The sequence below is a fragment of the Acinetobacter sp. Colony158 genome (genome assembly GCF_019264745.1).
Classification (GTDB): Bacteria; Pseudomonadota; Gammaproteobacteria; order Pseudomonadales; family Moraxellaceae; genus Acinetobacter; species Acinetobacter ursingii.
Window position 1 is genome coordinate 1,302,419 of record NZ_CP078523.1, and the last position, 42,131, is coordinate 1,344,549.

The 42,131-nt window shown below is 41.8% G+C and carries 42 protein-coding genes, 1 pseudogene and 1 riboswitch; of the genes and pseudogenes, 28 read left to right on the plus strand and 15 right to left on the minus strand.

Annotated features, from left to right (window positions below):
* The 3 genes and pseudogenes from JR005_RS14605 to alc form a co-directional block, all read right to left on the minus strand.
* A pseudogene (locus tag JR005_RS14605) lies at positions 1-232 on the minus strand (hypothetical protein); the annotation flags it as partial.
* Positions 233-342: 110 nt separating this feature from the next.
* Positions 343-846: an ureidoglycolate lyase gene (locus JR005_RS05200; RefSeq protein WP_005005560.1), complete on the minus strand. Its 504-nt coding sequence runs from the start codon at positions 844-846 to the stop codon at positions 343-345.
* A gap of 12 nt (positions 847-858) precedes the next feature.
* On the minus strand, positions 859-1,863 hold the full coding sequence (alc, locus tag JR005_RS05205) for an allantoicase (RefSeq protein WP_004985937.1): 1,005 nt from the start codon (positions 1,861-1,863) through the stop codon (positions 859-861).
* 210 nt (positions 1,864-2,073) lie between these two features.
* Between alc and hpxO the strand changes: the two genes are divergently transcribed.
* Both hpxO and JR005_RS05215 read left to right on the plus strand, forming a co-directional pair.
* The gene (hpxO, locus tag JR005_RS05210; RefSeq protein WP_218665675.1) at positions 2,074-3,231 is read left to right on the plus strand and encodes an FAD-dependent urate hydroxylase HpxO; all 1,158 of its coding nucleotides are present in this window, start codon (positions 2,074-2,076) and stop codon (positions 3,229-3,231) included.
* A gap of 226 nt (positions 3,232-3,457) precedes the next feature.
* Positions 3,458-3,982, plus strand: coding sequence for a DUF1877 family protein (locus JR005_RS05215; protein ID WP_004985931.1), 525 nt, complete (start codon positions 3,458-3,460; stop codon positions 3,980-3,982).
* Here JR005_RS05215 and JR005_RS05220 read toward each other — a convergent pair.
* The 5 genes from JR005_RS05220 to puuE form a co-directional block, all read right to left on the minus strand.
* Positions 3,964-4,473 (minus strand): GNAT family N-acetyltransferase, encoded by a 510-nt coding sequence (locus JR005_RS05220; protein ID WP_151721780.1) that lies wholly within the window; start codon positions 4,471-4,473, stop codon positions 3,964-3,966. The genes JR005_RS05215 and JR005_RS05220 overlap by 19 nt on opposite strands.
* Positions 4,474-4,599: 126 nt before the next feature.
* Positions 4,600-5,325, minus strand: a complete 726-nt coding sequence (locus tag JR005_RS05225; RefSeq protein WP_004985927.1) for an outer membrane protein OmpK — start codon at positions 5,323-5,325, stop codon at positions 4,600-4,602.
* A gap of 331 nt (positions 5,326-5,656) precedes the next feature.
* Entirely contained in the window at positions 5,657-5,980 is a 324-nt protein-coding gene (gene uraH, locus JR005_RS05230) for a hydroxyisourate hydrolase (protein ID WP_004985925.1), read from the minus strand.
* Positions 5,977-6,480, minus strand: coding sequence for a 2-oxo-4-hydroxy-4-carboxy-5-ureidoimidazoline decarboxylase (gene uraD / locus JR005_RS05235; RefSeq protein WP_171248824.1), 504 nt, complete (start codon positions 6,478-6,480; stop codon positions 5,977-5,979). The genes uraH and uraD overlap by 4 nt, the downstream gene beginning before the upstream one ends.
* A 138-nt stretch (positions 6,481-6,618) precedes the next feature.
* Positions 6,619-7,587, minus strand: coding sequence for an allantoinase PuuE (gene puuE, locus JR005_RS05240; protein WP_218665676.1), 969 nt, complete (start codon positions 7,585-7,587; stop codon positions 6,619-6,621).
* Between the two features lie 253 nt (positions 7,588-7,840).
* Between puuE and JR005_RS05245 the strand changes: the two genes are divergently transcribed.
* From JR005_RS05245 to JR005_RS05265, 5 genes are all read left to right on the plus strand, one after another.
* Positions 7,841-8,191 (plus strand): HPF/RaiA family ribosome-associated protein, encoded by a 351-nt coding sequence (locus JR005_RS05245; RefSeq protein WP_004985919.1) that lies wholly within the window; start codon positions 7,841-7,843, stop codon positions 8,189-8,191.
* Between the two features lie 148 nt (positions 8,192-8,339).
* The gene (locus JR005_RS05250; RefSeq protein ID WP_004985915.1) at positions 8,340-8,876 is read left to right on the plus strand and encodes an ankyrin repeat domain-containing protein; all 537 of its coding nucleotides are present in this window, start codon (positions 8,340-8,342) and stop codon (positions 8,874-8,876) included.
* A 58-nt stretch (positions 8,877-8,934) separates the two neighbouring features.
* Positions 8,935-9,702, plus strand: a complete 768-nt coding sequence (locus JR005_RS05255; protein WP_218665677.1) for a transporter — start codon at positions 8,935-8,937, stop codon at positions 9,700-9,702.
* 29 nt (positions 9,703-9,731) lie between these two features.
* On the plus strand, positions 9,732-11,615 hold the full coding sequence (gene dsbD, locus JR005_RS05260) for a protein-disulfide reductase DsbD (RefSeq protein WP_218665678.1): 1,884 nt from the start codon (positions 9,732-9,734) through the stop codon (positions 11,613-11,615).
* A complete protein-coding gene (locus JR005_RS05265) occupies positions 11,615-12,307 on the plus strand; it encodes a glutathione S-transferase family protein (protein ID WP_218665679.1) in 693 nt (230 codons plus the stop codon). The genes dsbD and JR005_RS05265 overlap by 1 nt, the downstream gene beginning before the upstream one ends.
* A gap of 3 nt (positions 12,308-12,310) precedes the next feature.
* Here JR005_RS05265 and JR005_RS05270 read toward each other — a convergent pair whose 3' ends face one another.
* A complete protein-coding gene (locus tag JR005_RS05270; RefSeq protein WP_218665680.1) occupies positions 12,311-13,483 on the minus strand; it encodes a GGDEF domain-containing protein in 1,173 nt (390 codons plus the stop codon).
* Positions 13,484-13,786: 303 nt separating this feature from the next.
* On the minus strand, positions 13,787-14,698 hold the full coding sequence (locus tag JR005_RS05275) for an alpha/beta hydrolase (protein WP_218665802.1): 912 nt from the start codon (positions 14,696-14,698) through the stop codon (positions 13,787-13,789).
* A 156-nt stretch (positions 14,699-14,854) separates the two neighbouring features.
* Here JR005_RS05275 and JR005_RS05280 point away from each other — a divergent pair, with 156 nt between their 5' ends.
* On the plus strand, positions 14,855-15,292 hold the full coding sequence (locus JR005_RS05280; RefSeq protein WP_004985898.1) for a DUF2147 domain-containing protein: 438 nt from the start codon (positions 14,855-14,857) through the stop codon (positions 15,290-15,292).
* Positions 15,293-15,355: 63 nt separating this feature from the next.
* On the opposite strand, the gene JR005_RS05285 is transcribed toward JR005_RS05280, so the two are convergent.
* Complete coding sequence (locus JR005_RS05285; RefSeq protein WP_218665681.1) at positions 15,356-15,709, minus strand: arsenate reductase; 354 nt, start codon at positions 15,707-15,709, stop codon at positions 15,356-15,358.
* Positions 15,710-16,174: 465 nt separating this feature from the next.
* A complete protein-coding gene (locus tag JR005_RS05290) occupies positions 16,175-16,996 on the minus strand; it encodes an exodeoxyribonuclease III (RefSeq protein ID WP_218665682.1) in 822 nt (273 codons plus the stop codon).
* Positions 16,997-17,034: 38 nt separating this feature from the next.
* Between JR005_RS05290 and pyrE the strand changes: the two genes are divergently transcribed.
* Complete coding sequence (gene pyrE / locus JR005_RS05295; RefSeq protein WP_049174425.1) at positions 17,035-17,685, plus strand: orotate phosphoribosyltransferase; 651 nt, start codon at positions 17,035-17,037, stop codon at positions 17,683-17,685.
* 131 nt (positions 17,686-17,816) lie between these two features.
* Here the strand turns inward: pyrE and JR005_RS05300 are convergent, their stop codons facing one another.
* The gene (locus tag JR005_RS05300; protein WP_004985891.1) at positions 17,817-18,050 is read right to left on the minus strand and encodes a hypothetical protein; all 234 of its coding nucleotides are present in this window, start codon (positions 18,048-18,050) and stop codon (positions 17,817-17,819) included.
* Positions 18,051-18,161: 111 nt separating this feature from the next.
* Positions 18,162-18,377 carry a cold-shock protein gene (locus JR005_RS05305; protein ID WP_004985890.1) on the minus strand — a complete coding sequence of 72 codons (216 nt, stop codon included), beginning with the start codon at positions 18,375-18,377 and terminating at the stop codon, positions 18,162-18,164.
* A gap of 802 nt (positions 18,378-19,179) precedes the next feature.
* On the opposite strand from JR005_RS05305, the gene gshB reads away from it, so the two are divergent.
* From gshB to lpxC, 8 genes are all read left to right on the plus strand, one after another.
* Positions 19,180-20,118: a glutathione synthase gene (gene gshB, locus JR005_RS05310; RefSeq protein ID WP_218665683.1), complete on the plus strand. Its 939-nt coding sequence runs from the start codon at positions 19,180-19,182 to the stop codon at positions 20,116-20,118.
* 247 nt (positions 20,119-20,365) lie between these two features.
* Positions 20,366-21,463, plus strand: coding sequence for an undecaprenyldiphospho-muramoylpentapeptide beta-N-acetylglucosaminyltransferase (gene murG, locus JR005_RS05315; RefSeq protein WP_218665684.1), 1,098 nt, complete (start codon positions 20,366-20,368; stop codon positions 21,461-21,463).
* A 13-nt stretch (positions 21,464-21,476) separates the two neighbouring features.
* Positions 21,477-22,925, plus strand: a complete 1,449-nt coding sequence (gene murC / locus JR005_RS05320; RefSeq protein WP_218665685.1) for a UDP-N-acetylmuramate--L-alanine ligase — start codon at positions 21,477-21,479, stop codon at positions 22,923-22,925.
* Between the two features lie 50 nt (positions 22,926-22,975).
* Positions 22,976-23,905, plus strand: a complete 930-nt coding sequence (locus JR005_RS05325) for a D-alanine--D-alanine ligase (RefSeq protein ID WP_151732126.1) — start codon at positions 22,976-22,978, stop codon at positions 23,903-23,905.
* A gap of 3 nt (positions 23,906-23,908) precedes the next feature.
* On the plus strand, positions 23,909-24,763 hold the full coding sequence (locus tag JR005_RS05330) for a cell division protein FtsQ/DivIB (protein WP_049174418.1): 855 nt from the start codon (positions 23,909-23,911) through the stop codon (positions 24,761-24,763).
* Positions 24,764-24,827: 64 nt separating this feature from the next.
* Complete coding sequence (gene ftsA, locus JR005_RS05335) at positions 24,828-26,090, plus strand: cell division protein FtsA (RefSeq protein WP_004985871.1); 1,263 nt, start codon at positions 24,828-24,830, stop codon at positions 26,088-26,090.
* A 168-nt stretch (positions 26,091-26,258) separates the two neighbouring features.
* On the plus strand, positions 26,259-27,440 hold the full coding sequence (ftsZ, locus tag JR005_RS05340; protein WP_034699341.1) for a cell division protein FtsZ: 1,182 nt from the start codon (positions 26,259-26,261) through the stop codon (positions 27,438-27,440).
* Positions 27,441-27,549: 109 nt separating this feature from the next.
* Entirely contained in the window at positions 27,550-28,452 is a 903-nt protein-coding gene (gene lpxC, locus JR005_RS05345) for a UDP-3-O-acyl-N-acetylglucosamine deacetylase (protein ID WP_151722060.1), read from the plus strand.
* A 97-nt stretch (positions 28,453-28,549) separates the two neighbouring features.
* Here lpxC and JR005_RS05350 read toward each other — a convergent pair whose 3' ends face one another.
* Entirely contained in the window at positions 28,550-28,993 is a 444-nt protein-coding gene (locus JR005_RS05350) for a hypothetical protein (protein WP_044435644.1), read from the minus strand.
* Positions 28,994-29,103: 110 nt separating this feature from the next.
* Between JR005_RS05350 and JR005_RS05355 the strand changes: the two genes are divergently transcribed.
* From JR005_RS05355 to JR005_RS15235, 11 genes are all read left to right on the plus strand, one after another.
* On the plus strand, positions 29,104-29,799 hold the full coding sequence (locus JR005_RS05355) for a M23 family metallopeptidase (protein ID WP_218665686.1): 696 nt from the start codon (positions 29,104-29,106) through the stop codon (positions 29,797-29,799).
* Between the two features lie 245 nt (positions 29,800-30,044).
* Positions 30,045-32,759 carry a pyruvate dehydrogenase (acetyl-transferring), homodimeric type gene (gene aceE, locus JR005_RS05360; protein WP_004985864.1) on the plus strand — a complete coding sequence of 905 codons (2,715 nt, stop codon included), beginning with the start codon at positions 30,045-30,047 and terminating at the stop codon, positions 32,757-32,759.
* A gap of 3 nt (positions 32,760-32,762) precedes the next feature.
* Positions 32,763-34,772 (plus strand): 2-oxo acid dehydrogenase subunit E2, encoded by a 2,010-nt coding sequence (locus tag JR005_RS05365; protein WP_218665687.1) that lies wholly within the window; start codon positions 32,763-32,765, stop codon positions 34,770-34,772.
* Positions 34,773-35,009: 237 nt separating this feature from the next.
* Positions 35,010-35,387 carry a hypothetical protein gene (locus JR005_RS05370; protein ID WP_004985857.1) on the plus strand — a complete coding sequence of 126 codons (378 nt, stop codon included), beginning with the start codon at positions 35,010-35,012 and terminating at the stop codon, positions 35,385-35,387.
* Positions 35,388-35,491: 104 nt separating this feature from the next.
* Positions 35,492-35,615: riboswitch (yybP-ykoY riboswitch) on the plus strand.
* Positions 35,616-35,691: 76 nt separating this feature from the next.
* Complete coding sequence (locus JR005_RS05375) at positions 35,692-36,267, plus strand: TMEM165/GDT1 family protein (protein ID WP_004985854.1); 576 nt, start codon at positions 35,692-35,694, stop codon at positions 36,265-36,267.
* A 149-nt stretch (positions 36,268-36,416) separates the two neighbouring features.
* Positions 36,417-37,217 carry an MBL fold metallo-hydrolase gene (locus tag JR005_RS05380; RefSeq protein ID WP_004995559.1) on the plus strand — a complete coding sequence of 267 codons (801 nt, stop codon included), beginning with the start codon at positions 36,417-36,419 and terminating at the stop codon, positions 37,215-37,217.
* A gap of 102 nt (positions 37,218-37,319) precedes the next feature.
* Positions 37,320-38,336, plus strand: a complete 1,017-nt coding sequence (locus tag JR005_RS05385; protein WP_004995557.1) for an AI-2E family transporter — start codon at positions 37,320-37,322, stop codon at positions 38,334-38,336.
* 119 nt (positions 38,337-38,455) lie between these two features.
* A complete protein-coding gene (guaB, locus tag JR005_RS05390) occupies positions 38,456-39,922 on the plus strand; it encodes an IMP dehydrogenase (protein WP_004995554.1) in 1,467 nt (488 codons plus the stop codon).
* 121 nt (positions 39,923-40,043) lie between these two features.
* Positions 40,044-41,381 carry a phosphoglucosamine mutase gene (gene glmM, locus JR005_RS05395; RefSeq protein WP_004995553.1) on the plus strand — a complete coding sequence of 446 codons (1,338 nt, stop codon included), beginning with the start codon at positions 40,044-40,046 and terminating at the stop codon, positions 41,379-41,381.
* 13 nt (positions 41,382-41,394) lie between these two features.
* Positions 41,395-42,051: a pyridoxamine 5'-phosphate oxidase gene (gene pdxH / locus JR005_RS05400; protein ID WP_004995552.1), complete on the plus strand. Its 657-nt coding sequence runs from the start codon at positions 41,395-41,397 to the stop codon at positions 42,049-42,051.
* Positions 42,052-42,131, plus strand: an 80-nt coding sequence (locus JR005_RS15235) for a hypothetical protein (protein ID WP_416378512.1), incomplete at its 3' end; no start/stop codon positions are given.

Sequence of the window (42,131 nt, forward strand, 5' to 3'; positions counted from 1 at the left end):
TATCTTCCGCATTGAACTGGCAAAATTGTGTCCATGCGGCCTGATGTTCAAAATATTCAATAGCCTTGGCGTATTGCTTTTGGTCGTAGTATTTTTTACCCAAAAGCGCATCACTTTTGACTTTGGCGCAGCCTTGCTGTAATTCTTGTTCAAAACTGAGTTCGGCAAAACTAAGCGGTGAAACCAAAAGGCCACAGGTTAAGCATGCAAAAAGCGAATATTTTATTTTCATTCTTGAGCAAGTGTCGTTTAAATATTTATTCTAAAATTCTTTGTTTATAAAGAAAACCACTACTCTGTAAACCAGTACAAAGCAGTGGATAAGGATTTCATGCGAGAAGATTAAGCCTCAATCATCACAGCATAAGGGAAAGTATAAACATCACAATTAGGTCCTGAGCCAATCCGATCAATCACTGCAAAATCGCTCGGAGATTCAAGGGTTAGCAATGGATGATGCCAAGTTCCCGCACGATAATTGACACCTTGAGAACCATCGCTGATAAAAGCATGAATCTGATCAATATCGGGCTGCTGTGCATTTAAACTGGGCGCAACAACAATCAGAAATGCTTGTCCCTGCATGGGAATAAAAGCTTGAGAGCCGTGGGGATGGCGCTCTAACATCTGAATAGTCAATGGTAGCGTGGTGGTTTTAATATTGCGGAAAATACTAATCCCTGCCTTGGCTTCACCCTGAATTTCAGTTTCGACCAGACCATGATAACGTTCTGTATGGGCATCATTGATATGGAAAAATTCATGCCCTGTACAGCCAATCACTTCGCCAAAAGGGGCGAAGTTTTCATTGGTTAGCGACAAAATTTTAATCACAGTTTTTGACATATTGTTCTCGGCTTAAGCCCGTTTTCCCCAAAGACGAATACGACTAATTCCGCCATCTGGAATCATATTGACACGGATGTGAGAGATTTTTTCATGCGCTAAAATGTCATTGATATAGTCATGAATATGATCCATTTGCATATCCTGAGCATTGAGCAGGAATGGCCAGAACATACTTTGTGGAATCAGTTGCGGGTCGGTTGCATCTTCAATATAAACCGCTTGAATCGATACTTGCGCAGGATAGTTGCCCTTAAAGTGGGCGGTATCAATTTCAATTTTCTCAATTTTCCCTGCTTGTCCCAGTGCCAAAATACACCAGTCAAAGCCTGGCGCACGACGACGTTTGGTTTCCCAGCCATCACCCATATTGATGCCACGTCCGGGATTGATCAGGTTACGGGGATGACCAAAGTGTGCGTCACTGTAGGCAATCACTCGTCCGCCATTTTGCAAAGCTAACAAATCAAGCGTTTCTGTGCTATTCGTGCTTTGAATTTGTACTTCACCATAGATGCGCAAACGTGCTACACCGCCATCTGGAAAAATATTAATACGGATATGGGTAAACACGGTTTGGTTTTCAATATCAAAAATATGATGCTGACTCGGCCCCAAAATACTGTTGGCTAAAATGGGCTGCCATAGTGCATTTTGAGTGTCATCATTTGGTGCATAGCAGCCCTCTAATGAAGCAGAAGCAGGGTAGTTTCCTGTAAAGAACGTGGTATCGACATCTACTGCCTTGATTTTACCTGCAACGCCCAGTTTTACGATACACCAGTCATAACCAGAATGACGTTTACGGCGGGTTTCCCATCCATCCATCCATTTGCCATGATCATCGAATTTATCTTCGACAAAAATAGGCGCTTCAAATTGCAACATGCGTTTTGCTTCTGCAAAAAATTCATCTGAACATTCAACAATTTGTGCACCAATACGGCTATCTGCCAGATTGGTTAGGGAATGCAGTTGATTTGGAAGTTCAAATGCTGGAGCGAGAAGCGTAGCCATAAGTGATATACCATTATTTGCAATGAGATGATAAAAGTTTAATTGAATACGGGTGCATTTTTACCTCAGAATGAGAAAAAGTGCATCATCATTGCACTTTGCTATGCAGGGTATATGCCAATTCCAATAATAGGCTGTATTTCCCTACACATGGCATGGTTTTAGCTATAACACGGATAATGTTGCAGGATACATAAGGGGGATTACACAATGAATATTGTTATTATCGGTGCAGGTATGGGCGGTTTGACGACTGGAATCGCATTGAAAAAATTTGGGCATCAGGTCACGATTTATGAACAAGCCGAGCAAATTCTTCCTGTCGGTGCTGCAATTTCATTGTGGTCAAATGGCGTAAAATGCCTGAACTATTTGGGGCTGGGTGAGCAAGTGGCCAAGCTCGGTGGTGTCATGGATCAACTGGCTTATGTCGATGGTTTGACTGGTGAAGTGATGACCCAGTTTAGCTTGCAGCCTTTGATTGATGAAGTCGGACAGCGTCCTTATCCTGTTTCTCGTGCCGAATTACAAAATATGCTGATGGATGAATTTGGTCGTGAAGACATTCATTTGGGCAAACGTATGGTCGCACTGGAGGATCAGGGCGAACAGGTTGAGATCCAGTTTGCCGATGGTTCAAATATCAGCGCGGACTTGTTAGTGGGTGCTGATGGAACGCATTCAATCACCCGTGCCTATGTGCTGGGTGATCAAGTGGAACGCCGTTATGCAGGTTATGTCAACTGGAATGGCTTGGTAGACATTTCTGAAGAATTGGCCCCTGCTGATCAATGGACCACCTTTGTAGGGGAAGGCAAACGTGCCTCTTTAATGCCTGTAGCAAATAATCGTTTTTATTTCTTTTTAGATGTGCCATTAGACGCGGGGCTTGAAAATAATAAAGCCCAATATCAAGAAACTTTAAAGGGCTATTTCACAGGCTGGTGCGCACCTGTTCAACAGTTGATTGAACGTCTGGATCCGCAAAAAACCAATCGCGTTGAAATTTGTGATATCGAACCGTTTACCCAGTACCATAAAGGGCGTGTGGTCATTGTCGGTGATGCCGCGCATAGCACTACACCTGATATTGGTCAGGGGGGGTGTCAGGCGATGGAAGATGCGATTTATCTGGCGCGTTCGCTCCAGATCAATACATTGGGGGTAAGTGATGCATTACGCCGTTATCAGGACAAACGGAATGAACGTGCCAATGAGCTAGTTTTGCGCGCCCGTAAGCGTTGTGATGTAACCCATATGAAAGATGAACAGGTGACATTGTCTTGGTATGAAGAACTGCGTCAGGAACAAGGTCCACATATCATGCGCGGTATTATTAATAATATCGTAGGTAATCCGCTGGATTAATGCGCTGTGATTCGACTTCTTTCATCCTTGTYTAAACCCTGTTGATTTCTCTTCGATACGGAGAAATAAAAGGGGCTGATGAAAGAAGTCTCTTGAAGATTCATTTTAAAGACAGCTTCGACTGTCTTTTTTACATTTGGTAATTATCGTATGACAAATCGTTAAGCACTTCGTATTTCAGTCACGTTAAGCTAAAGACAAATAACGATGATATGAGTACATAATAATGAATGCGATCTTGCTTGCAATAGAACCCAATGATCTCGAAATTTTAATGATTGAAGCTGAAAGCTTAGATGAGATTTATCATGCGACCTCGATTCGTTCAAAATTGAATCTGGGCGAAACATGGCAGGCACTCCATGCGCTCTTAACCAAAGATCTAGACCAACAACATGCGCTTCAATTTGCGATAGAAGCCGAATATGCTTTTTCTCATCCTTCTTTGAGTGTGGCTCATGTACGATACAATCCTGTGATTGAAGTTGATGAGATTGCCAAAGCATTAGAGCAGATTTCGATGGATGATTTTAAACATCGTTATGATCCAGCGTGGTTAAACCAACATAAGCTTTTCCCGTTTCAATGGGGCAAAGATGTCGACAAAGAACAGCGTGAACTACTGATGTTATTTGGCCAGCTTAAAAATTTTTATGAGCTGGCAAAGCAACATAATCATGCGGTGATCAGCTTGCAAAGTAAGCAAATTATGTCAGATGTGTATTATATGACTCAGGCTTCATCTAACTGACGTTGCATCAACACCAGATCACGCCATTGTCCAAATTTTTGTCCAACCTGTGGCAGATAGCCCGTTTGGACAAAACCTAAATGTTGATGCAGCACCAGAGACGCTGTATTTTCACTGTCAATGGCTCCAATCATGATGTGAAAACCTTGTGCTGTTGCAAGTTCAATCAGCTTGTGCATTAAGGTTTTCCCAAGTCCACGGCGTTTGTAATCAGGTGAAATAAAGACCGAGTGTTCAATGGTGTGTTTATAGCCGCTGATCGTGCGAAACGCTGCATAATAGGCATACCCTGCGACACGCTGTTGTACAGGATCATAGGCAATCCACATTGGGTACTGGTCCTGCTGTAATTGTTCAAACCAGTACGTATAGGTTTCAAGCGATTTAGCTTGATCGTTCCAATTGGCAACACCTGTCATAATTTCGTGATTATAAATCGCAAGAATCTGTTCTAAATCATCTTGGGTGGCGGGGCGCAACTGAAAATCCATATTGATAACCTACTATAAAATCATCAAAATTATACGTCGAAAACCAGCGATAATGCTTACTTCAGATATGAAAAAAGCAAGTCCGAAGACTTGCTTTATAAACGCTGAAGATCGATCAGCCCATTTTTAAAAATGATATTTAATCAAGGCGCTGACATTGTGTTCATCACGACCTTTCATACCAAACTTGTTGTTCCAGACCGAATGCTCAACACCAAGATATAAGCGGGTATCTGGTGAAATATGTTTACCCAGATTCCATTTATATTGTGTGGTCCAGTTCAGTTCGCTAGCGTGATCACCTTCTGCGGTTGACCAGTCCAGAAAGCCATCGACTAAAAATTCTTCTGATGAAACTTTAAATGGCAATGCATAGGCTGCGGTCATTTGGTAGTCATCATCCGTATTTTCGTTATTTGCACGATAAAAGTTCAAATTGAAATACTGAAAATATGGGACATTTAAATCGACTGCAAAACCGTAAAGAAAGTTATCGAAACTACTAAAGTCGTCGTTATTACTTTCCCAAGTGGTTGAAATCAAGACATCCTTAATCGGACCATAAGACAGTGATTGTCCTGAGATTTCACTCAAACTAAAGCGTGGTGAAAGCTCGAAATACGTGACTTTATGATCATCACCGCCGCGCATGCGATCCATGAAAAAGAAAACATCCGCATATTTTACTTTAGCGGCGTATTCTAAAGTGACCGTTGTTTCTTCTTTATCCACAACTTCGTAATTTTCACCATACAAACCCGTGATACTAAAATCTTGCCAGACTGGTTTCGCTTGAACCATGCTGGTAACGGATAAAAGTGTGGCTGCAAGTACCCCAAATTGAAATTTCATCGCAAATATCTCCCCAGATAAAAAGCGAGTAAAGCATACAGGCTCTTTGCTAAAAATAAAGTCAAATTTGATCAAAGGTTAAAAATTACTTAATCATTTTTTAAAAATTGGGGGAAATAGACTTCTTTCATCATGGTTTAAACCCTTTTTTTTTCTTCCATAGGGGGAAAAGGAATTTATCAAAGAAGTCTCGAAGTCTAAGAGTAGTAGCGCTGTGTGAAAGATTTAAATTGGATTGATTTCATTTTATGCAGATAACCATCGATCTGATCAATCCGATCAAGCTTGAGTTGAAAGAATTTTAAAAAGATTCTCCCAACCCAAGATAGCGTTAACTGCCACGATAGGTTGAATAGGCAAATGGACTAATCAACAAAGGCACATGATAGTGTTCATCTGCATTTTCAATAAAAAATTGAATAGTGACCTGTGGGAAAAAGGTTTTTAAATCGTGTTTGGCAAAATAAGGTGCAATATCGTATTCGAGTAAATAGGCGCCACTTTGTAACTCTTCCAAGCCGAAATCTTTTAGGCGACCATCATCATTGGTATATCCATTGCCTAATAAGTTACGGGTTTTTGCATCATATAGACGGACTTCAACCTGAGGGGCGGGTTTGCCTAAATGTGTATCTAAAATATGGGTACTAATCATGCTTGTATTCCTTGGCTCAAGCGTAATAATGCGATGGCAGCCAGTTGTTCATGAACAATTTTTTTCTCGGTTTCCAGATCATGCTGTAAACGCTGCTGTAATGCACTGAGAATTTGCTCACTGCTTAGTCCTGCGGCTTTAATCAAAAAGATAAAGCCAAATTTTTGTTCGTAAGCAACATTGCCTTCGAAAAGTGCGCGTTGGGTGTATTCATCTTGTTTGACCCCAGACTGTTCACGATCCGAAAAATTAGCTTCCTGTTCCGTCAATTCAACTTTGGCTTTTTTTTCACCAATACGTGGATGGGTTGCCAATGCGGTTTCAATTTCAGTCCATGTCCAGTTTTGACTTTGTTGCGCAGCAAGATCCATGAGGCTTTGCGCAGAGGCATATGGTCGTTGCTGGCTCAAAGTGTCGATCCAAGAAGGAATATGTACACATGCACTCAATAAGGGCGTTACTTGATGGGCTGCGGCATGGTTAAATTCGGAAAAATGCACCATATTCATCCAGTATTTAAAGCAAAAGATAAAACAAATCGAGCAATTACAATGCCAGAGAAATAGATATCTACAAAATCAAATAATGTAGATATCTATTCATTTATTTTAACTTTCAACAAGTGAAAATTTAAAAAACTAGCCTGCATATGGATGATGTTGATACCAGTGATGGGCAACATCATTACGACGACAAATCCAGACTTTATCGTGTGATTGTATGTAATCTAAAAAGCGTTGCAAAGCCTTAAAACGACCTGGTCGCCCTAAAAGACGGCAATGCATACCGATGGAGAGCATTTTTGGTGCACTTTCACCTTCGGCATAAAGTACATCAAAGGCGTCTTTTAAGTATTGATAAAATTGTTCCCCGCTATTAAAACCGCCCGGAGAGCAAAATTTCATATCATTGGATTCAAGGGTGTAAGGAATAATCAAGTGAGGACGTGTTTCACCATCGATATTGGTAAGCGTTGTCCAAAAGGGTAAATCATCGCCATAGTAGTCGCAGTCGTATTTAATTTGTGGAAACTCGGCTAAAAGCTGACGAGTATTTGGGCTATCGCGTCCGGTGTACCAACCGATTGGAGTTTCTCCAAACAAGGCTTCAAGTACTGAAATCGCCTGATCCATATACATGCGCTCTGTTTCAATATCCATATCCTGATAATGAATCCAGCGCTGACCATGAGACACTACATCATAATTGGCAGATTTAATGGCATCCACAATGTAGGGATTACGAGCTAATGCCATTCCTACACCGAAAATCGTCATGGGTAAGCCACGACGTTGAAATTCATTATGAATACGCCAAAAGCCTGCACGTGAGCCATACTCATACATCGAATCCATTGACATATGTTTGGCGGGAAAACTGGCTGCGCCAATAATATCCGATAAAAATTGTTCTGAACCCAAGTCACCATGTTCGATGTGATTTTCGCCGCCTTCTTCATAATTTAATACAAACTGCACAGCAACACGTGCTTGATTGGGCCACTCGACCTGCGGCGGCTGACCGTGATAACCAATCAAATCGCGTGAATATGGTGCACTCTGGATCTGATCGATCAGATCTTGGCCGCGTAAATATGAAGAACTCACAATGATGCATCCTTTTTGATCAAAATGTCATGAAAAGTTAAAAAATCAGCTTGCATATTTCTGAGTATAGACAGATATTGAAGATAGAGAAGATCTTCATTCACTCAAAATACTTATAAAGCGTAAAAGGAGATAACAACCAATTACATAACTGAGATGTACAACGACACTGAATTACAGCATGCTCAAAGTATGCCAATTAAGTTTTGCATAGATTGTTATATAGAAATACTGATACAAAGAGGATGGAATCATGAATATTGAAATCCGCACAGATAAAAACATCCATAATAGTGAACGTTTAATTGAATATGTTCGTGCAGAACTTGCAAATGCCTTTCAGCGCCATGCTGAACGCATCACTCACTTCTCGGTTCATTTGAGTGATGAAAACGGGGAAAAAAAGAATGGCGAAGATGATATTCGGTGTATGATCGAAGTACGTCCAGCAGGATTAAAACCCATTGCAGTCAGCCATAAAGCGGGCAATATCGACTTGGCCATTCATGGTGCGATTGAAAAACTGAAACGTAGTTTGGAACACACCTTTGAAAAACAAGAACCATCGCGTGGTAGTCGTGTCGAATTTGCCGATGAAGAATAAGTACTAAAACAAGCCCTTCGGGGCTTTTTTTATGAGTAGCGATCTACTCATCTGAAAAATGAGATGAATTTACCTCAAAATAACATCAATTTGCGCTCGATTTTCGGCATAATAGTAGCCAAATCCCTTTCAAGTGGTGAGATCCTCCATGCTAACAGCCCAACAACAAGCCTTCGTTCAGGCCATTGAAGAGTTAGACCTTGAACAGGTACAGCGCCTGTTAGCATCAGGTCTTGATCCAAATTTTATTGACCCTGAAAAAGGTCCACCGATTTCAGTATTTAGTGATGGTCTATTCAAATGGTGGGAAATGGTCTGTGAAGCCTATGAAGCTAATCAACCATTAAGCGAAGAAGAAAAACAACAAGCCTTAAAAGTGCACTTGGATATTTTGGATGAGTTAATTAAAGCCAAAGCCAATTTACACCTATGGGATTCGGAAGAACTGTATGGGCCACTTTGGGATGCCGCAAGCTCTGCCTGTGTGCCTGTGGTGCAGCGCTTACTCGATGCGAAAGTTGATCCAAATACTCGCGATGATGAAGGGCTTACCATTTTATCTTCGGTGAGTGATTTATTTTTTGATTGTGAGTTTGATCAAATAAATTGGGCAGAAGCATTGCCAGAAGAGAAACAGACACTTGAGCTCCTGCGCAGTCGCGGTGCAAAAATGTCTAAAGAATAAATCTGATCTTGTAAAAAATCAGATAAATTAAAAAATGAACTGAATTTTGAGTGTACCCATGAACATGTTTAAAACACTAACTTTTATTTTGGCTGCGGGGGCAACTGTATCTACATTTGCTGCTGATTTTTCCTTTGATCGTCCTGGTTCAGGTTTTGGTACAGGGATTACCCCTGTGGGTCACTTAGCGTGGGAACAAGGTTTACCGACGGCGACTTATAACGAAACGACGGTGGATGGTGTCAAAGAAAAAACCGTCACTTTGAATGAAGATATGTTATTACGCACAGGTCTAACCAAAGATTTAGAATTACAGTTAGGTTGGCAAGGACCAGCATGGTATCAGACCAAGCGCGAAGGTAAAAAAGTCCATGACAATGGCTTGGGTGATATCAGTATAGGTTTGAAAAAAGCCATCGATCTGGATGATGATCGTCTTTCAATGGCAATTTTGGCACAAGCGCTGATTGCAACAGGCAATGATGAGTTTACCGAACATGATGATATTTATAGTTTAAGTTCTGCTGTGGCTTATCAATACAGCGATTTGCTACAAACCTCGATTACCATGAAATACGAAGTGCAAAATAGCGACTGGGCAGTGACTGCGATTCCAACCATTGGTTATAAGATTACTGGAAAATGGTCAGGCTATTCTGAATTTGTCTATCGCAAAGCAGAAAGTCAGGACTATGAATATGGTCTGGGAACAGGGGTGATTTATGCTATCAATGATCGTGCACAGCTAGATGCCAGTGTCGGTGTCGGTTTAAATGGAGATGATAAAAACTACAAGGGTGGTTTTGGTTTCTCTTACCTATTCTAAGTGATTGAGTCTAAGTTGTTGAGGAAGTAATGACGCATTTTCAAAGTCGCAGTGGCTTTTTTTACTTTTTAATCCTGTCACTTTGTTTTGTTGCGACACAGCTTTATGCCAAAAATGAGGCATTGTTGAGTCCTGAAGATGCGTTTTCTTTTTCTGTTGAATCACTTGATCAAAAAACAGCAGTTTTACACTGGTCGATTCAGCCACATTATTATTTATATCAGCATAAATTTGAGGTCAAACAGGGCACCCATCGTTTGCCCTTAGATTTGTCGAAAGCTGTAGAGCAATTTGATGATAACTTTGGTCAGAGTCAGGTTTATTATCAACAGGTTCAATTTCAGATTAAAACTCAGCCCTCGCAAACTTATCAGGTGACGTGGCAAGGTTGTGCCAAAGACCGAATTTGTTATCCTCCACAAAGCATTGAATTTCAGACGGATTTGGATGGTCTGGTCAATATCCAAAATACAGGGCAGAGCAAAAAAACCTTTTTGGATGTCGCCAAAGCATCCAGTCTTGATCAATCAAAGGACATCAATCAATCAGCAAACTCAAGTTCACAGCTTGATTCTGTTCCTGAACCTGCTCAAGCCTCACAACTCAATACGGCTCCTAACAATCTTGCTCAACCAAATCGAGATACTCAAGTTGCTCAGGATCAATTCTGGAGCTCTAAGCTTGAACAACATTCATTAGGCTATGGTATTTTGCTATTTTTAGGTTTGGGTATGTTGTTGGCTTTTACGCCGTGTTCATTGCCCATGTTACCTATTTTAACCTCACTCATCGTTAGGGACAGTAAAGGTCTACGCGCGTGGATGGTGGCACTGACTTTTGTCTGTAGTATGGCAATGGTATATGCGATCTTGGGTTTAATTGCATCATCGGCAGGGCTGAATTTTCAGCGCTGGTTACAGCAGCCCGCGACTTTAATTGCCTTTAGTTTGCTGTTTGTACTGTTCGCTTTAAATCTATTTGGTTTGTTTGAGATCAAACTTCCACAACGTGTCATGAATCATCTGGATCGAATTCAATCGGTTCAGCGTGGTGGAACGCTGCTCGGTGCTGCGGTCATGGGGATGGTTTCTGCGCTATTGGTTGGACCGTGTATGACCGCGCCGCTAGCAGGCACATTGCTATTTATTTCACAAACGCAAGATCAGTGGCAAGGGGCATTACTGTTATTTTGTCTCGGCTTTGGGATGGGTATTCCTTTGCTGTTGGCGACGATTTTAGGGGCAAAAGTACTACCCAAAGCAGGGCAATGGATGCATCAGATCAAGGTGATTTTTGCCTTTATCATGCTTGGTCTGAGTTTGTATTTTATACGGCCTTTATTGCCAGCTATTGTGGTACAAATTTTAAGTTTGCTTTTAGGGCTGAGTTTTATTGGTTATGCAGGCTATCGTCTGATCAAACATCATGATCGGTTACGTTGGCTGTATCTTGTGTTATTAATACTTGCCATTCCTGCGGTGCTATTCGATCAGTACCAGCATTTTCAACGGTATCAGCTTGATCAGCAACAAGGCGAAAATACTTGGCACGTCGCACATACGGCAACTGAGTTTCAGCAATTATTGGATCATGCACCACATGATCGGATTGTGATTATCGATGTATATGCAGACTGGTGTGTGGCTTGTCAACCGATTGAACATCGCATATTAAAAGATCTAGATGTTCAAACTGCTTTACAACCGTATTATCTGATTAAACTGGATTTAAGCCAGTATGATCATTCTCATCAAGCTTTGCTGAATCAATGGCAGATTTTAGGGCCACCAACTTATCTGTTTTTAAATCCGCAACGACAGGAATTACGCCGTTTACGTCTGACGGGTGCCTTTAGTAAAACGGAGTTGCTCGATCATCTACAGGCTTTAAATAATTTAAGGAGTCAACCTTGATGGAACTTTATATTGGCAATAAAAACTATTCATCTTGGTCGATGCGTCCTTGGCTGGTCATGAAACATTTTGATTTGCCTATGGATGAACATTTGGTGGCATTTGATGATTTTGCCGCAGATGGGCAGTTTAAAAAAACCATGTCAGTCATGAGTCCGACCGCTAAAGTGCCAACCTTGATCGATCAGGAAATCGTGGTATGGGATTCTTTGGCGATTTGTGAATATCTGGCAGAAAGTTTTGCTGAAAAACATTTGTGGCCGATTGATAAAACCCAACGTGCCCGCGCACGTAGCATCAGTGCAGAGATGCACAGTAGCTTTACCACGTTAAGACAATATTGCAGCATGAATATTGAAGCTGATCTACGCTTTATTGGCACTAAACTCTGGAACGATTTACCTACATTACGTGCTGAGGTTGCGCGTATAGAGGAAATATGGGCAGAGCGACCTGAAATAAATGGTTTTTTATGCGGTGATTTTAGTATTGCGGATGCTTTCTATGCCCCTGTCGTGATGCGTTTTGTCAGTTATGGTTTACCAATTTCAGCGCAAAGCCAGCAATATATGCAGAATATATTGGCAAATTCTGCGGTCAATGCATGGGTTATGCAGGCTCAGGCAGAACGTCAATTTGTACAAAATCAGGAACCATATCGCCAACATGGCGAACAATTTATCAGGGGCTAATGTTTAGCTGATCTGTTGGGGTAAATCAAAAAAGCATTGTACCTGATTACGCCCTGTCGCTTTGACTGCATATAACGCCTGATCTGCTTGTTTTAAAATTTCTTTTGGGTCGGCGTTAAACTGAGACATGGCGATGCCAAAGCTTGCACTGATACGAATTTCGCTTTGGTCTTTCAGGCGAATCGATAATTTCTGAATCGCCACTCGGCAACGTTCTGCAACACTTTGTACTTGTGCTAAAGGCGTATTGGGAAGCAATAAAATGAATTCCTCTCCGCCGAAGCGTCCAATATAATCCTGATGTCGTAAATGACTTGATAGACAATTGGCAACTTTGACCAATACCTCATCGCCGATATGATGACCGTGACGGTCATTCACCTGTTTAAAATGATCAAGATCGAGCAGAATAACAGCATAGCAGGATTTTGAGTTGAGTAAGTTCTGATGCAATGTTTGCAGGCAAAGATTGATACTGCGCCGATTGAGTACACAGGTTAAGGGGTCAATTTGGCTGAGACGTTCAATATACTCTTCACGATTACGCCATTGGGTGAGTAAAATTTCAAATAACAACAAACATGTCAGAAACACTGGAGCACTAAAAAATAACATGGTATTGACCCAGAAAGGCTGGATAAATATAGACTCTCCAGAAGGCACGACATGGAAAAGTGGCGCATAGGGGATCAAACCCTGACTCGATAAATAGGTACAGCCAAACAACATAATACTTGCAGGAATCATTGCCACATAAATTAGACGGCGCTGAAAAAGAACCAAACCTACCCCAACAATACTCACATAACCAATCATAGTTGCAGGACTGAGTGTTCCGACTAAATAACTTGCATGGCACAAGCTTAAGGTAAACAGACCAATACTTAACCATGGGATGAACAGTTGCACCCAATTCCGATCACGGTAATAAAGGGTGGGAAAAAGCAGAAGTACAAACAGAGCCAATCCAATCACATCAACCCAAAAGCTGATGTTGAACAATGACATGTTGATCATGAACCAGTATTGGGGCTGCAACAGAATATAAATTTTCCAGATAATCCAGGTGAGGTGCATGCCACATGCCAAGATTAAAATTAGGCTACATTTTTGCACAGTCGACCAGTTCATGACGACATTATCTTCAAAAACAGCTTTGATCAGTCGTTGTTTCATTTGCATATACCTTTGGCAATATCATCGAAAAATGAAGTGCCGTGTTAAAGTCGTTAAAATTTTAATTATTGTGATGTTTTGGGTGTATCTTCGATTTTGTATTTTAAGATAACATACTTAGATCTGTATGAAAATTGATCTTTGTCTAAAAAAGTTGATAAAATTCATACCGATATTTTATTGTTCATGTATTTTATAGCGACTTATATTATTTTAATTTTGATCATTTGGTAGAAATAATAAGACCTTAAAAAGTACATTTCATTGAATAAAACGACCTTATTCAATGAAATGTTTTACGCATTAATCTTTGTCTAATTGATGAGCGAATTCAGAAATATCCGCTAGGGCGTGCTTGGCTTGATCAAACCAAGCACTAAACATTTGGAAATTATGCCACATCCCTGTGTAGAGCTTAAATTCTACATCTACCCCTGCTTGTTTTGCCTGATCGCGAAAACGCTTGGCATCATCCAGTAAAATTTCCTTAGAACCTACTTGTACCAATGTCGGTGGTAATCCTGATAAATCATCAAATAATGGAGAAACTTGGGGATTGTCGGTCGCAATACGATTACCGAGATAATAATCAATACCTGCTTCTAATGCTTCAATCGAAAGGAGGGCATCATGTTTTCGATTAAAACGTAATGACTCGCTGCTCAGAGTCAAATCCAAAAATGGCGACATTAAAATCAAACCACTAGGCTGTTCATCCTGATTTTCTTTCAGGCGTAAACAAAGTGCCAAAGCCAGATTGGCGCCACAGGAGTCGCCAGACAGAATAATATCTTTGGCTTGGATACCTTGATCCAATAACAACTGATAAATATCATACAGTGCGTCTAAAGCATTGGGAAAGCCACTTTCAGGTGCAAGAGGATAATCCACATGGATCACCTGCATTTGAGTACGAGCGGCGATATCCGTCATAAAAGCGCGATGTGTGTTTAAACTACCTAAAAAAAACGCGCCACCATGAATATGAAAAATAAGTTGAGTAGAAGACGATTGCGGTTTGATTTCCTCTGCTTTGATTCCTGCCAAACGAATTGGACGGATGTGTACTTCTTTATTGACTGGAAAAATTCGACAGAGTTGGTCTAGTGCTGTTCTGGTCGTACTGGGCGGTAAACTGAACTGGCTTGGGGTGCGAATGACTGTTTTTAAAAAAGCTTCGGTAATATATTGTTTCCACATGGTATTTATCTTCATCATTTTTTCATAGTTGAGGTCTAATTCTAAAAATCGTGCGAAATTAACTAAACAAGTTACAAGGCTACACTAATTAGTCACAGACAAAAATTGCAATATTGTTGTGAGTTTTGAATACTAAAGAGGTCAATAAAGACTTAGGGATACTAAACAAAAATGAAAAAATTTGCATTGGCAATTGGATTACTTGGTGCGACAGTTTTGGCAAATGCTGCTGATCCATTGAACGGTACGGTTTGGAAGACGATTGATGATCAAACGAAACAGCCAAAAGCGATTGTGAAATTCACTGAGCAAAAAAATGGCACGTTGTCTGCGACAATTCAAAATGTATTAACCCCAGGTGAAGAAAATTCTTGTACGAAATGTGAAGGTCCATACAAGAACAAATCACTCAAAGGTGTCACCATTGTACATAACCTGAAAAATACAGGCGGCACAAGCTATGATGGTGGATCAATTCTTGATCCTAAAACCGGTAAAACCTATAAGCTCAAAGGTGAGTTGGCTGAAGGTGGTAAAAAACTGAATATTCGTGGTTATATCGGCATTTCAGCGCTTGGTCGTAATCAGACTTGGATTCGTGCTAACTGATCCAATCTTCGCTACATCATTTAAAATAGCCGAATTAAGATTCGGCTATTTTTTTTGCAGTTTTTAAGACGCTGCAAGTTGTTGATAAGCAGTTTCATCAAAACCGACCAGATAACCTGTAGAGGTCTGCAAAACAGGACGTTTAATCAAGCTTGGATGGGCAATTAACGTCTCGATCAAATTCGCTTCATTGCTGAGCGCAAATTGTTGTTCATCGGCAGATAACTTGCGCCATGTCGTACCTTTTTTATTCAAGAGGGTGTCTGCCCCAATTTTTTCCAGCCAGACCTTAAGTGTTTCAGCATCAATTCCTTGCTTTTTATAATCATGAAATTCATAACTTAAGCCTTTTTCATTCAGTGCATCAAAGGCTTTTTTCATGGAGTTGCAATTTTTGATTCCATAAATTTTGAACATATACTTGAGCTATATCAATGACAATGCGTCATAGCCTACCCAAAAAACACACAAAGCTCTAGTCTGTGTTGAAGCTGGTCAATATTGAAGATAACAATATCAGAAAATGTGAAAACCCAAAGACTTGTCAAATAGAACCAATGTCATCATATTGACATATGTTTTGGCTATGATGGTGATCAAAGAATTAAGAAAAAATATAAATAAAGCAGTGGATGCAAAAAAGAGAAAACCCGCATTTAATCATCCTGATTATGCGGGTCTCAGTCCAACGTCCATTGTCACATCCCTGAATAACCAAACTAGGTTATATTTTCCTTCCTACGGCGTCCTATCCTTTTGTCATCCTGACATGTCCCTGTGCCGTGCAGCTATAATGCGCTTAAACGGCTGTAAGAAAAATATACAATTTCCACAACAATTGTAGGTAATAACCATTAATTGAGTGTACAAGTGTACTTGTTTTTAGCCGATTTTATAGTCAATAATTACAGGTGCATGGTCGCTAAACCATTGTTCTTTATAGACCCAAGCATTGACTGTGCGCTCTTTCCAGTCAGGTGAGCAGGCATGATAATCAATACGCCACCCGACGTTTTTAGCACGGGCTTGCCCGCGATTTGACCACCAAGAGTACAGTTCTGCTTCTTGACGGACTTCACGGAACGTATCGACATAACCTAAATCATCATAGATATGATCGAGCCATGCACGTTCATGTGGTAAACAGCCAGAGGATTTTTGATTGCCTGACCAGTTTTTAATATCAATACGCTTATGCACGATGTTATAGTCACCACAGATGATGATCGATTTATTCTCAGTACGCCATTGTTTTAAAATATGGGCATATTGCTCTAAAAACACATCTTTACGTGCCTGAGCTTCATCACCAGAAGAACCCGAAGGCAAATAGAGTGAGCAGATATAGGCTGATTGATCGAGTCCTAAATCAAATTCAGCAGCAATAAAACGCCCTTGTGAGTCAGCCAGTTCAAACCCTAATCCATCCTGTACAGATTTAAATGGAACACGGCTATAAATGGCGGTGCCTGCATAGCCTGCACGTTCGGCAGGAAACAGGTGGGTGTACCAACCCTCTGGTTTAAATTTGTCAGTCCATTGTGCGTGGGTAATGCGACTCTCTTGCATACACACCACGTCTGCCTCAGACTGTTCGAGCCATTCGAGTAGTCCTTTGGTCACAGATGAACGTAAGCCATTTACGTTAATTGAAACCACACGTAGAATTTTTACATCACTTGGATAGCGATCCTTTGGTATCATGCGCAAGTTTGACCTCAATTGATGAATCTGGAGCACCTATGACAACGCCATCGTCTTTTAACCCGCAAGCCTTTATTGAACTCGCGTTATCACGCGGTGTGCTTAAATTTGGTGAGTTTACCCTAAAATCAGGACGTGTCAGTCCGTATTTTTTTAACGCAGGTTTGTTAAACGATGGTGAAGCATTGTCGCTATTGGCTCAAGGCTATGCTGATAAACTTGTACAATGTCAAAATGTCGATGTGATTTTTGGACCTGCGTACAAAGGGATTCCATTTGTGGCGGCAACGGCTGTGGCCTTGTCTCAAGTGCATGCTAAAAGCGTACCATGGGGTTTTAACCGTAAAGAAGCCAAAGACCATGGTGAAGGTGGTGTGTTGGTCGGTGCTGCGGTGGCGGGTCAAAAAGTCTGGATCATTGATGATGTGATCACGGCAGGGACTGCAATTCGTGAAGTGGTGACTATTTTAAAAAATGCAGGCGCAACCATTGCAGGGGTTTTGGTCGCTTTAGACCGCCAGGAACGTGGGCAAGGTGATTTGTCTGCGATTCAAGAAGTACAAAAAGAATTGGAAATCCCTGTACATGCTTTGATTACTATGAAAGATTTGATGGACTTTTTGGATGCCAAAGGTGAGAAAGAGGCTTTGGCAAATATGGAAGACTATCGTGTGAAGTATGGCATCTAATTTTTGGATGCTGGTAGAAGGAAGCGAACGCTTCCTTTTTTATTGAGTTTAGTTCATGAATTTTGGTAAATAATGACTGAAAAATGATGAAATCAAAATCGTAAAAACTTATTGATTGATGTTTATTAATTTTATCTGTAAGAAACTTTCTGGTCTAATTTAAATAATTGATTTGGAGAGGTGTAAAAGGTACGACCATCCAAATTTAAATCAACTTCGATACCAGATTCTAGCAAAACTCTTTTACCGACTTCAATTTGTTTAAAACCTTGACGTGTATTTTGCATTTTATTGAGGGGAATTAATGAAACAATAATTTCAGTGCCATTTTTAGATTTTGCAATTAAATTATTTATTTTTAACAATGGATATCCTTTTTTAGATTTTAGAGATTTTTAATTTTGAAAATAGAAGTTAAAGTAATAAAAAATACGTATAAGTACTTTTTATTACTTTACTATGAAGCTATAAATATTTTAGATAGCCACAATATTTACAGCAGTCGGTCCTTTTTGACCTTGCGCTATACTGAATTCAACTTGCTGACCTTCAACTAAGGTTTTAAAACCTGAACTGGCGATTTCGCTGAAATGGGCAAAAACGTCTGGACCTGATTCTTGTTGAATGAAACCAAAACCTTTAGTTTCGTTAAACCACTTCACAGTACCTTTAACAATAGCTGAGTTTGACATAATATATCCTACTAATTTAAAAAAATTTGAGTCGTTTTATTGACCGATTATAACTTCGAAATAATAAAGAATGAGACTTAAAATCTAAACAACGAAGGATTATGACTAAAACTGCGATACTTAAGGAAGATCTACCGAAACAAGACTTTTTTTCTAGTTAAGCTGACTATACACTAAAAACAGAAATAATCAAGTTTTTAAATATATATATTTATTTTTTTTATAAATAATCAATTTTTTATAAAAAACAATTTAATTCAATAATATGTTTTATTTTAAACTGTGCTTTCTAGTCAACCCATTTAAACTGCTCAAATGGTTTTTTTAATTCAGTGAATCAGTCTGTCTTTTATCAGTGGCTTTTATTTCTTCCTATGGGAGAAAAATAAACAGGAACAGGGTTTAAACAATAATAAAAGAGGTCTAATGCAATGRTWTGTTTATTAAACCACAATTGTTTTGATTTTGCTTTCGTCAAGTCATTGTTTAGTAATATCTAATTGAGCAATATTGAATTTATGACAACGTTTCTATTTATATTATAGTCCATCGGTGACGAACTCGGCATATAAGTCTCAAATAGATATATCAGATTTCTCCAAAATAAAATGCCCAGTTTTAGAAGATGCATTTTGCAGTTGCCGCAACCCATAGTGTGATCTGTTGATGCCTATGTCGAATAAAGTTCTCGTCTTATTTCCAGTATGCACTAAGCATGCTCTACTTATTCACTCAAATACTAAACGTCACGCGCAAAGCTCGTTTATAATCAATCCAATTGAAAATAAAGAGTGAGCTGGTGATGCGTGTACTTGTCGTGATGGACCCAATTGAAACAGTGAATCTCAAGAAAGATTCTACGATGGCGATGTTATGGGCAGCCAGCCGTCGCGGACATGAATTGGGCTATGCATTACAGCACGATTTATATATCGATCAAGGCAAAGCCTTTGGTTTGATCTCGCCACTTCAAGTTTTTGAAGATTACAACCATTATTATGAGCTGGGCGAGAAGCGCAAAGAATCATTGGCTGATTACGATGTGGTCTTAATGCGTAAAGACCCACCGTTCGACATGAACTTTGTGTATACCACTTATATTTTAGAACAAGCAGAACGTGAAGGCGCGTGGATTATTAATAAACCGCAATCCTTGCGCGACTGTAACGAAAAGCTGTTTGCTACGCAGTTTCCAGAGTTACAAGTACCGACCTTGGTCACGTCACAACAAAGCCTGATTCGTGAATTTATCAAAACGCATGGCGATGTGATTGTAAAACCGCTGGATGGTATGGGCGGCATGGGGATTTTTCGTTTATACCAAGATGGCGTGAATATTGGTTCGACACTGGAAATGTTGACCAAAATGGGCACACGTCCCATCATGGCGCAGCGTTATATTCCAGAAATCGTCGATGGCGATAAACGCATCTTGATGGTCAATGGCGAACCGATTCCATATTGCTTGGCACGTATTCCGCAAAATGGTGAAGTACGCGGGAACTTGGCAGCAGGCGGGTTGGGTGAAGCACGTCCACTCACTGAAAATGACAAAATGATTGCTGCCCAAGTTGGGCCATTCCTACGTGAAAAGGGCTTGGTATTTGTCGGGCTAGATGTGATTGGCAATTATGTCACTGAAATTAATGTCACCAGTCCAACCTGTATCCGTGAGATTGATGCGCAATATGGTACATCGATTGCTGATACTTTATTTGATGTGCTAGAAGCAGGTCGTTAATTCACCAAAATCAAGATGATATTCGACATCAGCTTTCGAATATCATCCATGTTGTCCTAAAAAATTCATCAATTTATATCTATTCTCATTTGCCACATCCTTAAAATGAAAACAAGGCAAAAAAGCAGCGCTTTATGTTGCAAACACGTGAAATTTGCTTTCCGTTCTGCTTGCTTTAGGATTAAAATGGATCGCTAAAATAATAGATGTGATTTCCCTATTTTCTTTTGAGTTGAAGAATTACACCGTGACCGATTCACCACAGCACACACCTAAACATGTCATGATGATGGCGGCCGGTACGGGCGGTCATGTATTTCCTGCATTGGCCGTGGCCAAAGAACTACAACAACAAGGTTGTCAGGTTTCTTGGCTCGCTACACCAGCAGGCATGGAAAACCGATTACTCAAAGATCAAAATATTCCGCTTTATCGAATTGATATCCAAGGTGTACGCGGTAATGGTGCTGTACGCAAATTATTGGCTCCGTTTAAAATTTTAAAAGCTACCTTGAGCGCGATGCGCTATATGAAACAACTCAAAATCGATGCAGTCGCAGGCTTTGGCGGTTATGTGGCAGGGCCGGGTGGTTTGGCTGCGCGTATTTTGGGGATTCCTATCTTGATTCATGAGCAAAATGCCGTCGCTGGTTTTACCAATTCACAACTATCGCGTATTGCCAGCAAAGTCTGTGAGGCCTTTCCAAACACTTTTACTGCCAGTGAAAAAGTGGTCACTACGGGCAATCCTGTACGTAAAGAAATTGCAGAAATCCTCAGCCCAAAATGGCGTTATGACACCAGAGCGCAAGACAATCAGCCTTTAAATATTCTGATTGTGGGTGGGTCATTGGGTGCGCAAGCCTTAAATGAACGGTTGCCAGAAGCATTAAAAAAATTAGATATGCCGCTGAATGTGTTTCATCAATGTGGTCAAAAACAGCTCGATGAAACCACAGCACGTTATGTGGATGCACCCGCACATTTAACTGCGAAGGTCATGCCGTTTATTGAAGATATGGCAAAAGCCTATAGTGAAGCAGATTTAATCATTTGCCGTGCAGGGGCTTTGACCGTGACTGAGGTCGCGACCGCAGGTGTGGCGGCTGTTTTTGTACCGCTGCCGATTGCTGTAGATGATCACCAGACCGCCAATGCTAAATTTCTGGCAGATATTGGCGCGGCAAAGATTTGCCAACAATCTGCCATGACCCCAGAATATTTACATACTCTTTTGAGTGGATTGATGAATCGTCAGTTATTGTCTGAAATGGCAGTCAAGGCGCGTCAACACGCTCAACCTCAAGCGACTCAAACCGTCGCTGATCTTATTCAAGCTTTATAATTTCGAGTTCGCTATGTCACCATCAACACCAGCTGATCAAGCTAAAAAACTGATTAAAGTCCCTGAAATGCGCCGCATCAAACACATTCATTTTGTGGGCATTGGGGGTGCGGGCATGTGTGGCATCGCCGAAGTACTCAAAAATCAGGGCTATAAAGTTTCGGGTTCGGATATTAAAGTCTCAAATACCACAGCTCAATTAGAAGAAAAGGGTATTAAAGTTTATATCGGACATACGGCAGATAATATTCAAAATGCCAATGTCTTAGTGGTGTCTACCGCAATTGATCCTGAAAATCCAGAAGTGAAAGCGGCCATAGAAAGCCGAACTCCTGTAGTACGTCGCGCTGAAATGCTCGGCGAGTTGATGCGTTATCGTCATGGTATTGCGGTTGCAGGTACACATGGTAAAACCACAACCACCAGTTTACTGACGACGATGTTGGCTGAAGAAAATCTTGATCCGACTTATGTCATTGGCGGTTTGTTGAATCGTACAGGGGTGAATGCAGCTTTAGGTGCAAGTCGTTTTATTGTGGCTGAGGCAGATGAGTCAGATGCTTCGTTTTTATATTTAGAGCCAATGGCTGCGATTGTCACCAATATCGATGCCGACCATATGGACACTTATGGTGGCAGTTTTGACACGCTAAAAGATACTTTTGTGCAGTTTTTGCATAAATTGCCGTTTTATGGTTTGGCTGTGGTCTGTGGTGATGATGCCAATATTCAGGAAATTTTGCCGCGTATTGGTCGTCCAGTCTTGACCTATGGTTTTGGTGAAGATAATGATATTCGTGCGGTTGAAGTCGAACAGGATGGTATGCGCTCACATTTTACCGTGCTTCGTAAAGACCGTGAGCCATTACGTTTAACGATTAATCAGCCGGGTTTACACAATGTCTTAAATGCGCTTGCGGCGATTGGTGTAGCAACCGATGAAGGTGTATCGGATGCTGCCATTAGTCGTGCGCTAGAAGGCTTTAGTGGCGTGGGGCGTCGTTTTCAGGTTCAGGGTGAATTTGAACTGGGCGAAGGTAATGTCAAACTGGTGGATGATTATGGACATCATCCTAAAGAAGTGGAAGCGACCATTAAAGCCGCGCGTCAAAGTCATCCAGATCGCCGTTTGGTGATGATGTTTCAGCCGCATCGCTTTAGCCGTACCCGTGACTGTTTTGATGATTTTGTTGATGTGTTATCGCAAGTGGATCAACTGTTATTGCTCGAAGTTTATCCTGCGGGCGAAAAGCCGATCGTGGGGGCGGATAGTCGCTCACTGGCACGGAGTATTCGTTTACGCGGTGAAGTTGAACCGATTTTGGTTGATCCCGTAGAAGGTAACCTGCAAAACGTGATACAAAAAGTGTTACAACCGAATGACTTGTTATTAACACAGGGTGCAGGTAACGTGGGAGCAATTTCAGTCGAACTGGCTCAGCATCATTTGTATTTAAAATAATGCAGTTCACCCTTTTCAATATTGTGCTTTAAAAGTTTAAGGATATAAACGTGTCAAATGCTTCAAAATTCGGCAAAGTTGCCGTGTTGTTCGGTGGGAAATCGGCTGAACGTGAGGTCTCTTTAGATAGTGGCAACGCGGTACTTGAAGCCTTGTTACGTTCAGGTGTACAAGCAGAAGCATTTGACCCTAAACATCGTAGTGTCACTGAGTTAGTGAATTATGATCGTGCTTTCATCGTGTTGCATGGTCGTGGCGGTGAAGATGGTCAAATTCAGGGAACACTGGAATGGTTAGATGTGCCCTATACTGGCACAGGCGTTCAGGGTTCAGCCATTGGCATGGATAAAATCAAAACCAAGCAAATCTGGCAAGGCACTGATTTACCGACAGCCCCGTATCGCATTATCAGCAAAGACTCCAATATTGATGAGATTGTAGATAGCTTGGGATTACCGGTAATTATCAAGCCAGTCCACGAAGGGTCAAGTATTGGTATGAGCAAGGTCGAGAAAAAAGAAGACTTTGCTCAGGCGATTGCCAAAGCCACTGAACATGATGCGATTGTGATGGCTGAAAAATGGATTACGGGGTGTGAATACACCATTGTGGTATTAAATGGTGAGGCGTTACCTGTGATTCGTCTGGAACCCCCAAAAGATGTGGCATTTTACGATTATGATGCCAAATACCAACGCAATGATGTGCAATATGGTATTCCCTCAGGTCTGAGCGAGTCAGACGAAAAGCAACTGCAACAACTCACCTTACGTGCCTTTCAGGCGGTAGGTGCAAGTGGTTGGGGGCGTGTCGATGCTATGCAGGATCAACAAGGTAATTTCTGGTTATTAGAAATTAATACTGTTCCGGGAATGACCAGTCACTCATTGGTGCCTAAAGCCGCCAAAGCGGTGGGGGTTGGGTTTGATGAGTTATGTGTTGCGATTTTAGAACAAACGCTTCAAGGTACGGCTCACTAACTTATGGCTCAACTTCCAGCATCCATGCGCCGTCGTCGTGCGGCCATTACTTCCATCCACGAAAAACCGCCTTCGCCTAAGCAAAAGTTAGTCAATGCGGGTGGGTGGTTATTGTTGCTGGTCGCATTTGTGGTGCTCGGTTTAGGCATTTTTGGCTTGTATAAGGTCATTACCGATGCGCGGATTGCTGAATTAAGTATCGTCGGTACTCAGTCGACAACAGAACAACAACAACTCATTCAACACATTCAGCCTATTGTTAAAGATAATTACTTTACTTCGGATCTTGAGCAAGTCCGAGATAAAGCGCTTGAGATCTCATGGGTAGATCGTGTGGTTGTATCACGTGCTTGGCCTAATAGTATTCGAGTCCGTGTATTGCCACGTCATGCGATTGCGCGTTGGGGCACTGGACGATTGTTGAGTGATGGCGGGGATGTGTTTAGCGAAGCAGATCCACAAAATCATCCAAATTTGCCGATGTTGCATGGTCCGCTCAGTCAATCCAAAGCCATGATGCGTCGTTATAACGAAATTAACCAGTTATTTCATCCGGTCAATCTAAGGTTAAAAGAGTTATATTTAACTGAACGAATGACTTGGTTTATGCAGTTTGATTCAGGTTTAAGGGTCATTGTGGATCAGGATCAAACCATGAGTAAGTTGCAGCGCCTGAGTCATCTTGCGCAAACTGACCTAAAACCCGTATGGCCTAAAATCTCTGCCATTGATTTGCGATACCGAAATGGATTATCACTACAATGGAAGAACGCTATACCACCCAAAATTGTCAATGGTCAGTTTGTTGTAACCAATGATGACACAAATGTTGCAGGTGGAATAACCACGAAGCCATAATATGTGGTTTTAAAATAACAGGCATTTTTGCCCATACTAAACAACGAACAAGTGGTAGTGAGTAATGAGTGAAGCTGTTCCCTCGATTGTTGCGATTGATATTGGGACACATAAAGTTTCAGTTTTAATTGGTAGAGTTCACGCACCGGATAATATTCAGGTCATCGGGATGGCAAACGCGCCGAACCGAGGTATGAATAAAGGAAAAATTGTTAGCTTGGATAAGGTGATTGCTGCAATTAAAAATGCCGTTGCCGAAGCAGAAAATATGGCGGAATGTCGTGTACATACTGCATGGGTATCGATTCCAAGTACAGAATTACAGAGTTTTTATGCCTCAGGTCGCACTCCCATTGCCAAAGCTGACCATACGATCAGTACCAATGAAGTGGTGCGCGCATTAGAATTGGCTAAAGCCAGTCATGTGACGCCAGATTATTATCTGGCCAGTGCCGTGCCGTTGGGTTTTGAACTGGATGATGAACCTGAATGGGTACAAAACCCGATTAATATGTCAGCGCATAGTATGACGGGACATTATCAACTGATGATGATGCCGATTAGTACCATGCAAAATCTGGATCGTGCCATGAAAGGCGCCAATATTGGTGTCGAAAAAATGGTGGTATCTAGTCTGGCAACTGCGGAAGCCAGTTTACTCAAAGACGAAAAAGAATATGGCGTCTGCTTGCTGGATATTGGAGCAGGAACCACCAATATTGCGGTCTATCTGGATGGTCGTCTGGCTTTGGCTCGAACATTACAGCGCGGTGGAGAAAATGTGACACGTGATATCGCTGCCGTGTTACAAACGACGACTGAAGAAGCAGAACGTATTAAGATTTTACATGGCTGCGTCGATTTGAGTGTGGTCAAACCTGATCATATGATTCAGGTACAGGCCATTGATGGGCCGCAAACCATTAGTCGCATAGAGCTTGCTGAAATCATTATTGCACGGTATGAAGAGATTTTTACCCAGATACGTGAAGAGCTTGAACGTACAGGCGCGCTGAGTGGTTTATATCATGGTGTCGTTCTGACTGGTGACGCCTGTCAAATCGAAGGTATGGTGAGTCTGGCACGACGTATGCTTGGTGTTTCTGCACATTTGGGCAATCCACCTTTACAGGTGTATGCTGATGATCAACATCAAGCCGCATTACGCCGCTCAATGTATGCAACAGCAGCGGGGCTTTTGCTTTTTAGCCAAAGCGAATTGCAAGATGCAGTTGAAGAAGCAGATGAAGTCAATGACCGCACATTTGTGGATCGTGTAGTCAATGGCTGGAATACTTTGAATAGCAAGTTAAAAGCTATTTTTTAAGATGTATATATTTATTGGGAATATTGTTTGGAAGTTGTAAGAGAAAATTGTCATACTTGACAAGGGAAGTATTGCACAGCATTCTAAAATCTATTGTTTTTTGAAGTATTAAGGCAGTATACGGGCTGAAGTGACTGCCACTTATTGAAATTAGGAACCTTAAAGGTCATGGCATCATTTGAATTTATAGAAGATGAACTAAGCGATAGTAACGGACAAGCCCGTTTCACTGTATTTGGTGTTGGTGGTGGTGGTGGTAATGCCGTACAGCACATGGTGCAATCCGACATTAAGGGCGTAAAGTTTGTCTGTGCCAATACAGATAAGCAAGCGCTGGATAGCATGAATGCACCGTTTAAAATTCAGTTAGGTGAACAAAGCACCCGTGGCTTGGGTGCAGGTGCCAATCCTGAAGTGGGTCAAATTGCGGCTGAAGAAAGCCGTGAAGTGATTCGCCAACATCTTGAAGGCACCGACATGGTGTTTGTGACTGCGGGAATGGGCGGTGGTACAGGTACAGGTGCTGCGCCAGTGGTTGCTGAAGTGGCTAAAGAAATGGGCATCCTAACCGTGGGTGTCGTGACTACACCTTTTAATTTTGAAGGTCGTCGTCGTCAACGTTCTGCTGAAAAAGGCATTGATGCACTAGAGTCTCATGTTGACTCACTCATCATTATTCCAAACCAGCGTTTGCTGAGTGTGTATGGCGACATCTCAATGAAAGATGCCTACAAAAAAGCAGATGATGTGTTATTAAATGCGGTTCGTAGTATCTTTGATTTAGTTGTGAATCGTGGTCACATCAACCTCGACTTCGCGGATTTGAAAACTGCGATGAGTACTCGTGGTTATGCCATGATGGGTGCTGGTTTGGGTCGTGGTGAAGATCGTGCCCGTCAGGCAGCAGAACAGGCAATCCGTAGTCCATTGCTGGATAATGTGAATATTATTAATGCCAAAGGCGTGTTGATTAATATCACAGGTGGTGATGATATTACCTTACGTGAAACTGAAATTATTACCGATGTTGTCAATCAAATTGTGGATCTGGACGAAGGTGAAATTTTCTACGGTACAGTATTTGATCCTGATGCACGTGATGAACTTCGTGTCACTGTGATTGCAACAGGTTTAACCCGTAATGCATCTGATGCAGAACAACAGCCAAGAAAACGTTCAGGTGTTGGACACGTCCAAGTACCAAGTTCGCATCCAACCGATGAAGATGATGTTCCTGCGATCAATAAACGTCAAAATACTGAAGCGCCAGCAGCAACTACTGCGGGTGCAGCGCCACGCTCATCTCCGATGAGCATTCAGGACTATCTAAAAAATCAACAGCGCAAGTAATAAAATCAAACATTTAAAAGGAGGCAGTGTATTTACACTGCCTTTTTTGTTTTTTATCAATAGCTAAATGTGCTAACGTATAGCGGTTTTAAATTGAAGTTAGAGTAGCATGTTGAAACAACGTACCCTCAAACGTGTGGTGAAAGCCAGTGGAATTGGTCTCCATAGTGGTCAAAAAGTGATGATCAATTTTCTGCCGCATGTTATTGATGGGGGAATCGTGTTTCGTCGCATTGATTTAAATCCACCTGTGGATATTCAGGCCAATGCTTTACTGATTCAGGAAGCTTTTATGTGCTCTAATCTGGTTCAGGATGACATCAAGGTGGGCACGATTGAACATGTGATGAGTGCAATCGCAGGTTTGGGGATCGATAATCTAATCATTGAAGTATCAGCTTCTGAAGTTCCGATTATGGATGGTAGCGCAGGCCCATTTATTTATCTGCTGATGCAAGGCGAACTCGTCGAGCAAAATGCACCGAAAAAATTTATTAAAATTTTAAAGCCTATTGAAGCATTAATTGATGATAAACGTGCCAAATTTAGTCCGCACGAAGGCTTCCAACTAAATTTTACCATTGATTTTGATCATCCTGCCTTTGCCAAAGAATATCAATCTGCCACCATCGACTTTTCCACTGAAACCTTTGTGTATGAAGTCAGTGAGGCGCGTACTTTCGGATTTATGAAAGATCTGGATTATCTAAAAGCCAATAATTTAGCGTTAGGTGCAAGTCTGGATAACGCGATTGGGGTGGATGATACGGGTGTCGTGAATGAAGAGGGTTTGCGTTTTTCAGATGAATTTGTCCGTCATAAAATTTTGGATGCAGTTGGTGATTTATATTTAATGGGACATCAAATTATTGCCAAATTTGATGGTTATAAATCAGGTCATGCACTCAACAATCAATTATTACGCAATGTTCAAAGTGATCCAGATAATTACGAAATTGTAACATTTGATAACGAAATAGACTGCCCGATTCCTTATGTAAGTGTGAGCTAAGTCATTGTCTTAGTGGGGTATGTTATATTGTAACTTTGAATTGTGTTAAGTGTGTCACAATATTAATCAATGACAGTTTTATATTTTGAAATGGTTGTTACTTTTTATTGCTTGCCAAACGTAACAAAGCTTGGCTAAGCTTAGGGTCGTTCACTAATCCAGCAGCACTTCGTAACATTTCTTGGGTGTCTGGTGATAAAGAAGTGACTTCAGTTACATGACTTTGATGCTGATTTTGAGATGCATTTCTTAAACGAAGCTGAAGTTTCTGTAAATCCTGTAGTCCTTCGATCTGAGTGAGCTTAGAAATGTATTGTGTTTGAAGATATCCGAGCTGACTGATCATGGCCTGATTTTCGCCTGTAATCGTCAAAACACCATACTGATAACAGACCACCTGCCATTTTTCTGGTTGCGGCAGTAGGGGCTGAATAAGTTTCGTAAGTCTTTGCCATTGTGCGACTTGCGTTGTAAGAAACGTTAGGTTTCCTGTTTTTATGTGTTTTCTTGTTTGTTGAAACACGTTTTTAGGATCAGTCATCGGGATAGAGTTTTCCTCATCAGATTACGGTCATCTTAAACGTTCATTTCAATAGATATCAAGGACGAGATCACGCAAGAAACTTTTTAAGAACAGTTCAAGAGGTTTTTATGCATTCGAGACGTATACTACTTGCTTTTTCACTGGCAGCTTCTGCTGCATCAGTTGCTTTCGCAGATTATCAAACACTGAATAGCCAAGATGCACCAGACCGCTTAGAAGCATTGTCTCGTACACTCTCGCAAGGCGCTTACACTCATCCTGATGATCTTGATCTTCCAGCATCAGCCAAAGTATCGGTGACGCTACGCGAGAAAACAGTTGAATTAAATAACGAATCTCTTGAAAAGAAATATGGGAAAACTGGTAACTCAGCTAGATTCTCAGCTTCAAGTAACAATCCCTATTCTTCATGGTTGATCAAACACCCATTACCTGAGATGACTCGTATTTCATCTGAATACGGTATGCGTACGTTGATGGGCACAACACGTGGACACTCTGGTATTGATTTAGCTGCGCCAAGTGGTACGCCTATTTATGCAACAGGTCCTGGTATCGTGACTAAAGCGGGTTGGGGCACAGGTTATGGTCAATACGTTGAAGTCAATCATGGGAACGGTTATTTGACTCGTTATGCTCACGCATCACGCATCATGGTGCGTGCAGGTGATCAAGTTCAAGCAGGTGAGCATATTGCCAATGTCGGTTGTACTGGACGTTGTACAGGTCCTCATCTACATTTTGAAGTGGTACGTGATGGAGAGCGTAAGAATCCATCTAGTTACCTCGCCTTGCTTCCATAATAGCTTTATTGGTCATGCTCACTCCGTGCAATATTTCTATTATTTAAGTTAGCATTAGATTTAAAATATTGTGTATAAAAAATCGCCTATATTGGCGATTTTTTGTTATTTTGAGTAATGAAAAGTCAACAACTATTTATTATCTAAATAATGCTGTCAATCTGTATTCACTGGCATGGCTAACTTGCGCCACCCCAAATATGATAAAAATATGGACTAACCGTAGACTAAGGAAAAGGTGAGTTATGGCGTTTTATGGTGATTCCGACGCACAAGAAACCCAAGAATGGCAAGATGCTTTCGATTCCGTTTTGCAGCATATGGGTACAGAACGTGCTGCTTTTTTACTCGAAAAGCTCTATCAACGCGCAATTGCGAAGCATGTGCCTATTCAGCGCCTAAATACTCCTTACTTAAATACCATTTCAGTAGAAGAACAACCTGCCATGCCAGGCGATCAGGATATGGAGCGTCGTATTCGTGCCCTTATTCGCTGGAATGCATTGGCAATGGTATTGCGCGCCAATAAAACTGGTGATGATCTGGGTGGTCACTTGGCCAGTTTTGCATCTTCAGCCACCTTGTATGATGTAGGCTTTAACCATTTTTTCCGTGCCAATAGTGATAGTTTTGGCGGCGACATGATTTATTACCAAGGTCACTGTGCACCTGGTATTTATGCCCGTTCTTTTCTTGAAGGTCGTTTGACTGAAGAACAATTGAGTAACTTCCGCCGTGAAGTGAATGGCAATGGTTTATCTAGCTATCCGCATCCCTATTTGATGCCTGACTATTGGCAGTTCCCAACCGTATCGATGGGTCTGGGACCGATCATGTCGATTTATCAGGCCCATATTCAAAAATATCTGATGAACCGTGGCTTAATTAAAGAAGAAAACCGTAAAGTCTGGGCGTATCTCGGTGATGGTGAAATGGATGAGCCTGAAAGTACAGGTGCCATTTCACTGGCAGGTCGTGAAAAGTTAGATAACTTGATCTGGGTGGTGAATTGTAATTTACAGCGTCTAGATGGCCCTGTGCGTGGTAATGGTAAAATCATTCAGGAACTGGAATCCTTATTCCGTGGCGCAGGCTGGCGTGTGATTAAAGTGGTCTGGGGGCGTCATTGGGATCCGTTATTAGCCAATGACAAATCAGGCGCATTAAAAGCCGTGATGGAAGAAGCTGTTGATGGTGATTATCAGCGTTATCAGGTCAAGGGTGGAGCGTATACACGAGCACACTTCTTTGGTAAATATCCTGAAGCTGAAGAGTTGGTGAAAAACTTAAGCGATGAAGATATTGATAATCTGAATCGTGGTGGTCATGACCCGTATAAAGTCTATGCAGCCTATGCTGAAGCCATGAAGAGTACAGGTCAACCAACCGTAATCTTGGCGAAAACCGTAAAAGGTTATGGCTTGTCGGATGAGATCGAAGCCGTCAACAAGACCCATCAGATCAAAAAAATGCACGTTGATTCACTCAAATATGTACGTGATCGCTTCAATCTGCCATTTACCAATGAGCAACTTGAAGAATTGCCGTTATACCGTCCAGCAGAAAACTCGCCAGAGCTTAAATATATGAAGGCGCGTCGTGAAGCATTAGGGGGTTATCTGCCGGCACGTCGTAAAGAAAGTGAAGCGTTAGCCATTCCAGATATTTCAATTTTCGATAGCGTACTCAGCGGTAGTAACGGAAAAGAACAATCGACCACCATGGTGATGGTGCGTTTGATTGCGGCGTTGTTGAAAGAAAAAGCCATTAAAGACCGTGTCGTTCCAATTGTACCTGATGAAGCACGTACTTTTGGTCTGGAAGGCATGTTCCGTCAATTAGGTATTTATGCTGCGCATGGCCAGAAATATACGCCTGAAGACAATGAACAGCTCATGAACTATCGTGAAGCGAAAGACGGTCACATGTTGCAAGAAGGGATCAATGAAGCGGGTGCCATGAGTGCTTGGGCAGCTTTGGGGACCAGTTATTCGACCAATAACTTGCCAATGATCCCAATGTATATGTATTACTCGATGTTTGGGTTCCAGCGTATCGGCGATATTGCATGGGCAGCAGGCGATGCACAGGCACAAGGTTTCTTGCTCGGTGCAACAGCAGGTCGTACAACTTTGAACGGCGAAGGTTTACAGCATCAGGATGGTCATTCACATATTCTCGCCAGTACCATTCCAAACTGCGTAGCATATGATCCTTGCTTTGGTTATGAGTTGGCTGTGGTGGTGCATGATGGTTTACAGCGTATGTATGTCAATCAGGAACGAGTGTTTTATTACCTCACAGTCATGAATGAAAACTACGAACATCCAGAAATGCCAGTAGGTGCTGAAGAAGGCATCAAGCGTGGGATGTACTTGTTTGAAAAAGATGACAAGGCCACCGTGCAGCTCCTTGGTTCGGGTGTGATTCTGCGTGAAGTGATTAAAGCAGCCAAGATCTTGCGTGAAGAATATCAGATTCATTCCAATATCTGGAGTGTCACCAGCTTTAACGAATTAGCTCGTGATGGTATGGCGTGTGATGAATACAACCGCTTGCATCCACTGACTGAAGTCACCAAAGAATCTTGGGTGTCTCAGCAGTTGCGTGGTACAGATGGTATTGTGGTATCAGCGACCGATCATATGCGCGCCTATAGCGAACAAATTCGTGCTTATCTGCCAGATAACCGTCCTTATGTGACTTTGGGTACAGATGGTTATGGTCGTTCAGATACACGGGGTAATTTGCGTAGTTACTTTGGCGTTGATGCAGCACACATTGTGGTTGCCACATTGAAAAAACTGGCAGATGAAGGTGAAGTTGAAAACCGTTTGGTGAAAGACGCCATTTCAAGCTTTGAATTGGAAACGGACCGTCCTGTCGCATGGGCACCTCAGGCACATCCTGAAGTTCAGCCTGTTGCAGCTTACCAAGAACAATCAGGTGAGGGGAACTAAGACATGCAAGTGAAAACACCTGATATTGGCGTAGAAAAAGCAACGGTTGCCGAGATTTTAGTCAAGGTTGGCGACCAGATTTCTGAAAATGACAGTCTGATTTTACTTGAATCAGATAAGGCATCTGTTGAGGTTCCAAGCACAGCTTCTGGTGTGGTCAAAAGTATTTTGGTCAATCAGGGTGACGAGGTAACTGAAGGCACTGCTCTCATTGAATTAGAAAGTGGCACGAGTCAAAGTAGTGAGGCTGCATCCAAAGAACAGGCGCCTGTTCAAGCAGAGGCAACTTCTAAATCGACGACAACTGAAACCCCAGAGCAAGCAGCAACGCAACCGACGGCTTCCACTGCATCTGGTGCAACCACTGTGGTTGAGGTACAAGTGCCAGATATTGGTGTAGAAAAGGCCACAGTTGCGGAACTCTTAGTTAAAGTGGGCGATGAAATTTCAGAAAATGACAGTCTGATTTTGCTTGAGTCCGACAAAGCATCGGTTGAAGTGCCAAGCCCTGTTTCTGGAACCGTTGAAAGTGTTGCAGTGAAAGAGGGTGACAGTGTTAAAGAAGGTGTGCTTTTACTTAAAGTGAAAACACAAGCTGCAAGTGAAGAGACAACTGAACAAACAGCTACGGCAAATGAAAATACCGTAGCGCAACCTGCCGAGACCACTTCAACAACTGTTGAAGATGAAAAGGATGCACAGGAAACGGTTAGCTCAGGTGAACAGGAAATTAACGTACCTGATTTGGGTGTTGATAAAGCCACGGTATCTGAAATTTTAGTACAAGTGGGCGATCATGTAGACGCACAACAAAGTTTGTGTGTGGTTGAATCTGATAAAGCTTCAGTCGAAGTGCCTAGTAGTGTCGCGGGTGTGGTTAAAGCGATTCATGTCAGTGTTGGACAACAGGTTAAACAGGGCATTGCGCTGGCAACAATTGAAGGTGAAGCAAAATCAGCGCCTAAAGTCAAAGCTCAAGCTGCTGCACCTGCTGCCCAAACGAGTTCAGTCAAAACCCAAAGTGTTACAAAACCTGCCGAACAACCAAAGGTTGCTGCGGTTGATTCGGCAAGCAAGCTGAGTCAGGCACAAGAAGCTGAAAATGCTAAAGTCTATGCAGGACCTGCGGTGCGTAAGCTTGCACGTGAGCTGGGTGTAATTTTGGCACAGGTCAAAGCATCTGGTGAGCATGGGCGTTTGATGAAAGAAGACATCTATGCTCATGTGAAACAGCGTATGACGGCTCCTGCGTCAACGGCAACGACTTCTGCGGCACCTGTTGCTTCTGGATTACCAGCATTGCCAGATTTTACTGCTTTTGGCGGCGGTGAAATCAAAACCATGACGCGTTTACAACAAGTATCTGTGCCACAATTGTCACTCAACAATTTCATTCCGCAAGTGACTCAGTTTGACTTGGCAGATATTACCGAGCTTGAAGCATGGCGTGGTGAGTTAAAAGATGGCTTTAAAAAGCAAGGCGTGAGTCTGACAATTTTAGCGTTTATTGCGAAAGCAGTTGCGCATTTGCTGAAAGAAGAGCCTTACTTTGCTGGACACTTGGCTGATGATCAAAAATCAGTTTTGCTCCGCAATGAAATTCATATGGGGATTGCAGTCGCGACACCTGATGGTTTAACGGTACCTGTGCTGCGTAACCCAGATCAGAAATCGATTAAGCAAATAGCTGTTGAATTAGGTGAACTCAGTCAAAAAGCACGCGATAAGAAATTATCACCGAAAGACTTACAAGGCGCTAACTTCACCATTACCAGTTTAGGTTCAATTGGTGGAACGGCATTTACGCCATTGGTGAACTGGCCACAAGTCGCGATTTTGGGTATTTCACCTGCAACCATGCAGCCTGTATGGAATGGTAAAGACTTCGATCCGCGCTTAATGCTGCCATTGTCGTTGTCTTATGATCATCGCGTCATCAATGGCGCAGATGCTGCACGTTTTACCCATAAGTTGACCAAGTTGCTCAAAGATATTCGCACACTGTTGATTTAAAATCTGTATTGAAAAAGACCTCGCTTTGGCGAGGTTTTTTTATGTTTAGGTCATTTGAACGATCGATATGGTTTTCGATTTTTATTTACATGAGATCAGTAAATAAACATTTTTTTAGTATGTTTAATACAGGATTGATCTAAACATTACACAGGGATGCACTAACATAAATGATGAAAAGTGACGCAATGAGATGCAATTAAAAAAACACCTTTAAAACAGTCTAGGAGTAAAGTAATGACAAACCAGAATGATCAAAAAAATTTAGAAGTAGATTCTGATCGTTTGCAAAGCAACAAGATTAAAGCCAACGATTTAGATGTCAATATTTTGGAAAATGATGAATTTTCATCACAGCAACTTGAAGGTTTAACCGATAGTGCTGAACTAGATGAGGAATTTAAGCAGGAGAAAAAAATGAAATCAAACCAAGATTCTAATCAATCAAGTGAACAAACGGATACTGGTCAGGATGACAGTCAGGGCAATCAAGCGATACGTGAAGCTGTGGAAAAAATTGATGCAGAGCAGTTAGAGGAAAATTTAAAAGATCGTCATCCAGAGCATCCTAGTCCAAATCCTGCTCCATTTATATCGCGAGATGAGGAGAAATAGATCGAATCAAGTCAAAAAATTTGATTTTGTATTCAAAAGATGATTTGTGCCGTATTAAAAATCTACTCAAAATAATATGAATTATTTTCTTAATTTGATATGATAAGGCTACTTCATTGGGGAGTAGCCTCCAGTTACGCAAAGTAATTGGGTGATGATCAACATAATTGTTCCACCGAACATGGTCATCATAGCTTGAACGTTTGCGCGTTCTTTAGTTGGCAAGACCTTTGATTTATCGTTCTGCACTTTTGGCTAGCAGGGGCGATAGGTCATAGGTATATATGCTAGCCAGAGAACAGATATGCAAGAATTCCTGATTTCGACTTCTGTTGTTGCCCTTGCTGAAATGGGCGACAAAACCCAGCTTCTCGCGCTTTTACTCGCTGCCCGGTTCCGCAAACCTGTTCCTATTCTGATTGCAATTTTGTTGGCAACGACCATCAACCACGGTTTATCTGCGGTGTTGGGTCAATGGCTCACCACAGTCTTAAACCCAACGGTGATGGTGTGGGTGTTGGCGATTGGTTTTATTGGAATGGCACTCTGGATGTTAATTCCAGATAAACTGGATGATGAAACCGATAGTATTAATAAATGGCAACGTTTTGGTGTGTTTGGCGCCACTTTTATCTTATTTTTTCTGGCTGAAATTGGAGATAAAACACAAATTGCGACAGTCGCTTTAGCCGCCCGTTTCGATAGCGTATTTTGGGTGATGCTGGGTACGACCGTGGGCATGATGATTGCCAATGCACCAGCCGTATTTATAGGCAACAAAATGGCAGATCGTTTGCCAATCTCGCTGATTCATAAAATTGGTGCTGCGATTTTTCTGATCGTCGGTATTTCAACCTTGGTTCAGCATTATTTCTTTTAAAACAAATATAAATGATCAAGCATCTGTTCGCAGGTGCTTTTTTATGCCTAATTCCCAGTCGTAAACAAGTCATAATTTTATCGCAATTAGAATCCCATTGTTTTATTATGGAATTAAACTAAAATTTATCTTAATTGGGGAATTGGGGTATGACATTTGAACATACAACTTCACAAGTGTTATTTGATCGTGATGGGCATCGATGTATTCGCTTTAGTAGCTTAGTCAAAGGTGAAGGGGTACAGGCAAATCAATTTTTGATTATTGATCAACAACGCGCCGCTGTCTTGGATCCTGGTGGCGATTTGACCTATATGCCATTAACCATGGAACTGAATAAATATACCCGTCTGGAAAATCTGGACTATGTCATGGCCTCGCATCAGGATCCAGATATTATTACCTCTATGCCTCGTTGGTTGGTCTATACGAATGCCAAAGTGGTGGCTTCAAAACTTTGGGCACGATTTTTACCGCATTTAAGTTCAACGTTTATGAGTGAACGGATGAAAGGGCACTGGCTAGATCGGCTGATTGAATTGCCTGATGAGGGGCAAGTGTTGCCTTTGGGGAATAGTCATATTGTGGTGGTGCCAGGACATTTTTTACATTCTGTGGGTAACTTCCAGTTTTATGATCCGATCTCGAAAATTCTATTTTCAGGTGATATGGGGGCTTCGATGGTGGAGGATGCTGCAAAACCGATAGAAAATTTTGCTGAACATATTCCAAACATGAAAGGCTTTCATCAGCGTTATATGTGTTCTAATCGCGTCATTCGCTTATGGGTCAATATGGTTCGTCAGATGGATGTCGAAATGATCGTGCCTCAACATGGAACAGCGTTTGTTGGAAAGGCACAGGTTCATGCGTTTTTGGACTGGATAGAGGACTTACCCTGTGGGATTGATCTTATGGATCAGACCAATTTTGCATATCCTGTTAAATGATCAATTCATAACAGATTTTGATAGTGACTCTGTTTTAAAATAGCAGTAAGGTTAAGCGATCTTATTGTTATTTTACTTTTTACAATAATAAAGGAAAACAGAATGACACTATTGAATGAGCGACAAAGCCAGATCGCCAGCTATATCATTATGACTGTTGCATTACTCATTCTGATTCCATTACATCTATTGGTGGCTTTTTTATCAGGTTTCTTGGTTTATGCGCTTCTCACCAAACTAAGTCCGTATGCTGAAAAGTTTTCCAGTGGCAAATATGGGCGAATTATTGCAGTAGCCATTTTTAATATCGTGGTGATCAGTATTTTGGTATTTCTGGTTTTTGGTTCTATTGCGTATGTAGTGCATGATCTGAAAGACGGTGGACTGGTCACCATGAGCCGAAATCTGGACACTCTACTTGAACGCTTTCAACAGGAGTTTGGTCAATATTTCTCAGGTTATATTCCTGAAAGTCTGGATGATATGAAGCAGTACGCCTTTGAGTGGCTGAAAAATCATGTGGAGACCTTACAACATGCAGGCACAGATGCCTTACATGCTTTTGTAACCATGATTATTGGGATGATTTTAGGGGCTTTGGTTTCTTTAAGTCCCATTGAAGACACTGAAAACGTACCTAGCTTTAAGCACCAATGTCTACAACGTTTAAACGTACTCTATACTGCTTTTAAAAATGTAGTGTTTGCTCAAATTAAAATTTCAATTGTGAATACTGTTTTGGCAGGTATATTTATTTTAGCGGTTTTACCATTACTCGGCATGCATTTACCTTTTGCCAAAACATTGGTGATTTTAACCTTTATTTTTGGACTGATTCCTGTTGTGGGAAATTTGATTTCAAATACATTGGTCATACTCTCTGCCATTAGTATTTCGTTTACGGCTGCCGCGATTGCCTTTATCTATTTGGTATCGATCCATAAGCTTGAATACTTTTTAAATGCCAAAATTATAGGCCAACGCATCAATGCCAATGCATGGGAACTCTTGATTGCAATGTTATTTTTTCAGGCGGTCTTTGGTCTGGCTGGTTTGATCGTTGCTCCTATTTATTATTCTTATTTTAAAAATGAAATGAAACAGGCGGGACTCATTTAGCACGAGTTTATTCAATTTAAACTCAAAACAAAGATGTCATAAAATTTCCCATAATAAAAAATGAAATTTAATGGCAAATTTGTTTATAATAGCGCACGGAAACTACCAGTGAGATTGTTATGCTGACCATCGTTCAAGAAGCGTTGACCTTCGATGATGTCTTATTACTCCCTGCCTACTCTACAGTTCTTCCAAAAGATGTCTCCTTAAAGACACGTTTGACCCGCGGTATTCAACTTAATATTCCTCTTGTTTCGGCTGCAATGGATACTGTGACTGAGTCACGTATGGCGATTGCTATGGCTCAAAACGGTGGTATTGGTATTTTGCATAAAAATATGGATATTGCCGCGCAAGCAGCAGAAGTACGTCGTGTCAAAAAGTTTGAAGCAGGCATGGTGAAAGACCCGATTACGGTGACCCCTGAAACGACAGTAGGTGAACTGATTGCCATTACACAGGCCCATAATATTAGTGGCGTACCTGTGGTCAAAGATGGCAAAGTGGTTGGGATTGTGACAGGGCGTGACACACGTTTTGAAACGAACTTAAATCAGCCAGTTAGCAATATCATGACTCCCCAAGACCGTTTAGTGACGGTGAAAGAGGGCGAATCTAAAGAAAATATTCAGGCGCTACTACAAAAGCATCGTATTGAAAAAGTATTGGTGGTGGATGACAGCCATGCCTTGAAAGGCTTGATCACGGTGACTGACTTCCGTAAAGCTGAACTGTATCCAAATGCATGTAAAGATGAATTAGGTCGTTTACGCGTGGGTGCTGCGGTAGGTACAGGTGCTGAAACTCCAGCACGTGTAGAAGCGCTAGTTGAAGCAGGTGCCGATGTGATCGTGGTGGATACTGCGCATGGTCATTCTGCGGGCGTGATTGAGCGTGTGCGTTGGGTGAAACAAAACTACCCACAAGTTCAGGTCATTGGTGGCAATATCGCAACAGGTGATGCGGCTTTGGCGTTGCTCGATGCAGGTGCGGATGCAGTAAAAGTCGGGATTGGACCAGGTTCGATCTGTACCACACGTATTGTTGCGGGTATCGGTGTTCCGCAGATTTCAGCGATTGATAATGTCGCTTCAGCACTGAAAGAACAAATTCCATTGATTGCTGATGGCGGTATTCGCTATTCAGGTGACTTGGCCAAAGCGATTGCGGCGGGTGCCAGCACGATTATGGTTGGTTCACTCATGGCAGGTACCGAAGAAGCACCGGGCGAAGTTGAATTTTTCCAAGGGCGTTACTATAAAGCGTATCGTGGTATGGGTTCATTAGGTGCAATGTCTGGCGCGACAGGTTCATCTGACCGTTATTTTCAGGATGCCAAAGCGGGTGTTGAAAAATTGGTACCAGAAGGCATCGAAGGTCGTGTTCCTTATAAAGGCCCAATGAGTGCGATTGTGCATCAAATGATGGGTGGTTTACGTTCATCGATGGGCTACACAGGTTCTGCCAATATTGAAGAGATGCGTCAGAATACCAAGTTTGTGAAAATTACCTCTGCGGGGATGCAAGAGTCACATGTACATGATGTGACCATTACCAAAGAAGCCCCGAATTATCGGGTGGGTTAATTTTCACCATCGCTACACATGAAAATGCCGTCAGTTCACTGACGGCATTTTTGTTTTGGTGTAAAGTAAACACAATGAAACAAAGGCTGTGATCGAGCAGTCCATAATAAGTGAGTAGAACATGAGTTATTTTGGAACAGATGGCATTCGTGGAAAATTTGGAGAAATGCCGATTACCCCTGAGTTTGCACTCAAACTAGGATTTGCCGCAGGTAAGGTTCTGGTACGCACCAATCCTAAAGCCAAACCATTGGTGGTATTAGGCAAAGATACACGACTGTCAGGATATATTCTGGAAGCAGCTTTACAGGCAGGTCTGAACGCGGCTGGGGTGTATGTGCACTTATTAGGGCCATTGCCAACGCCTGCCATTGCTCACTTAACGCGTGCTTTACACGCACACGCGGGGATTGTGATTTCCGCATCGCATAATCCTTACTATGATAATGGTATTAAGTTTTTTTCCAGTGAAGGCAAAAAATTACCTGATCATTTACAGGAACAAATCAATCAAGAATTAGAATATGACATCCAGATCGAAAATACCGCCAATCTGGGTAAGAGCGTTCGGGTTAAAGATGCCAATGGACGTTATATCGAATTTTGTAAATCGACTTTTCCCTATCATTTTGACTTGCGTAATTTAAAAATTGTGGTGGATTGTGCCAATGGTGCGGCTTATAGCGTCGGGCCAGCGGTGTTTCGTGAATTGGGCGCCAAAGTCGTGGCCTTATACAATGAACCAAATGGTCTAAATATCAATGAACATTGTGGTTCGACCCATCCAGAACAGTTACAAAAAGCAGTGCTAGAGCATCAAGCCGATCTTGGCATTGCTTTTGATGGCGATGCGGATCGCGTGATTATGGTGGATCAATTTGGTCATCAGGTCGATGGCGATCATATTTTGTATATTTTGGCGACTCAGGCCAACAACAAGCCTGCGGGTATTGTGGGAACAGTCATGAGCAATATGGCGCTGGAATTGGCGCTGGAAGCAGCGCAAGTGCCATTCGTTCGTGCCAAAGTGGGTGATCGCTATGTGCTGCAAGCGCTTGAGGAAAATAATTGGGTGATTGGTGGGGAACCATCTGGTCATATTTTAACTTTAGATAAAAGTACTACGGGCGATGCAATTATTGCGGCATTGCAAGTGCTGACCGTGATGGTTGAGCAGGAAAAAGCCCTACATGAATTGGTCGCTGACTTTAAACTCTTTCCACAAGTCTTGGTCAATGTTCGTCTTGATCAAATGATCGATCCGTATGCGGTACCTGCTTTGGTGGCAGAGTTTGAAAAAGCCGAAGCGCAACTGAAAGGACGTGGTCGCTTATTGATTCGTAAGTCAGGCACAGAACCTGTCATTCGAGTGATGGTCGAAGGTGATCAACAAGAAGAAGTGACAGCGCTTGCCAATCATTTGGCTGAAGCTGTGCGTTTTCACGCCACTGCTGCATGAAAGGGGAAATCATATGAGTGACCTGATTAAAGACCTGAGTGAATTACGTCTCAGCTATGAAAAAGGTGAGCTGTATGAAAATCAAGTCAGTCCAAATCCTCATGAGCAATTTTTACAGTGGTTTAATTACGCACTAGAAGCAAAAGTTCATGAACCGTATGCTATGTCGGTGGCAACTTGTAATGTTCAAGGTCGCCCACATGTGCGGACGCTGTTGCTGCGTGGTGCAACAGAAGCTGGTTATGATTTTTATACCAACTATGACAGCCAAAAAGGACAGGATTTAGCTGAAAATCCTTATGTCGAGCTGATGTTTTATTGGCATGATCTGGAGCGACAGATTCGGATTGGTGGTCGAGTTAATAAAATCCCTGAACTTGAAGCGATTGATTACTATCATAAGCGTCCACGTGATAGCCAGATTGCGGCACACATTAGTACGCCACAAAGTGGTGTCATTGAAAGTCGTGATGTGTTGGTGCAGCGTTTTAATCAGCTCCATGATCAGGTGGGTGACAAAGCTGAGTTACCTAAACCTGAGTTTTGGGGGGGATATCGCCTACAGCCTGATTATTATGAATTTTGGCAAGGTCGACCCAACCGTTTACATGACCGACTCAGTTATGCGAAAGTGGATGGTACATGGAAGTTACAGCGTTTAATGCCTTAAATGATCCGATTTCAAATTAAACAACGCCCTTTATTGACACGTCCTGAACAGTTTCAGGGTGTGCCGACTTTTATTGCTCA

Bases quoted from the DNA above. Each gene is read 5' to 3' on its own strand.
- JR005_RS05200 (WP_005005560.1), bottom strand. From the start codon at position 846: ATGTCAAAAACTGTGATTAAAATTTTGTCGCTAACCAATGAAAACTTC.
- alc (WP_004985937.1), bottom strand. From the start codon at position 1,863: ATGGCTACGCTTCTCGCTCCAGCATTTGAACTTCCAAATCAACTGCAT.
- hpxO (WP_218665675.1), top strand. From the start codon at position 2,074: ATGAATATTGTTATTATCGGTGCAGGTATGGGCGGTTTGACGACTGGA.
- JR005_RS05215 (WP_004985931.1), top strand. From the start codon at position 3,458: ATGAATGCGATCTTGCTTGCAATAGAACCCAATGATCTCGAAATTTTA.
- JR005_RS05220 (WP_151721780.1), bottom strand. From the start codon at position 4,473: ATGGATTTTCAGTTGCGCCCCGCCACCCAAGATGATTTAGAACAGATT.
- JR005_RS05225 (WP_004985927.1), bottom strand. From the start codon at position 5,325: ATGAAATTTCAATTTGGGGTACTTGCAGCCACACTTTTATCCGTTACC.
- uraH (WP_004985925.1), bottom strand. From the start codon at position 5,980: ATGATTAGTACCCATATTTTAGATACACATTTAGGCAAACCCGCCCCT.
- JR005_RS05245 (WP_004985919.1), top strand. From the start codon at position 7,841: ATGAATATTGAAATCCGCACAGATAAAAACATCCATAATAGTGAACGT.
- JR005_RS05250 (WP_004985915.1), top strand. From the start codon at position 8,340: ATGCTAACAGCCCAACAACAAGCCTTCGTTCAGGCCATTGAAGAGTTA.
- JR005_RS05255 (WP_218665677.1), top strand. From the start codon at position 8,935: ATGAACATGTTTAAAACACTAACTTTTATTTTGGCTGCGGGGGCAACT.
- dsbD (WP_218665678.1), top strand. From the start codon at position 9,732: ATGACGCATTTTCAAAGTCGCAGTGGCTTTTTTTACTTTTTAATCCTG.
- JR005_RS05265 (WP_218665679.1), top strand. From the start codon at position 11,615: ATGGAACTTTATATTGGCAATAAAAACTATTCATCTTGGTCGATGCGT.
- JR005_RS05270 (WP_218665680.1), bottom strand. From the start codon at position 13,483: ATGAAACAACGACTGATCAAAGCTGTTTTTGAAGATAATGTCGTCATG.
- JR005_RS05275 (WP_218665802.1), bottom strand. From the start codon at position 14,698: ATGAAGATAAATACCATGTGGAAACAATATATTACCGAAGCTTTTTTA.
- JR005_RS05280 (WP_004985898.1), top strand. From the start codon at position 14,855: ATGAAAAAATTTGCATTGGCAATTGGATTACTTGGTGCGACAGTTTTG.
- JR005_RS05285 (WP_218665681.1), bottom strand. From the start codon at position 15,709: ATGTTCAAAATTTATGGAATCAAAAATTGCAACTCCATGAAAAAAGCC.
- JR005_RS05290 (WP_218665682.1), bottom strand. From the start codon at position 16,996: ATGATACCAAAGGATCGCTATCCAAGTGATGTAAAAATTCTACGTGTG.
- pyrE (WP_049174425.1), top strand. From the start codon at position 17,035: ATGACAACGCCATCGTCTTTTAACCCGCAAGCCTTTATTGAACTCGCG.
- JR005_RS05305 (WP_004985890.1), bottom strand. From the start codon at position 18,377: ATGTCAAACTCAGCTATTGTTAAAGGTACTGTGAAGTGGTTTAACGAA.
- gshB (WP_218665683.1), top strand. From the start codon at position 19,180: ATGCGTGTACTTGTCGTGATGGACCCAATTGAAACAGTGAATCTCAAG.
- murC (WP_218665685.1), top strand. From the start codon at position 21,477: ATGTCACCATCAACACCAGCTGATCAAGCTAAAAAACTGATTAAAGTC.
- JR005_RS05330 (WP_049174418.1), top strand. From the start codon at position 23,909: ATGGCTCAACTTCCAGCATCCATGCGCCGTCGTCGTGCGGCCATTACT.
- ftsA (WP_004985871.1), top strand. From the start codon at position 24,828: ATGAGTGAAGCTGTTCCCTCGATTGTTGCGATTGATATTGGGACACAT.
- ftsZ (WP_034699341.1), top strand. From the start codon at position 26,259: ATGGCATCATTTGAATTTATAGAAGATGAACTAAGCGATAGTAACGGA.
- lpxC (WP_151722060.1), top strand. From the start codon at position 27,550: ATGTTGAAACAACGTACCCTCAAACGTGTGGTGAAAGCCAGTGGAATT.
- JR005_RS05350 (WP_044435644.1), bottom strand. From the start codon at position 28,993: ATGACTGATCCTAAAAACGTGTTTCAACAAACAAGAAAACACATAAAA.
- JR005_RS05355 (WP_218665686.1), top strand. From the start codon at position 29,104: ATGCATTCGAGACGTATACTACTTGCTTTTTCACTGGCAGCTTCTGCT.
- aceE (WP_004985864.1), top strand. From the start codon at position 30,045: ATGGCGTTTTATGGTGATTCCGACGCACAAGAAACCCAAGAATGGCAA.
- JR005_RS05365 (WP_218665687.1), top strand. From the start codon at position 32,763: ATGCAAGTGAAAACACCTGATATTGGCGTAGAAAAAGCAACGGTTGCC.
- JR005_RS05370 (WP_004985857.1), top strand. From the start codon at position 35,010: ATGACAAACCAGAATGATCAAAAAAATTTAGAAGTAGATTCTGATCGT.
- JR005_RS05375 (WP_004985854.1), top strand. From the start codon at position 35,692: ATGCAAGAATTCCTGATTTCGACTTCTGTTGTTGCCCTTGCTGAAATG.
- JR005_RS05380 (WP_004995559.1), top strand. From the start codon at position 36,417: ATGACATTTGAACATACAACTTCACAAGTGTTATTTGATCGTGATGGG.
- JR005_RS05385 (WP_004995557.1), top strand. From the start codon at position 37,320: ATGACACTATTGAATGAGCGACAAAGCCAGATCGCCAGCTATATCATT.
- guaB (WP_004995554.1), top strand. From the start codon at position 38,456: ATGCTGACCATCGTTCAAGAAGCGTTGACCTTCGATGATGTCTTATTA.
- glmM (WP_004995553.1), top strand. From the start codon at position 40,044: ATGAGTTATTTTGGAACAGATGGCATTCGTGGAAAATTTGGAGAAATG.
- pdxH (WP_004995552.1), top strand. From the start codon at position 41,395: ATGAGTGACCTGATTAAAGACCTGAGTGAATTACGTCTCAGCTATGAA.